A 57,671-nucleotide genomic window follows, 5' to 3' on the forward strand; every position below is an offset into this window, starting at 1 on the left:
TACCTCGCCCCACCCGAGAACGCCCTGGTCCTGGCGGTGGACGAGAAGTCACAGATACAGGCACTGGACCGCACCCAGCCGGTGCTGCCGATGGCACCGACCACGCCGGCGAAGATGACCCACGACTACGTCCGGCACGGCACGACCAGCCTGTTCGCCGCCCTGGACATCGCCTCCGGCTCGGTCATCGCCCAGCACTACCGACGCCACCGCCACCAGGAGTTCCTCCGCTTCCTGAAGGTCATCGACGCCGCCGTCCCCCAGGACCTCGAACTCCACCTCGTCCTGGACAACTACGCCACCCACAAGACCGAGCCGGTCAAGAAGTGGCTGCTGCGTCACCCCCGCTTCCACCTGCACTTCACCCCCACCTCGGCATCCTGGCTCAACCTCGTCGAACGCTGGTTCGCCGAACTGACCTGCCGCAAACTCCGCCGCTCCGCCCACCGCAGCGTCGTCGAACTCGAACGCGACATCCGCGGCTGGATCAACGAGTGGAACAAGAACCCCAAGCCGTTCGTCTGGACGAAGACCGCCGACGACATCCTCGACACCCTCGCCGCATACTGCACACGAATTAACGACTCAGGACACTAGAGGCCCCGTCAGCAGATCTGACTCAATCCGGACTCGTACCTCTGTCACGCCGTAACCGCCGGTCTTGCCGCAGACGATGCAAGCAACGGTTCGAGGATGCCTGCCGCTGCCGCAATGGCCCGGTCTTCCTTCGCATCCAGCAAGTCGGCTGCGATCACGGGAGTCGGAGCGTCCCTCCCCTCCTGCGCTTCACACACATCTGATACGAGGAACGCCCAAGCGCTGGCTGGTGGCACACGAACAACAAGGTTGCCGCCCCGAGCATCGGGAACCAGTCCGAACGCAGCTTCTAGCTCACTTATCCGATCTGGATGCACGTAGACCTCGGCGCGCCCAGGAGCCACATAGTCAGCACCCACACGAGGAGCGGCGCTAGCCCCAGCCCGTACTACATCCGAGTGGGAGAGCAAAGCTTGCAACGCACTGCGGTGGACTCGATAGCGCCGTACTTCAGCCCTCGCAGCAAGGAGCTTTTGCAGACGCGCTGCTGGCACGTCTCCATCGGCAGCCAGATCCCGAAGACGCGCAAGTAGGCGAGAGCGCTCTGGGGCCGACAGCCCAGGAGGCCGGCGCCCCGAGAGCATGGCGAGGGCTCCCCAAGCGTTCCGCGCCGACAACGGACGACCAGGATCAGGAGCTGACAGCTCGCGGTCGCGGACGCTGCCGGCATCCACGATCCATCGCCCACCAACCATCGAACCGCGTAGCTGATCATCACGTAGCAGCTGGCGCACACGCGAGTCATCCACGCCCAAGCGCTGCGCAGCTTGCCTCACAGACATGAAGTCCACGTCGCACCTCCTTGCGTCTATCCTCCCGTATTCAGGAGGGAACACGCAATCAGTGTCCACCCCTCGCCGGCTTGCGTCAAACCTCCCGAATGGGGGAGGGAACGCGCAATCGCCCGCTTCGAGACTGAAGCGCCGACCTGGAACGGGTAAAGGTTCAACTATGTCCAGCGGGGCTCCGAACTAGCTCAGATCGTCATCGCTGAACGTAGTAATCACAGGTCAGATACCTGGTTCACTGGAGACCGTAGGCGAGTCAGCTTAGTACTCCAGGTGTAGATCGCGATCTTCATGCTTGAGCGGCTTGTCGCTGGTGGTGGCCGGCCTGGGATCGGGCCTGGTGACGGCGCTGCCAGTGGGGCCGGCCGAGCCGGTGGGCCGCGCCGTGGACAGGCTGGACGACGAGCGCGATGAACAGGTGCTGGATCTCGTTGCAGGTCAGTGGTATCAGCCCGTCCGGCCTCGGGTGGCGTGCGTGTTCGTCGGCGCGGACGCCGGTGAGGAAGGCGTGGGCGAGCATCGCGAGGGTGACCCGGCGGCGCCAGGACGTCCAGCGTCTGACCTGGTGTTCGTCCAGTCCGGCTGGAGTACCAGGCACCGCCAAGACGTCAAGCGAACTAGATCCACTTCCGTAACAGGGTCTAGCAGTAGCCGTCCAGCCGGGCGTGGGCCGGAGCGAGGCGGGGCCAGGGACGTCCTGATCTGCCGGAGGCGGTGAACCGCAGAAGATCGAGGAGAGTGCATCCCGGGTAGCCCTGAAAACTGGCATAGGTGCCACGGTGGTAGCAGTTCCAATAGCTCACTGCCCGCCGTTGGGTGCGCGCGAAGAAGTCCGGGTTGTCCATGATGAACTGCCCGTAGGCGAGGTGGCCGCGGGTGCCGGGCGTGGCGAGATCACGGAGCTCGTCGCGGATGACGACCAGGATCTCCAGGACGTACTCGCCCGCAAGCTGCACGACGAAGGGCACGACCCATGGGTCCGTGGAACCGACGACGTTCTCCAGGTGGCGTTGTCTGACCACTCCGTCGCAGTGCCTTGAGTACAGGCAGTGCAGAAGCTGCTGTTGGCGCGGTGAAAGCTTTGCCACCGCGTCGGTCGGCGGCTCGTCGTTGTAGAGGCGTTCCGGGATCGAGACCTGTCGGCCCTCTACAACGACCGAGGACGAGCCATGCGGTTGGAACCGGGAACCAGGCATCACCGCCAGAACCGCCTCGGCATCGCCTGCAAGATGGGCCGGGAACGCCGTGATCAACGGATCGCTGTGGTCGGAGAGCGGCTGCACGAGCCGAGCATAGGCGGAGGCCCTGCCCAGGTGGCGGGCGTTAAAGGCTCCGCAACCACCCCGTCCGGCAGATGCGTGCGATCGGACGTCGGACAGACCCGGGGAGGCGGGACGGCCTTTCTGACCCGATGGGTAGCGCGTCGTGAAAGGTCAGGTGAGGAGGTCCGTGATCACCTGAAGCTCCAGTTCGTGTCTCGTCTCGTTCCGCAGGATCGCCTCGGTGTGGCGCAACCTGGTGACGAGGATGTCGTCATGGCCGAGGGCGCGGCCCGCCAGGCCGATGAGGGAGTCGTCCTGGTGAGGGGTGGACCAGTCGAACAGCAGGCCGCTCAGCGCGTCACTGCTCTCCTCCGGGTCGGGGGCCATCCGCAGACCGAGCCACGGCTTCTCCGTCCAGTGGCCCAGGAGCGCGGAGAACGCGGCGAGGCAGTGCCGTTCGACGGAGGAGCCGACACCGGAGTCCAGCCGCTCGACGAGCCCGGCGTACAGGTCCGGCATACCGAGTCCCAGCACCCGCGCCCCCGCGTACGCCCAATGGTCCGATCCCGTACCGCCGCCGTACGCCTCCCAGTACGGGTTCCACAGCAGCCGAGTGAACTCGACCCGGGCCGCGTTGCCGCCGTGCAGCGCGATGCCGAGTATCAGCCCGCCGTTGCAGTCGGTGGAGGCGTCGCCCTCACCCCACTCCACGAGCCGTCCCAGCCACGCCGGATCACCGGTCTTCGTCGCGAGGACCGGCAGGAACTCAGGGAACAGATGCGCCCCGGCGTGCCGCTCCAGAGCACCCGATATCTCGTCCCGCAGCCCCCGGCACGGCAGGTGCAGCAACCCGAGGCACGCGTCCTTCGACACGTAGTGGTCGTAGGACTCCCCACCGACGTGCGCCCACAGCACCCGCTCGGCGGTCTCGCACCCCAGATATCCGACGGCGTGCAGCACCCCCGTCGGCACCCCGTCCCGCAACCTGCCGTTCTCGACGCACACGTCGAGCAGTTGCTCGGCGGTGCCGGGGCCCCCGCGCCGGGCGAACACCGGAACCAGCGCTTCTCGCGCTTCCGGGTCGTCGAGGAACGCCGGGAGCAGCGCCTCCGCATCGGCCCGGGACCCGTACCGCAGCACCACGTCCACGACCGTCGACTCCCACCGCCACGGCACGGCGCCCGTGCCGCTCTGGTACCGGTCGAGCAACGCTCGGGTTGCCGGCGAGATCCCCACAGCGGCAGCCGTCCTCTTTCAGTGGTCCCAGCCGCCTCTGCGACTGGCCCTTGCAGTCAGGTGAGGGGATGCTACGGCCTCACGGCGGCACCCACACATGAGCGGAGTCGCTCGGACCTCAGCCGAAGGCGCTGCTGCCGACCGTCGGCTGCGGGCGGCTGTCGAGGGGTCGGCTCGTCTTCCACCAGCAAAGTCCGGAAGGCCGACCAGGCGGTGGCCGTGGCTTGCAGCGAGGGGCCCGTAGGGTTCTTGGAATCTCGTATCGCGACCGTGGTGGGGATGTTGGTGGCTACTTCGACGCACTCGCCCAAGTCGTCGCTGTAACTGGATTTGCGGTACCTGAAGGGAGGCACGGGTCAGAGGTCCTTTCGGAGCTTGTGGATGAACTGCTGTGAGTCCTGCTGGCCGAGAGAGCGGCCAGCGATCATTCCGAACAGTTCGTCGTACTGAGCGGCTCCCTCGCCACCCTCGATCCACAACTGAGTCAGGACGGACTCGGAGTAGACGACGTCCATCGCGCCCGGCTCGGCGAACGAGATGATGTTGAACGAGCCGTTCATGCCTTGGTGCGTGCCGGCACCGAGCGGAAACACCTGGAGTGTGAGGTTCGGGAGGTCGGCCAGTTGCATGAGGTGGTCGAGCTGTTCGCGACCTGTTTCTGTACTGCCGGGGATGTTCCGGAGCGCGGCTTCGTAGACCAAGGCGTGGTACGAGAGCGGAGGTTCGGCGAAGAGGCGCTGCTGTCGTGCGAGCCGTGCGGAGATGAACTCCTTATCGGGACCACGCCTCGGCTCGGTCGCGGCTGACGCGGGAGTCGTCCTCAGAGCGTTCACGTAACCGCGGGTCTGGAGCAGGCCGGGAACGTATCCGGGCTGCCAGGTTCTGATCGCTGTTGCCGCGTTCTCCAGGGTGACGTACTCCTGCATGGCGCCCAAGAGGGTGTAGTCGTCCCACCAGCCCTTGGCCTTGCGGCGCTCCCGGTCGAGACGTGCCAGCTCCAGGAGTCGTCCGACCACGCCGGGGTCGCGGACCTCGTACAACTCGCAGAGGGCGCGGATGTCCGGATCGCGCATGGGGACCAGGCCGCGTTCCATCTTTGTGATCTTGGTGATGGTCGAAGTGAGGACCCTCGCCGCGTCGGTCTGCGTCAGGCCCGTTGCGGTGCGGAGTTTGGTGAGCTCGCCGCCCAGGCGGCGCCCCAGCACCGAGGAAGTGCTGTTGCCCGAGGTCGGCTGAATCGCGCTCAACTTGTGCTCCTCCGAGGGGTCATGTGCGGCAAGTCTGGCGTGACGGCAATCCATCCTGCAACTCATAAGGATTAATTGTTCCGAGACTAACTTGTCCACATCTTCCCTGGTGTTCTACGGTCGGTGACGAACTGCTCGCAGAGCGCATCCGGTTGATCCCGTGTGCCCTCATGCCCGTGGAGGTCAGCGACAAGGTCGCCCCCCAGCCCGCTCTCCGATACGACAGGAGGACGAACATGGCCGAACCGCTGAAGACCTTCGTCGACGGCGTCGAGGTGGAGGTCCCCAACAGCATTCCCGCCATCCGTGCCGCCCTTCCGGAGGACCGCCGCGCGGAGTTCGACCGCGCCGTCGACGAAGCCGGCGTGCAGGACATCCACGCCGTCATGCGGCACTGGAGGCCGTGCCGGACCCGGCGGCCGAGGCCCTGCTTCAGCGGCTCGCCGCCGGCGAGGCGGAGCGGCGGGGGGCGGCTTGAGCCACCGGATCACCTGCGCGCCGCCCGCCGACGACACCCTCGCCAAGATGCCCGACGCCCGGGCGTTCCGGGAGGCCATGGCGCGGACCGTCGGGCGGGACCCGTACGGTCATGGGTCCACCGCGGTCCGCGGTGAACGCGACCGGCGTGAGGTCACCGTGCTCGGTGCCATCGTGCTGTACTACGTCTCCGGGTCCGTGCTCACCGTGACCGTCGTCCGGCTCGTCCCGGGAGTGTCCTGAGCAACTGCCTTGCCGGTCGGCCGGACCGGGGTGGCGTGCTCTGCCCGCAGGGCGGCCGTCGGGTGCGGTGCGAGACGGCTGTTCAGGTCTCGACGCCGCCCGTCGGCAGGGTCCGTACGGCCCGGGTGACGGCGTCGGCGCGGAGTTGCCCGTCATCGACGACATCATCGTCCCGGCTCTGCCGGATGCGTGAGCGTCGGTCGGATGTCATCGGCCGGGCCGCGTCGAGCTGGTGGCCGCACCTGTCGTGGACATCGGGTCAATGGGCATGTTCGTCGCCGTCGTCCTCCGGGCCGGCATCGCCCGGCCGGGCATGGGCAAGGCAGGGGCCAGGCGTGGGGTAGGCGGGGCGGTCGCTCGGTGGTGCCCAGGGCCGGATCGACCCCGCCGGCCAGACATCCGATCATTTGGTCTACAGTGGTCGCCATGGCGGTCACTGATGCAGCGATTCTCAAGATCAAAAATATGATCGTTTCGGGCGAGCTCGCTCCCGGCTCCCGGCTTCCCCCCGAGAAGGAGCTCAGCGAGTCGCTCGGCCTCTCGCGCAACTCCCTGCGCGAGGCCGTGAAGGCGCTGGAGGTCATCCGCGTCCTGGACGTACGGCGCGGCGACGGCACCTATGTCACCAGCCTCGAACCGAGGCTGCTGCTGGAGGCCATGTCGTTCGTCGTCGATCTCCACCAGGACGACTCGATCCTGGAGATCCTCGCCGTCCGGCGGATGCTCGAACCCCAGGTGACCGCCCTCGCCTGCCGCTCGATCACCGACGCCCGGCTCGACGAGATCGAGAAGCAGCTCGCGGACGTCGGTGAGGACGCCGACGTGGAGAGCCTCGTCGCCCACGACATCGCGTTCCACCAGCTCATCGCCGAGGCGGCCGGCAACGCCTACCTGACCACTCTCCTCGACTCCCTGTCGAGCCACACCGTCCGCGCCCGCGTCTGGCGCGGCATCACCGAGGGCGGCTCGGTCGCCCGCACGATCGGCGAGCACCGCAGCATCCTGGAGGCCGTACGGCACCGGGACGCGGAACTCGCCCAGGCACTGATGATCGCCCACGTCTCCGGCGTGGAGCACTGGCTCAGAAAGGCCCGCTGATGCGCGTCGCGCTGCACTCCGAGATCCGGGAGGGTGCCGTCGATTCCTACCGGGAACGGCACCTGCGGATCCCCGACGACCTGGTCGCCGCGTTCGGCAGACTCGGTATCCACGACTGGACGATCTGGCGTTCGGGACGCCGGCTGTTCCACCTGGTCGAGTGCGACGACTGGGACGCCGCCCGCGCGGCGCTGCCCCAGGAACCCGCCGACCGGGCCTGGCAGCAGGACATCGGGCGGTTCGTCGAACTGTTCCGTGACGCCGACGGCGAGGAGGGCACCGCCCCGCTCGAACAGGTCTGGGACCTCGCGGCGCAGCGGGACGGCGGACGGTGAGCGGTCGGACGGACAGGACCGGCACGGACCTGATCGACGCGCATGTGCACGTCTGGGACCCGCGCCGGCTGCGTTACGACTGGCTCGCCGGGACGGCGCTGGACCGGCCGAGGCTGCCGGACGACATCGACGACGCCGGCGGCACGGTCACGCGGTGGGTGTTCGTGGAGGCCGACGTCACCCCGGACCAGGCCCTCGACGAGGCCCGCTGGGTCGCCGGACTGGACTGGCCCGGACTGGCGGCCATGGTCGTCGCGGCCGATCTGGAGGCGCCCGACGCCGCCGCGCGGATCGACCGGGTGGCCCGGCTGCCGCTGGTGCGCGGGGTCCGTCACCTGCTCCAGGGGCTCCCTCCCGAGCGGCTCGCGGCGCCCGCGCTGCGTACGGCACTCGCCGAGGTCGCCCGCGCCGGTCTCGTCTTCGACGCCTGCGTGCGCCGGACCCAGCTCGGCGACCTCGACCGTCTCCTGGACGGCTCCTCCGACGGGATCACCGTCCTCGACCACCTGGGCAAGCCGCCGGTGGACGAGGGACTCGGCTCGGAGGCCGGACAGGCGTGGCTGACGGCGCTGCGCCGCCTCGCCCGTCATGAGCGGCTGACGGTGAAGCTCTCCGGACTCCCCGCCGAGGCGTCCGACGCCGCGACCCTGCACCGGAACGGTCCGGATCTGCTCCGCGCGGCCCTCGACCTGTTCGGCCCGGAACGCTGTCTGCTCGGCGGCGACTGGCCGGTGAGCACCGGCACCGACGCCGGGACGACGGCAGACGCGTGGTTCGGTCTCGTACGCGATGTCGTCGGCGGGCGCGACTGGCCGCAGGTCGCCGCGGGCACCGCGCGCCGGGTCTACGGGATCCGCGACTGAGACGGCGGTCTTCCGACGGAGAACGGCCCGGACTGCGCCGCGTGCGCTGTCCGGGCCGTAGCCGGTCCCGTCGGACTGCCGGTTCCGTCGGACTGACGTGTCCCGGAGACGCCGTCAGGGAATCAGCCCCTCCTCGCGCAGCGTCTCCCACAGCCGGCCCGGTATCACCGTTCTCATGTGCTGGAGGTTGGCGCGCAGCGAGCTGGTGCGTGCCGTGCCGACGACCACCTGGTCCACGGCCGGGTGGAGCAGCGGGTACTGGATGGCGGCGGTGGGCAGCGACACACCGAAGCGGGCGCAGACCTCGCGCAGCCGCTCGGTGCGCTCGACCAGCTCGGACGGTACGGCCCCGTAGTTGTAGTGCGCCGTGGCGGGGTTGTCGGAGGCGAGCAGCCCCGAGTTGAACACCGCGACCGCGAGCACCCGCACGCCCCGCTTCCGGCACAGCGGGAGGAGTTCCTCGGCGGCGGGCTGTTCGAGCAGGGTGTAGCGGCCGGCGATCATGACGACGTCGAGGTCGCCCTCGCGGACCGCGCGGACGGCCGCCTCCACGCTGTTGACGCCGACGCCGATCTCGTCGACCAGCCCGGCCTCCCTGAGGCGCGCGAGCGCGGGCAGCCCCAGCCGCAGTCCCTCGTCGAGGCCGTAGACGTCGGGATCGTGGAGGAAGAGGGTGTCGACGCGGTCGATCCCGAGCCGCTCCAGCGAGGCGTCCAGGCTGCGCCGTACCCCGGCCAGGCTGGGATCCCACTGCCGTACGTGGTCGTCGCGCACCACGAACCCGTGCGCCTCGTCGGTGCCCTGGCGGCGGCCGGTGTTCGGCACGATCAGGCGGCCGACCTTGGTCGACAGGCGGTACGCGTCGCGCGGCTTCTCCCGCAGGAACGCGCCGAGCCGGCGTTCGCTGAGGCCGAGGCCGTAGTGGGGCGCGGTGTCGTAGCTGCGGATACCGCCGTCCCAGGCCTCCTCCAGCACCGCGCGGGCGTCGTCGTCGGACACCTCGCGGTACAGGTTGCCGATGGATGCGGCTCCGAATCCCAGGCGGTCGGTCATACGGCGATTCCCGTCTCTGCGGTCCAGCGGTGGGCGGCGATCGAGGCCGCGTGCATCTCGGTCCCGGCGCCGGGGGCGGTCGGGGTGACGTACCGGCCGTTCCGGATCACCGTCGGGGTGACGAAGTGCTCGTGCAGATGGTCCACGAACTCGATCATGCGTCCCTCGGCCGTCCCGGAAACGGCGACGAAGTCGAACATGGACAGATGCTGCACGGCCTCGCACAGGCCCACGCCTCCGGCGTGGGGGCAGACACGGGTGCCGAACTTCGCGGCCAGCAGCAGATGGGCGATGTTCTCGTTGACCCCGCCGACGCGGGCCGCGTCGATCTGGAGGACCTGGAGCGCCCCGGCCTGCAGGAACTGCTTGACCATGATGCGGTTGTGGACGTGCTCGCCGGTGGCCACCGGCACGGGGGCGATGCCGCGGGCGATGGCCGCGTGCCCCAGGATGTCGTCGGGGCTGGTCGGTTCCTCCACCCAGGCCACGTCGAAGGGCGCGAGGGCGCGGACCCACTCGATGGCGGTGGCCACGTCCCAGCGCTGGTTGGCGTCGACCGCGATGGGGAAGCCGTCGCCGCAGACCTCACGGGCGATGCGCATACGTCGGATGTCGTCGTGGAGATCGGCGCCGACCTTCAGCTTGATCTGCGGGAATCCGGCGTCGACGGCCTCGCGGCACAGGCGGGCGAGCTTGTCGTCGGAGTAGCCGAGCCAGCCGGGGCTGGTCGTGTAGGCGGGGTATCCGTCGGCCAGCAGGATCCGCTCGCGCCCGGCCCGGCCGGGCTCGGCGCGGCGCAGGATGGCGACGGCCTCCTCGCGGGTCAGGGCGTCGGTGAGGTAGCGGTAGTCGACGAGGTCGGCGATCTGTTCGGGGGACATCCGGGCCAGCAGCTGCCACAACGGCAGGCCGGCCCGCTTGGCCTTGAGGTCCCACAGCGCGTTGAGGACCGCGCCGATGGCCATGTGCATGATGCCCTTCTCGGGCCCCAGCCAGCGCAGCTGGGAGTCGTGCGCGAGGATCCGCCACGCCTCGCCCATGTCGTCGAGCAGCGGCTCGATCGCACGTCCGAGCAGATGGCCCTCCAGCATCTGGATGGCGGCCACCTGCACGTCGTTGCCGCGGCCGATGGTGAAGGCGAACGCGTGCCCTTCATGGCCGTCCGGTGCGTCGGTGCGGATGACGACATAGGCCGCCGAGTAGTCGGGGTCCGCGTTCATGGCGTCCGAGCCGTCCAGCGACGCGGAGGTCTGGAAGCGGACGTCCGCCGTGGAGACGGATGTGATCGTGTGCATGGGTCCTCCCGGGAGGCATCTAAACATCGGGTCATTGAAAGGGTCAAATGGTATGGTGCCGTCGACCTGCCCCAGATATGGGCTCAGAGTTCCGATGTTCCGGAGTGAACCCTCATGAAACTCGCACGGATCGGGGAGGCCGGCCGGGAGATACCGGTCGTCGTCGCCGAAGACCACTACCTCGACCTGTCGGCCTTCACGGACGACATCGACGGGGACTTCCTGTCGCACCCCCTGGACCGCGTCGCCGAAGCGGTGCGCGCGGGCCGGCTCCCGCGCATCGAGCGCGCCGGGCAGCGGATCGGCGCCCCCCTCGCCCGGCCGTCCGCGGTCGTCTGCGTGGGGATGAACTACGCCGCCCACGCCGCGGAGTCCGGGGCCGAGCCCCCGGAGGACCTGGTGGTGTTCCTCAAGACGCCCAACACCGTGGCCGGGCCCTACGACGACGTCACCATCCCCCCGGGCAGCGTGAAGACCGACTGGGAGGTGGAGCTCGGCGTGGTGATCGGCCGCCGGGCGAGCTATCTCGCCTCACCCGACGAGGCCCTCTCCCACGTCGCCGGATACACCCTCGTCAACGATCTCTCCGAGCGGGAGTGGCAGATCGAACGCTCCGGCGGTCAGTGGAGCAAGGGCAAGTCCTTCCCCGGCTTCTCGCCCGTCGGCCCCTGGCTCGCCACCGCCGACGAGATCGACCCGGCGAAGCTGCGGCTGCGCAGCTGGGTGAACGGCGAACCCCGCCAGGACTCCAGCACCGCCGACATGATCTTCGACGTCGCCCAGATCGTCTGGCGGCTGAGCCAGTTCCTGGTGCTGGAACCCGGTGACCTGATCATGACGGGCACGCCCGAGGGCGTCGCCCTGTCGGGACGGTTCCCCTATCTGTGCCCCGGAGACGTCGTCGAGGTCGGGATCGACGGGCTCGGCCGGCAGCGGCAGGTGACCCGATGACCGGCTTCGCGGGCGTCCGGGCCCTGGTCACCGGCGGTGCGTCGGGCATCGGGGCCGCGATCGTCGCGCGGCTGCGCGAGGAGGGCGCGCGGGTCGCCGTACTCGATCTGAACCCGCCGGAGGGCGAGGCCGACGCCTACCGCGTGGACGTCGGACGCGACGACGACGTACGGGCGGCGGTGGAGCGGGTCGCCGAGACGTTCGGCGGACTCGACGTCGTCGTCAACAACGCCGGGATCGGCGCGCGGGGCACCGTGGCCGACAACTCCGACGAGGAATGGCACCGGGTCCTCGACATCAATGTGCTCGGCGCCGTACGCGTCAGCCGTGCCGCCCTGCCGTGGCTGCGCGCCTCCTCCTGCGCCGCGATCGTGAACATGTGCTCCATCGCGGCGAGCGCCGGACTCCCCGAGCGCGCCCTGTACGGCGCCAGCAAGGGGGCGTTGTACTCGCTCACGCTCCAGATGGCGGCCGACCATGTGCGCGAGGGGATCCGGGTGAACGCCGTGAGTCCCGGCACCGCCGCGACGCCGTGGGTGACCCGCCTGCTGGACGCCGCCGACGACCCGGTCGCCGAGCGGGCCGCCCTGGACGCCCGCCAGCCCCACGGGCGCCTCGTCGAGGCCGCGGAGGTCGCCGACGCCGTGGCCTATCTCGCCAGCCCCCGGGCGGGCTCCACGACCGGGACGGTCGTCGAGGTCGACGGCGGTATGTCGGGTCTCAGAGTGCGCACCTGAGCGCACTTGTCCGATGTCTTTGTGTGTTACGGGGAGATATCTATCAAATGAGATCCCGTTGACACGTTAGACATCCGATGATTGTATCGCTGCTGCCTGGCCCGGATTATCCCTGCCACCAGGCCGGATGAAATCAAAGGTGATGACATGAGAGTACGTACTGCGGCCGTCGCCGCGATGGCTGCGGGGGCCCTGCTCCTGACAGCCTGTTCCAGCGGCCAGAGCGCGGGCAGCAGCAGCGACACCCTCACCTGGTCGATGTGGATCGGCTCGTCGGACGACCAGAAGGTCTGGGAAGGCGTCGGGAACGCGGGCGCCGAGGCGTCCGGCAAGAAGATGTCCCTCCAGGGGGCGCCGTTCGCCGACTACTGGACGAAGATCTCCACGCAGCTGGGGACGTCCGGCGCGCCCTGCGTCGTCGCGATGCAGAGTCTGCGCGTGAACCAGTTCTCCGACGGTCTCCTGCCGCTCGACGACCTCATCAAGTCGACCGGATTCGACGCCGCCGCCTTCGACAAGGGGGCACTGAAGGCCCTGGCCGTGGACGGCAAGCAGTACGCCCTCCCCTACGACACCGGCCCGCTCCTCCTCTTCTACAACAAGGACGCCTTCAAGAAGGCGGGCGTCGACGCACCGAAGCCGGGCTGGACCGTCGACGACTTCGACGCCGCCGCCAAGGCCCTCAAGAAGAGCGGACAGGTCGCGCTCGCCACCACCGTCGAGGACATCTTCCTTGAAGGAACGATTCTCTCGACCGACGGCGGCAAGATGATCGACGACTCCGGCAAGGTCGCCCTCGACGACCCGAAGGTCGCCGCCGGTGTCGGGCGGCTCGCCGCCCTCGTCAAGGCCGGCACCGCGACCAAGGCCGACGGAGCCGACGCCACCGCCGACGACAACGCCTTCATCAACGGCACGGCCGCGTCCGTGGTGGGCGGTCCCTGGAACACCCTCGACTTCAAGGCCAAGGCCAAGTTCGGCGTGGGCGTCACGACCGTGCCGTCGCCCGCGGGGGCCCAGAAGACCTACTCGGCGGGCAGCGGGTTCGGCATCTCCAAGACCTGCTCCGACCCGGAGGCCGCCTTCAAGGCCATCACCGCGATGACGTCCGAGAAGACCCTGACCTCGCTCGCCAAGGACGGCCGGGCCTTCCCCGCCCGCACGGCGGCTCAGTCGGTGTGGTACGAGAACGCCGGCATCGACGGCGCCGAGGAGGCCCTGGACAGCGCGCTGGCGAGCGCCGTCCCGCTGCCCGGCAGCACCGACGGCGACAAGCTCGGCCAGCTGCTCAGCCAGTACGGCCCGCAGATGGTGAACGGGGAGAAGCCGGCCAAGGACGTGCTCGCGGAGATCTCCCGCCAACTCGGAAAGTAGCCGGAACCCAGCATGGCAAAAACCCTTGTACGTGAGGTGACTGCCACGGCTGCGCCGAAGGTCCACCCCCAGGGTGGCCGTCGGCGCGGCCGGTCCGGAGCGTGGGGCGTCGGATTCGCCGCGCCCCACGCCCTCGGGCTCGCGCTCTTCACCCTGGTCCCCGTCGTCATCGCCCTGTTCATGAGCCTGCACGACTGGCCCATGATCGGCTCCCCGTCATGGATCGGCCTCGGCAACTACAGCGCGCTCCTCGGTGATCCGACGTTTCGCACGGCGCTGAGCAACACGTTCCTGTTCGTCGTCCTCTATGTGCCGCTCAACCTCGTGGTGTCCCTCGGCATGGCGGCCTGGCTGTCCCCGAAGATCAGGCACCGGCAGATCTTCCGGGTCGTCTTCTTCCTGCCCACCGTCACCCCGATCGTCGCCAACGCGGTCGTGTGGCGCATGCTCTACCAGCCGGACGGCGCCATCGACGCGACGGCGCGGTCCTTCCTCGGCATCACGATGCCGGACTTCCTCGCCGACCCGCACTGGGCGATGATCGCGATCGTCGTCATGAGCGTCTGGCAGGGCTTCGGATACAACATGATCGTCTTCTCGTCCGCGCTGGACTCCGTGCCGGAGAGTCAGCTGGAGGCCGCCGCGCTGGACGGCGCGAACGCCTGGACGGTGTTCTGGCGGATCAAGCTCCCGCTGATCTCGCCGTCCCTGTTCTTCGCGACAACGATGACCCTCATCACCTCCTTCCAGGTCTTCATCCAGCCGTACATCATGACGCGCGGCGGCCCCGGCGACTCCACGGTCACCCTCGTGCAGTTCATCTACAACCAGGGCTTCACGTTCCAGAAGCTGGGACTTGCCTCCGCCGCGGCCTGGGTGCTGTTCGTCATCATCCTCGGCGTCACCGCCGTGCAGTTCCTCGGGCAGAAGAAGTGGGTGCACTATGAGTGACGTCGTTTCCCGCAGTCGCGGCGTCCGCAACCTGCGCTCGGTGGTCGGCCACACCCTGCTCGTCCTCGTCGCGCTGATCTTCATGTCCCCGCTGATCTTCATGATCGGCACCTCGCTGAAGGCACCGTCGGAGATCTTCTCGACCCCGCCGTCCCTGGTCGGCTCGGCCCTCCGCTGGAGCAACTACTCCGAGGTCTTCTCCTACGCGCCGTTCACCCGCTACCTCCTCAACGGCGTCCTCGTCGCGGCCGGCGGCACCCTCATCACCCTCGCGGTGTCGGCACTCTCCGGCTACGCCTTCGCCCGGCTGCGCTGGCGCGGACGCACCACGACCTTCCTGGTCTTCCTCGCGACGATGATGCTGCCGCAGGAGGTCGTCATCGTGCCGGCCTTCGTCCTCATGAGAGAACTGGGCTGGGTCAACACCTACCAGGCGCTCATCGTGCCCTGGGCGTTCACCGCGCTCGGCGCGTTCCTGCTGCGCCAGTTCTTCCTGACCGTCCCGCAGGAGCTGGAGGACGCCTCCCGCATCGACGGCCTGGGCCACCTCGGCACCTTCTTCCGCATCATGCTCCCGCTGGCCCGGCCCTCCCTCGCGGTGCTCGCCGTGTTCACCTTCATCACCTACTGGAACTCGTTCCTGTGGCCGCTGGTGATCGTCAACGACGTCACCGACCTCGGCACCATCCCGCTCGGCCTCCAGCAGTTCTTCGGCCAGCAGGGGACCCAGTGGCACCTCGTCATGGCCGCCTCGGTGATCTCCATGCTGCCGTCCACCGTCCTGCTGATCGTCCTCCAGCGCTACCTCGTGCGCGGCATCGTCACCTCGGGCCTCGGCGGCCGCTGACACCGGAGCCGTATCCGAGCCCGGACGACAGACAATCCGACCCCGGACCACAGACATCCGACCCCGGACCGTAGAGATCCGACCCCGGAAAGGACCATCCCGGCATGGCCATGTTCAAGAACGCTCCTGTGCGCCCGCAGCAGTACCAGCGGTTCGAGCGCGCGACGCCGGCCTGGTTCCAGGACGCCAAGCTCGGCATCTTCGTCCACTGGGGCCCCTACTCCGTCCCGGCCTGGGGCGAGCCGATCGGTGCCCTCGGCACCATCGACGAGGAGGAGTGGTTCAGGCACAACCCGTACGCCGAGTGGTACTACAACACCATCCGCATCGAGGGCAGCCCGGCCGGCCGGCACCACCAGGAGGTCTACGGCGGGGCCGACTACGACACGTTCCTCGACCTGTGGAAGGCCGAGTCCTTCGACGCCGACGCCGTCATGGACCTCGTCGCCGCCACCGGCGCCCGCTACTTCGTCCCCACCACCAAGCACCACGACGGCGTCACCCTCTGGGACGCTCCCGGCACCGGCGACCGCAACACCGTCCGCCGCGGCCCCGGACGCGACCTGATCGGCGAGTTCCGCGCCGCCGCCGAACGCAGGGGCATCCGCTTCGGCGTGTACTACTCCGGCGGCCTCGACTGGCACTTCACCCAGACCCCGCCCATCACGCGCCACATCGACGACGCCCTGCGCCCGCGGGACAAGGCCTACGCCGACTACGCCTTCGACCACGTCGCCGACCTCATCGAGAAGTACCGGCCGGAAGTCCTGTGGGGAGACATCGAGTACCCCGACGCCGGCAAGCCCGAGGGGGACAAGAGCCTCGTCGAGCTCTTCCGCCGCTTCTACGCCGCCCGCCCCGAAGGCGTGGCCAACGACCGCTGGGGCGAGACCCACTGGGACTTCCGCACCAGCGAGTACGAGCAGGGCCGGGACGGCGAGGGCGACGGCGCCTGGGAGAACTGCCGGGGCGTCGGCTTCTCCTTCGGCCACAACCGACTGGAGGACGAGTCCAACTCCCTCAGCGGGGCAGGCGCCGTGCGCCACTTCCTGGACGTCGTCTCGCGCGGCGGCAACCTGCTGCTGAACATCGGCCTCACCGCCTCCGGCGAGGTCACCCCGCTCCAGCGCCGCACCCTGGAGGACCTCGGAGCCTGGAACCGCGCCAACGAAGAGGCGGTCTTCGGCTCGCGTCCCCTCGCCGCGGACCTCGCGCGGCCGTCCGACGAACCCTGGGTCCGCTGGACCCGCACCGGGCAGACGGCCCACGCGTTCGTCGACGCGCCGGCGGGCACCCGCGTCACCCTCGACGCCGACGGCGACGCCCTGGACCTCGCCGCCGCCACCGCCGCCGCCGGAGCCACCGCCGAGACCGCCGACGGTGCCCTCGTCGTGACGCCCGGCGAGCGGGACCTCGCCGGCCCCGTCCGGGTGGACGTCCCGCTGCGCTGATCCACGGCCTCCCCGGCAGGACCCGCGCCGGATGACCTCGACGGCCCTGCCGCCACCCGGGAAGGTGGCGGCAGGGCCGTACGCCGTGTGTCCGCCCGCCCCGAAAACCACGTGCCGCGTCCGCCGCCCCTCCCTACCCTTCCCGTCATGGACAGCACCGGGGCCGGGGGCCTCGTCAACGTCGTGGACGTGGAAGCGACCTGCTGGGCCGGTTCCCCGCCGCCCGGCGAGGTCAGCGAGATCATCGAGATCGGGCTGACCGTCGTCGACCTGGACGCGGGGGAGCGCCTGGCCCGGCACCGGATCCTGGTGCGGCCCGCCCGGTCGGAGGTCAGCGGGTTCTGCACGGAGCTGACCGGCCTCACCCAGGACGAGGTCGACGAGGGGGTCACCTTCGCCGAGGCGTGCCGGCTCCTGGCGGCCCGGCACGGCGCGGGCGTGCGCCCGTGGGCCAGTTGGGGCGACTACGACCGCCACCAGTTCACCCGGCAGTGCCGGGCCACCCGGACGCCCTACCCCTTCGACCGCCGTCACACCAACGCCAAGGCCGTCTTCACCGAGGCCTACGGCCTGCGTAAACGTCCCGGCATGGCGCAGGCCCTGAAGATCGCCGGGAAGCGGCTCGAAGGCCGTCACCACCGGGGCGAGGACGACGCCTGGAACATCGCGGCCCTCGTGCTCGGCCTCTCCGGTCGGGGTGCCTGGCCGGCCGCGTCGGAATGCACGACGAACGGATCGCCTCGCCTCGTCTCGCCGTCATCTCCCCGGAGGGGATATGGGTGATATCTGCCGTGAATTCTCCTTTGGTCCCTCCGTGCCACCCGACGCACCGAAATGCAACCGCCGGTTGATCCCCGAGACCATGACGGGGGACACTGCCTCGCGGATGCGTGTTCCCGGCCGAGCGGCACTCGCTCCGGTGTCCTCCGGCGCAGGCCGTCGAAGGCCATTTACCCAAGGATTACTGGGCAGTTGACCTCGGCGTTTCGTGGTAGCGTCCTCGTCCGCAGGGACTGTGCAATCTGAAGGGGAAATCGTGAACACGGAGAAGATCGCCGCTCGCCGCCTCTCGCTGGAAGAGGTAGCGAAGCTCGGCGTGAAGGACAGGCTCTTCGTTTCCGCCGACACGGCAGAACTCAAGCTTCCCGACTGCTATGTCCCTGCTTTTCTGACCAAGTCCGGTGAGGATTTCGAGGGCGGCTCGGTCACGGCGAGGACCGTATTCCAGGAAGAGGTCTCCTGCCTTCCTGACGACGAGAACGAAGCCGGAATCTACCTGGCCGACGAGAACGGGCCGGTGACCATCGAGGTCCTCCAGTCCGCCGGTGTCGTGCTGGACCTGGCGCTTTTCGTCCCCGGCGGGGACAGGGGGGCCCTCACGGCCCTTTACGCCGCGGCCCGGCAGGCGTTCGGCGCCGACATCGTGCAGATCTGGCGTCAGGGCCTCAAGGAGGTTCCCGACGTCAAGGTCGACATCTTCGAGGAGCAGGTTCCCCGGGGACGCAAGGGGGGCGACACCCCCAAGCGTGACCGTCGCGCGATCGACACCTACCCCACCCGTGCGGACTTCATCGAGTTCTCCGCGGGATGGAAGCCGGTGGTCGAGGTCCACAGGCCGGTCGTCGACGACACCCCGACCATCTGAGACGGCGTCACCTCGCCTTTCGGTGACCTCGCGGGACAATCCGCCTGACCGGGATCAAAGCCCGAAGTCCGGGGCACCGGCACTGCCCGCCTGAGGAATTCCGCCGGGCCGCTGTCATGGCCGGACCGTTGAAGACCTCCGCCGACGGCGAGGCCGAGCGTCGAGGCCGAGCGGCGGCGGGGGCGCGGCTCGAGCCGCCGCACCGCCCGGCTCCCTGCCGCCCGGCGCCCTCTACCGTTCCACCGCCTCCAGCCGTACCGCGCACGCCTTGAACTCCGGCATCTTCGACGTCGGGTCCAGGGCCGGGTTCGTCAGGGTGTTGGCGCGGCCCTCGCCCGGCCAGTGGAACGGCATGAACACCGTGTCCGGGCGGATGGCGGTGGTGATGCGGGCGGGGGCGACCGCCCGGCCGCGGCGTGAGACGACCGCCACCGGGTCCGCCTCCGCCACGCCCAGGCTCGCCGCCAGCCTCGGGTGCAGTTCCACGAACGGGCCCGGTGCGGCGGCGTTCAGTTCGGCGACCCGGCGGGTCTGGGCGCCGGACTGGTACTGGGCCACCACCCGCCCCGTCGTCAGCAGCAGCGGGTACTCCGCGTCCGGTTCCTCGGCCAGCGGACGGTGCGTGACGGCGGCGAAGCGGGCCCTGCCGTCCGGGGTCGCGAAGCGGTCCAGGAACAGACGGGGGGTGCCCGGCGCGCGTTCGGCCGTCTCCGTCGCCGGGCACGGCCAGAAGACGCCGTCGCCCTCCGCCAGCCGCCGGTACGTGATCCCCGAGTAGTCCGCCGCCCCGCCCGCGCTCGCCCTGCGCAGTTCCTCGAAGACCTCCTCCGGGTCCGTCGGGAACTTCTTCTCCAGGGCCTCGTCCCCGCCCTCGCCCAGCCGTTCCGCCAGGCCGTGCAGCACCTCCAGGTCGCTGCGCACCCCCTGGGGCGGGGTCAGCGCCCTGCGGCGCAGCAGCACCCTGCCCTCCAGACTGGTCGTCGTACCCGTCTCCTCCGCCCACTGCGTGACCGGGAGGACGACGTCCGCCAGCTCCGCCGTCTCCGACAGCACCACGTCCGCCACCGCCAGGAAGTCCAAGGAGCGGATACGGGACTCCACATGGGCCGCGCGCGGGGCCGAGACCACCGGGTTCGAGCCCATCAGCAGCAGTGCCTTCACGTCCGTGCCCAGGGCGTCGAGGAGTTCGTAGGCGCTGCGGCCGGGACCGGGGAGGGAGTCCGGGTCCACGCCCCACACCTCCGCCACATGGCGACGCGCCTCCGGGTCGGTCAGCTTGCGGTAGCCCGGCAACTGGTCGGCCTTCTGGCCGTGTTCGCGGCCGCCCTGCCCGTTGCCCTGCCCGGTCAGACAGCCGTATCCGGACAGCGGGCGGCCCGGCCGGCCCGTCGCCAGACACAGATTGATCCACGCGCCCACCGTGTCCGTGCCCTTGGACTGCTGCTCCGGGCCGCGTGCCGTGAGCACCATGGCCGACTCCGGCTCGCAGAACAGACGCACCGTCTCCCGGAGTCGGGGGACCGGGACGCCGGTGATGCGTTCCACGTACTCCGGCCAGTGCGCCATCGCCGCCGCCCGCGCCTCCTCCCAGCCCGTGGTGCGCTCGGCGATGTACGCCTCGTCCGTGCGGCCTTCGGCCACCACCAGGTGCAACAGACCGAGCGCCAGGGCGAGATCCGTCCCGGGACGCGGGGCCAGGTGCAGGTCCGCCTGTTCGGCGGTCTTCGTGCGGCGCGGATCGATGACGATCAACGTGCCGCCGTTCGCCTTCAGTTCCGACAGGTACCGCAGCGCCGGCGGCATCGTCTCCGCCAGGTTCGAGCCGACCAGGATCACACAGCCCGTCCGCGGGATGTCCGAGAGGGGGAACGGCAGGCCCCGGTCCAGGCCGAACGCCTTCGTCCCGGCCGCCGCCGCCGACGACATGCAGAACCGGCCGTTGTAGTCGATCTGCGAGGTGCCGAGCGCCACCCGCGCGAACTTGCCCAGCGTGTACGCCTTCTCGTTCGTCAGGCCGCCCCCGCCGAACACCCCGACCGCGTCCGCGCCGTACGCCGACCGCACCGAGGACAGCGCCCCCGCGATCCGGTCCAGGGCCTCCTCCCAGCTCGCCGGGACCAGCTCACCGTCCCCGCCGCGCACCAGCGGCGCCGTCAGCCGCACCCGCGACGACAGCACCGCCGGTGCCGTACGGCCCTTGCCGCACAGCGCGCCCCGGTTCACCGGGAAGTCCGCCCGCTCGGTCACCTCGACCGACCCCTCGGGGGTGGGCGTCAGATTCATGCCGCACTGCAGGGCGCAGTACGGGCAGTGCGTGGGCGTCGCGGAGTTCTGCATACCGCCCAGCGTGCTTCGGACGTGTTACGTGCCCTGACGGCACCCTGTTACACGGCCGGGAAGCCGACCTCTCCGCCGCGGGGCGGGCGCCGTGAGGAGCGGCCTCCCACCGGGGCTGCTCACCCGTCGGCCAGCGCCCGCGTCACCCCCGGCTCCTTCGGGCCCAGGAACTGCGGGTCCGGGTGGAACAGCGCGTCCAGCGCCGCCTTGCCCGCCGCCAGCACCTCACGTGTGCCGCCGTAGTACCAGGTCACGTTGTGCGCCTCGTCCACCCCGATGCCGTACGATGTCACGCCCGCCGCCTCGCACAGCGCCACCGCCCGCCGGATGTGGAAGCCCTGGCTGATCAGGACCGCCCGGTCCACGCCGAAGATCCTCTTCGCGCGCACGCAGGAGTCCCAGGTGTCGAAGCCCGCGTAGTCGCGCACGATGCGGCCGGCCGGGACGCCGCGCCCGCGGAGGTACGCGCGCATCGCGTCCGGCTCGTCGTAGTCCTTGCGGCTGTTGTCGCCCGTGACCAGGAGGACCTTCACCCGCCCCGCGCGGTACAGCTCCGCCGCCGCGTCCAGCCGGTGGGCGAGGTACGGCGACGGCTCGCCGTTCCACAGACCGGCGCCGAAGACCACCGCCACGTCGGTGCGCGGCACGTCGGCCGGGCTGCGGAGCCGGTCACCCGTGGAGACGTACAGCCAGGTCGCCGGGAGCAGCGCCAGTACGCACACCGCCATCGCCGCCTGCACGGCCCTGCGCCGTCCGGCACGGGTGCGCGGCAGACGTACCCACCCCGGCAGCCATGCCGGGCGGCGGATGTCGATCTTCATATCGTGTCCCTCGGTCGGCGCCTCGCCCTCGGTCCATGAGGACGCACCGCCCGGCCTTCCGGTTGGCGGGTCGTAGTATCGAATACGTGGCAGCGGCACGTACGCGCCTCACAGCACCCGCTCCACCACCGTGAACCGCCTGCAAACACCGGTCACTGTCAGGCAACGGCGGTGCAATCTCCGGCCGCGAGGATCCCCACATGACGGTGTCGAACTCCCCCCGCGCCCTGGCCGCCCTCGGCAACCGGCGGCCCCCGAAGCCGTCCGGGCCGCCCCCGCTGGTCCTGGTGGCGCACGGCAGCCGGGACCCCCGCGCCCTGGTCACCGTCCGCGCCCTCCAGGACCGCGTCCGCGAGCAGCGCCCCGGCCTGGACGTGCGCCTCGGTCACATCGAGCTGAACGCCCCCCTGCTGCCCGACACGCTCGCCTCCCTCGCCGCGCCCGCGCCCGGCACGCCGGACACGCCGTCCGTCACCGGGGCCGTCCTCGTCCCCCTCCTCTTCAGCCCCGGCTACCACGTCAAGCACGACATCCCCGAGATGGCCGCGCACGCACCCGTACACGCGCGCGTGGCCGCGCCGCTCGGCCCGCACCCCCTGCTCGCCGAGACCCTGCACGCCCGCCTCACCGAGGCCGGCTGGCCCGCCCGCATGACCGACGCCGAGCGCCGCGTCAGCGCCGTCGTCCTCGCCGCCGCCGGGTCGCGCGACCCGGAGTCCGCCACCGGCACCCGCCGCACCGCACGGCTGCTCGCGGAACGCCTCGGCGTGCCCGTCGTCCCCGCCTACGCCGCCGCGGCCTCGCCCACCGTCCCCGAGGCCCTGCGGGAGCTGGCCGCCCGCGGCCGGGACCGGGTCGCGGTCGCGTCCTGCTTCACCGCGCCCGGCCGGTTCGCCGGCCAGTGCGCCGACGCCGCCCCCTGGGTCGCCGCCGCGCCGCTCGGCGACCACCCCGCCCTGGCCCGCCTGGTCCTGCACCGCTACGACCAGGCGCTCGCGGCCCCCGCCACGAGCGCCGCCTGAACCACACGGCAACTCCATCCCCCGCCGTACCTCCGATTGTCACCGCGGGCGCCTACTGTCATACGCATGGAAGGCACCACACCCGCACCCGGCGACCCCCTGGCACCCGATCCGTCCGCCTACGACGAGCAGGCCGCCGAGCGCTGGGCCCCCGAGCCCGACAAACGCCCCGGCCGCACCGCCTTCCAGCGGGACCGCGCGCGTGTGCTGCACTCCGCGGCCCTGCGCCGCCTGGCGGGCAAGACGCAGGTGGTGGCCCCCGGCACGCACAGCCTCGCCTGGGACGCGAGCCCCCGCACCCGGCTCACCCACTCCCTGGAGTGCGCCCAGGTCGGCCGTGAACTGGGCGCCGCCCTCGGCTGCGACCCCGACCTGGTCGAAGCCGCCTGCCTCTCGCACGACCTCGGCCACCCGCCCTTCGGGCACAACGGCGAGCAGGCGCTCAACGAGTTCGCCCAGGACTGCGGCGGCTTCGAGGGCAACGCCCAGTCGCTCCGGCTGCTCACCCGCATCGAGCCCAAGCGGTTCACCCCGGAGGGCTCCGTCGGGCTCAACCTCACGCGCGCCGTGCTCGACGCGGCGACCAAGTACCCCTGGCCGCGCGGCGCCCACCCCACCGACCCGCACTCCGCGAAGTTCGGGGCGTACGAGGACGACCGGCCGGTGTTCGACTGGGTCCGCAAGGAGGCCCCCGGCACGCGCACCTGCTTCGAGGCGCAGGTCATGGACTGGTCGGACGACGTGGCGTACTCGGTGCACGACGTCGAGGACGGACTGCACGCGGGCCACATCGACCCGGCCGCCCTGCGCGCGGAACCCGAGCGGCAGGCGGTGTTCGCGGTGGCCGTCGGACGGTACGTGCCCGCGGACACCGACCCCGCCGAACTGTCCGCCGCCCTCGACCGGCTCCAGGCCCAGGAGTGGTGGCCGCACGGCTACGACGGCTCGGCGCCCGCCCAGGCCCGCCTCAAGGACGCCACCAGCCAGCTCATCGGCCGCTTCTGCCTGGCCGCCGAGACCGCGACCCGCGCGGCGTACGGCGGCGGGCGCCTCACGCGGTACGCGGCCGAACTCGTCGTCCCGCGCGAGGCACGCACGGAGTGCGCGGTCCTCAAGGCGGTCGCCGTCCGCTACGTCATGCAGCGCGCCGAACAGGAACGGCTCCGCGCCGACCAGCGCATAGTCGTCGCGGAACTCGCCGAGGCGCTCACCGCCCGCGCGCCCGAGGGCCTCGACCCGCAGTTCCGCGCGCTGTTCGACCAGGCTCCCGGCGACAGCGCGCGCAAACGGGTGATCGTGGATCAGATAGCGTCCCTGACGGACGCCTCCGCCCTCTCCCTGCACGCGCGCCTCACCCGGCGGAAGCCGGAATCCGCGTGACGGAACACAAGCGGAGACAGACGCAAGAGGTCTGACGGGGTGTACTCCGGGGCCGGACGGGGACTCCGCGAACGAAGAAGAGCCCGAATGTAACCCTCCGTGGCCTGATCGGGTCACACCCTCTTCCCGCATCACGCACCGTGCGGGACGCTCAACAGTGGCGGAACCCTGACGAGGAGGCAACAAGTGGTCGACGCTGATCAGACATTCGTCATCGTCGGTGGAGGTCTGGCGGGAGCCAAGGCGGCCGAGACGCTCCGCGCGGAAGGGTTCAGCGGCCGGGTGATACTGATCTGCGACGAACGCGACCACCCGTACGAGCGGCCGCCGCTGTCCAAGGGCTACCTCCTCGGCAAGGAGGCCCGCGACAGCGTCTACGTCCATGAACTCGCCTGGTACGCGCGCCACGACATCGAGCTGCACCTCGGCCAGACCGTCGCCGCCGTCGACCGCGCCGCCCGCACCGTCCGGTTCGGCGACGGCACCATCGTCCGCTACGACAAGCTGCTCATCGCCACCGGCGCCGAGCCGCGCCGCCTCGACATCCCCGGCACCGACCTCGTCGGCGTCCACCATCTGCGCCGCCTCGCGCACGCCGAGCGCCTCAAGAGCGTCCTCGCCTCCCTCGGCCGGGACAACGGGCACCTGGTGATCGCCGGAGCCGGCTGGATCGGCCTGGAGGTCGCCGCCGCCGCCCGCGAGTACGGCGCCGAGGTCACCGTCGTCGAGGCCGATCCGACGCCGCTGCACGGCGTCCTCGGCCCCGAGCTGGGCACCCTCTTCGCCGACCTGCACCGCGAGCACGGCGTGCGGTTCCACTTCGGTGCCCGGCTCACCGAGATCACCGGCCAGGACGGCCTGGTCCTCGCCGCCCGCACCGACGACGGCGAGGAGCACCCCGCGCACGACGTGCTCGCCGCGATCGGCGCCGCCCCGCGCACCGCGCTCGCCGAGGCGGCGGGCCTGGAGATCGCCGACCGCGCGCACGGCGGCGGCATCGCCGTCGACGAACAGCTGCGCACCTCCGACCCCGACATCCACGCAGCCGGGGACGTCGCCGCCTTCCCGCACGCCCTCTACGGCACCCGGCTGCGTGTCGAGCACTGGGCCAACGCCCTCAACGGCGGCCCCGTCGCCGCCCGCGCGATGCTCGGCCAGGACGTCACCTACGACCGCGTGCCCTACTTCTTCTCCGACCAGTACGACCTGGGCATGGAGTACAGCGGCTGGGCGCCCCCCGGCTCGTACGACCAGGTGGTGATCCGCGGCGACGCCGGGAAGCGGGAGTTCATCGCGTTCTGGGTGAAGGAGGGACGCGTGCTGGCCGGGATGAACGTCAACGTGTGGGACGTCACAGAGAACATCCAGAAGCTGATCCGCGCCGCCGCCCCCGTGGACACCGACGCCCTCGGCGACCCGCACACCCCGCTGGAGAGCCTGCTGCCGCGCTGATCCGCCCGGCGACACCCGGCCCGCCCGCCCGATCCGTCCGGCCCCGCAGGTCCCCCGAGCTGTCGGCGGGCCACCGTAGAATTCACGCGTGGCAGGACGGATCAACGACGAGGATGTGAAGGCGGTCCGGGACGCGGTCCCGATCGACTCCGTCGTGTCCGAGTACCTCCAGCTGCGCAACGCGGGCGGCGGCAACCTCAAGGGCCTGTGCCCCTTCCACGACGAGAAGTCCCCGTCCTTCCAGGTCAGCCCCAGCAAGGGCTTCTTCCACTGCTTCGGCTGCCAGGAGGGCGGCGACCTCATCACGTTCGTGATGAAGGTCGACCACCTCACCTTCTCCGAGTCGGTGGAGCGCCTCGCCGCCCGCGCCGGCATCACCCTGCGCTACGAGGAGGGCGGCTACAACCCCGCCCACCAGCGCGGCGAACGCATCCGGCTGATCGAGGCCCACAAGATCGCCGCCGACTGGTACGCGGAACAGCTCGCCCTCGGCCCCGAGGCCGAGACCGGCCGGGTCTTCCTCGCCGAACGCGGCTTCGACCAGTCCGCCGCCGTCCACTTCGGCGTCGGCTACAGCCCCCAGGGCTGGGACCACCTCACCCGCTATCTGCGCGGCAAGGGCTTCACCGACAAGGAACTCCTGCTGTCCGGCCTCGCCCAGGAGGGCCGCCGGGGCCCCATCGACCGCTTCCGCGGCCGGCTGATGTGGCCGATCCGCGACATCGGCGGCGACGTCGTCGGCTTCGGCGCCCGCAAGCTCTACGAGTCCGACAACGGCCCCAAATACCTCAACACGCCCGAGACACCGGTCTACAAGAAGTCCCAGGTCCTCTACGGCATCGACCTCGCCAAGGCCAGCATCGCCAAGGCCAGCCGCGCCGTCGTCGTCGAGGGCTACACCGACGTCATGGCCTGCCACCTGGCCGGCGTCACCACCGCCATCGCCACCTGCGGCACCGCGTTCGGCGGCGAGCACATCAAGATCCTGCGCCGGCTGCTCATGGACAACGGCAGCGCGCGCGTCATCTTCACCTTCGACGGCGACGCGGCCGGGCAGAAGGCGGCCCTGCGCGCCTTCGAGGACGACCAGAAGTTCGCCGCCGAGACGTACATCGCGATCGCGCCCGACGGCATGGACCCCTGCGAGCTGCGGCTCGCCAAGGGCGACGAGGCCATCACCGACCTCACCGAACCCCGTACGCCGCTCTTCGAGTTCGCGCTGCGGCAGATCACCGCGCGGTACGACCTCGACACACCGGCGGGACGCGCCGCCGCGCTCGACGAGGCCGGGCCCGTCGTCGCGCGGATCAAGAACAGCGGCGCCCAGCACGAGGTCGCCGTGCAGCTCGCCGGGATGCTCGGCATCCTCGACACGCAGTTCGTCGTCAAGCGGGTCGCCCAGCTGGCCCGGTGGGCGCGTGAGGGGGGCGGCGGGCGGCAGCAGCAGGGCCGGGGGCGCGGCGCGGGGCCGCAGCAGCCGTACGAGGCCGCCTCCCGGCCCGCCGTGCGGGGACCGGCGCTCCAGCTGCGCAACCCCGTCTACGCCACCGAGCGCGAGCTGCTGAAGCTCGCCCTCCAGCGGCCCGAGCTGGTCTCCCCGGCGTTCGACGCGTACGGCGTGGACGAGTTCACCGCGGTGCCCTACGCGGCCGTACGGCAGGCGATCATGGACGCGGGCGGCGCGGAGTACGGCACGCAGGATCCGCGGGAGTACCTGATGCGGGTGCGGGACGCCGCGCCGGACGACACCGTGCGGGCCATGGTGACGGAGCTCACCGTCGAGGCGATCATGCGGCGCACGGTCGACGAGGCCTACGCCGGTGATCAGCTGGTCGCCGTGCGGCGGCGGGCGGTGGAGCGGCGGATCCGGGAGATCCAGTCCGCCCTCGCCCGGCTCGGACCGCAGGCCGATCCGGCCCAGTTCGCCGCCGTGCAGAACGAACTGTGGGTGCTCCAGCAGTACGACCAGGCACTGCGGGAACAGGGGCCCGCGGCGCTCTGACCGCCGGTGGGGCGGCGCGCGGTTCCTCGCCCCCGCCGCCCCTTCCCGTTCCCGTCCCTGGGGGCTGCGCCCCCAGACCCCCCTGTCGGCCCTTCGGGCCTCGTCCTCAAACGCCGGACGGGCTGAAAGTCAGCGCCCCCGGCACGGGGGTCGTCACCTACCGCCCGGGTGCGGATGCAAAAAGTCACCGCACGCCCCTCGTGGCGGCTGTGTGTCGTACTCCACACTGGAAGCGGTGCCTGAGTCCTCGGAGCGCGGCCGGGTCGTATACGCCCCCGCGGTTCCGCTCATCGAGTACGGGACGGACAGCGGCCTGGCCGCCGACTCCGCCCTGGAAGCAGCGCTGCCGCACGCCTCAGCAGCGATGACCCTGGAGGTCGCCCCCGTGCAGACCCAGACCCTCGCCCAGACCGTGACACCGGCCGTGCCGGCGCAGAAGCGCGCCGCGCACCACCCCGAGACGGCACCGGAGCCGCACGACCCGCAGGAGCCGCCCGCCGAGCTGCCGGAGGACGCCCCCGAGGCCGCCGAACCGCCGCCGCCCACCCGCGCCACCGAGACCGCCGGGCCCTCCTCCGACCTGTTCCGGCAGTATCTGCGCGAGATCGGCCGGGTCCCGCTGCTCACCGCCGCCGAGGAGGTCGAGCTCGCCCGGCGCGTCGAGGCCGGACTGTTCGCCGAGGAGAAGCTCGGCAGCACGCCCGACCTGGACAGCGAGCTGGCCCTCGACCTGGACCGGCTCGTCGTCATGGGGCGGATGGCCAAGCGGCGGCTCATCGAGGCCAACCTGCGGCTCGTCGTCTCCGTCGCCAAACGGTACGTGGGCCGCGGGCTGACCATGCTCGACCTCGTCCAGGAGGGCAACCTGGGGCTCATCCGGGCCGTGGAGAAGTTCGACTACGCCCGCGGCTACAAGTTCTCCACCTACGCCACCTGGTGGATCCGCCAGGCCATGTCCCGCGCCCTCGCCGACCAGGCCCGCACCATCCGCGTCCCGGTGCACGTGGTCGAGCTCATCAACCGCGTCGTCCGGGTCCAGCGCCGGCTGCTCCAGGAACGCGGCTACGAGCCCACCGCCGACGAGGTCGCCGCCCAGCTCGACCTGGCCCCGGAGCGGGTCGGTGAGGTGCTGCGCCTCGCCCAGGAACCGGTGTCGCTGCACGCGCCGGTCGGCGAGGAGGACGATGTCGCGCTCGGCGACCTCATCGAGGACGGCGACGCCGCGAGCCCCGCCGAGTCCGCCGCCTTCCTCCTCCTCAAGGAGCACCTGGAGGCGGTGCTGTCCACGCTGGGGGAGCGGGAGCGGAAGGTGGTGCAGCTGCGCTACGGGCTCGCCGACGGGCGCCCCCGCACCCTGGAGGAGATCGGCCGCATCTTCGGCGTGACGCGGGAGCGGATACGGCAGATCGAGTCCAAGACCCTCAACAAACTGCGCGACCACGCCTTCGCCGACCAGCTGCGCGGCTATCTGGACTGACACACGGTGGAGGGGGCCACCGTACGGCGGCCCCCTCCACCCCCGCCGCGCGGAGTCGTTCAGTCGACCTCGGCGACCGCCTGCGCGAACTGCGCCTGGTAGAGGCGGGCGTAGGCGCCGTCGGCGGCCAGCAGCTCGTCGTGCGCGCCCTGTTCGACGATCGCGCCGTTCTCCATCACCAGGATGGTGTCCGCGTCCCGGATCGTGGAGAGCCGGTGCGCGATCACGAACGACGTGCGCCCGTGGGCCAGTTTGGCCATCGCCTTCTGGATCAGCACCTCGGTACGGGTGTCGACGGAGCTGGTGGCCTCGTCGAGGACCAGGATCACCGGGTCGGACAGGAACGCCCGCGCGATGGTGATCAGCTGCTTCTCACCGGCGCTCACCCCGGAGCCCTCGTCGTCGATGACCGTGTCGTAGCCGTCCGGCAGGGTGCGGATGAAACGGTCGGCCAGGGCCGCCCGCGCCGCCTCCTCGATCTCCCCGCGGGTCACCTCGCGTGAGGCGCCGTAGGCGATGTTCTCCGCGATGGTGCCGCCGAACAGCCAGGTGTCCTGGAGCACCATGCCTATCCCGGCGCGCAGTTCGTCGCGGGACATCGTCGCGATGTCGACGCCGTCGAGCGTGATGCGGCCGCCCGAGACGTCGTAGAACCGCATCAGCAGATTGACCAGCGTGGTCTTGCCCGCGCCGGTCGGGCCGACGATCGCGACCGTGTGCCCCGGCTCCGCCTTCAGCGACAGGCCGTCGATCAGCGGGGTGTCGGGGTCGTAGCGGAAGGAGATGTTCTCCAGCTCCACCAGACCGCGCAGTTCGGCCGGCCGCTCGCCGGGCACCGGGTCCGCCTGCTGTTCCTCCGCGTCCAGCAGCTCGAAGATCCGTTCCGCCGAGGCCACGCCCGACTGCACCAGGTTCGCCATCGACGCGACCTGCGTCAGCGGCATCGAGAACTGCCGCGAGTACTGGATGAACGCCTGGACGTCACCGATCGACAGCGCGCCCGACGCCACCCGCAGACCGCCCACGACCGCGATGAGGACGTAGTTCAGGTTCGACACGAACATCATCAGCGGCTGCATGATGCCGCTGTTGAACTGCGCCTTGAACCCGGCCTCGTACAGCGCGTCGTTCTGCTCGGCGAACTGCCGCGCCGACTCCTCCTGGCGGCCGAACACCTTCACCAGCGTGTGGCCGGTGTACATCTCCTCGATGTGCGCGTTCAGCTTGCCCGTCGTGCGCCACTGCTGCACGAAGTGCGGCTGCGAGCGCTTGCCGACCCGCATCGCGACGAGGAACGACAGCGGCACCGTGACCAGGGCGACGAGCGCCAGCAGCCACGACACCCAGAACATCATCACCAGCACACCGATGATGGTCAGCAGCGAGTTGATGAGCTGGCCCAGCGACTGCTGGAGCGTCTGCCCGATGTTGTCGATGTCGTTGGTGGCGCGGCTGAGCACCTCGCCGCGCTGGCGCTTGTCGAAGTACGACAGCGGCAGCCGCGACAGCTTCGTCTGCACGTCCTCGCGCATCCGGTACATCGTGCGGTTGACGGACCGGTTCACCAGCCGCGTCGCCACCGCCATCAGCACACCGGCCGTGAGGAACGCCGCCGTCGCCAGCAGCAGCACATTGCCGACCGCGCCGAAGTCGATGCCCTTGCCCGGGGTGAAGTCGGTGCCCTTCAGCATGTCGGCGACCGCGCCCTGGCCACGCGCGCGCATCGACTCGAGCACCTGCTCCTTGGTCATCCCGGACGGCATCTGCCGGCCGACGATCCCGCCGAACACCAGGTCGGTGGCGTTGCCGAGGATCTTCGGGCCGATCACGCTCAGGGTGACGCTCACCATGACGCACAGCAGCAGCAGGCCGATCGTGACGCGTTCCGGCCTGAAGTGGCCGATCAGCCGCTTGCTGGAGTTCTTGAAGTCGATCGAGCGGCTCTCCGGGCCGCTCCCGGCCATCATCCGCCCCATGGGCCCGGCCATCAGGCGGCCTCCGCTTCCGTCAGCTGGGAGAGGACGATCTCCCGGTACGTCTCGTTGTCCGCCATCAGCTCGTGATGGCGGCCGGTGCCGACGACCCGGCCCTCGTCCAGGACGATGATCCGGTCGGCGTCCCGGATGGTCGCCACGCGCTGCGCGACGATCACCACGGTCGCCTCGGCGGTCTCCCGGCCCAGCGCGGCGCGCAGGGCCGCGTCGGTGGCGTAGTCGAGGGCGGAGAAGGAGTCGTCGAAGAGGTAGATCTCCGGGCGCTGCACCAGGGTGCGGGCGATGGCCAGGCGCTGGCGCTGACCGCCGGAGACGTTCGTGCCGCCCTGCGCGATGGGCGCGTTCAGCCCGCCCTCCAGCTCACTCACGAAGCCCTTGGCCTGCGCCACCTCCAGCGCGTGCCACAGCTCCTCGTCGGTGGCGTCCGGGTTGCCGTAGCGCAGGTTCGTCGCGACGGTCCCGGCGAACAGGTACGGCTTCTGCGGCACCATGCCGACCGTCTTCGCCAGCAGCTTCGGGTCCACGCCCGCCACGTCCACGCCGTCGACCAGCACCTCGCCCTCCGTGCTGTCGAACAGCCGCGGCACCAGGCCCAGCAGCGTGGACTTGCCGCTGCCGGTCGAACCGATCACGGCGGTCGTCTCACCGGGCCGCGCCACCAGGTCCACCGACCTCAGCACCGGCTCCTCGGCACCCGGGTAGCGGAACCCGGCACCGCGCAGCTCCAGATGACCGTGCCGGCGCAGCTCGGTGACCGGCGCCGACGGCGGCACGACACTGCTCTCGGTGTCGAGGACCTCCTCGATGCGCTCGGCGCACACCTCGGCACGCGGCACCATCATGAACATGAAGGTGGCCATCATCACGGACATCACGATCTGCATGAGGTAGGCGAGGAACGCGGTGAGGTCGCCGATCTGCATCCCGCCGCTGTCGATGCGGTGCGCGCCGAACCACACCACGGCGATCGACGACAGGTTCACCACCGTCATCACGATGGGGAACATCAGCGCGAGCAGCCGTCCGGTCGCCAGCTGCATCTCCGTCAGGTCGGCGTTCGCCTTACCGAAACGGTCCTTCTCGTACTCGTCGCGGACGAAGGCGCGGATCACGCGGTTGCCGGTGATCTGCTCGCGCAGCACCCGGTTCACCGTGTCCAGCCGCACCTGCATGGCCCGGAACAGGGGCCGCAGCCTGCGCACGATCAGCGTCACGCAGAGCGCCAGCACCGGCACGACGGCCACCAGGACCGCCGACAGCGGCACGTCGAGGCCGAGGGCCAGCACGATGCCGCCGACGCACATGATCGGCGCCGACACCATCAGCGTGAACGACATCAGGACCAGCATCTGGACCTGCTGCACGTCGTTGGTGGTCCGGGTGATCAGGGACGGCGCGCCGAAGTGGCCGACCTCGCGCGCGGAGAACGACTGCACCCGGTCGAACACGGCCGCCCGTACGTCCCGGCCCAGTGCCGACGCGGTGCGGGCGCCGTAGTACACGGCCCCCATGTTGCAGACCACCTGCGTCAGCGAGATGCCGATCATCAGGGAGCCGTAGGTGAGGATGTATCCGGTGTCGCCCTTGACGACGCCGTTGTCGATGATGTGGGCGTTGAGCGTGGGCAGATAGAGGGTGGCGCAGGTCTGCAGGAACTGCAGCGCCACCAGCAGAACGATGGGTTTCTTATAGGGCCTGAGATAGGTCCGCAGAAGTCGTATGAGCACGCTACTTCTCTCGGAGTCGGCGGCAGGGGCGGTCGGCGTGGAGGGGGCGATCTGGTTGCCCTTGGCCCCTATCGTCGAACACTCCACCGGTGTTACTTCAACTCATTAAGCCAGGAGTGGAGCCGATCACGTGCCCCCGGCCCGGCCCGGCAGGAGCGCCGGGGGCGGTCGGCCGCGGCACGGCGGGGCGTGCGGCCCGCCGAAAACGGGCCGGTCGCCCCTTGCGCCACCGCCGGAACGGCGGCCTCGCGCGACTACGGGCGGAACGCGCCCGGGTGGGTCTGTTCCCGTACGGACACATACTGCTGACGCACCGCCTGCCCTACGGCCAGTTCGTCCCCCGGCTCCAGCACCTGCGCCGCCGCGCCCTGCCAGACGGGCGGGGTACGCGGGTCCAGGGCGCCCTGGGACACGCCGAGCGCCCAGGCGGCCTGCCGGGCGGCGCCGATCGCGGCGTAGTCGGCGGGCTGCGGTACGACGACCTGCGTGCCGAACAGCGCGGGCGCCGCGGCCTGCACGGCTGGCAGTTCCGCGGCCTGCCCCAGCAGGAAGATCCGCCGTACGTCGACGCCCCGGCCGCGCAGCACGTCCAGCGCGTCGGCGAGCCCGCACAGCATCCCCTCGAACGCGGCCCGCGCCAGATGCTCGGCCTTCATCGACTCACGGCGCAGCCCGGCGAGGGTGCCCGCGGTGTGCGGCAGGTTCGGTGTCCGCTCGCCCTCCAGATAGGGCAGCAGGACCAGCCCGTGCGAGCCGGGGGTCGACTTCATCGCCAGGTCGGACAGGGACTCCAGGTCCGGCAGACCTAGCAGCTCGGCGGTGCCGCGCAGGGCGCGCACGGCGTTGAGGGTGGTGACGACGGGCAGGTGCATGCCCGTGGCGTCGGCGAGGGAGGTGATGATCCCGCTGCCGTCGGTGAGGGCCTCGCGGTGCACCGCCATCACGGAGCCGGAGGCGCCGAGCGAGACGACCGCGTCACCGAGACCGATGCCGAGCCCGAAGGCGGCGGCCATGGTCTCGCCGGTGCCGGCCGAGATCAGCAGCCCCTCCGGTGTCGTACCGGCCGCGTCGGAGGGCCCGATGACGTCGGGTAGTACGACCTGGTGACCGAGCGCGAGCTCCACGAGGTCGGGGCGGTAGGAGCCGGTCGCCGCCGACCAGTAGCCGGTGCCGGAGGCGCCGCCGCGGTCGGTGGTACGGCGCGCGGGCCGCCCCAGCAGCTGCCACACCAGCCAGTCGTGGGCCTGGAGCAGCGCTCCGGTCCGGCGGGCGTTGTCGGGCTCGCTCTTCGCCAGCCAGCGCAGCTTGGTGACGGGCTGCGCGGCCTGCGGGACACAGCCCACCGCCTGTGCCCAGGCGGCACGCCCGCCGAGCGCGTCGACGAGATCGGCCGCCGCGACCTGGGCCCGCTTGTCGCCGCCGACGAGGGCGGGCCGCACCGTGTTGCCCTGCGCGTCGAGGGGGACGAGCGCGTTCTGCTGCGCGGACACCCCGATGGCCTGTACGCCCTCCAGCAGACCGCCGCCCGCGGCCTCGCCCAGGGACAGCAGCCAGGCCTGCGGATCGACGTCACTGGGGCGCCGGCCGTCCTCGGCACCCTCCAGCGGATGCGCGGCATACCCCTGCCTGAGCACGGACCCCGTATCCGTGTCGCAGACGACGATCCGAGTGAAAGCGGGCGAACTGTCCAGCCCGGCGACTATCCCCATGGCGAAAATTCTGCCGCACGCCGGGCGGTGTCCGTGCAGGGCCGGTCGGCCTCTGCGCGCCGGGCGTGCCCGGTGTTACGCGGGGTGCCCCGGACGGCCCGCGGCACCCCGCCCGCGTGCCGCTCCCGGACGGTTCACACGTTGCCGCTGCTGCCCCAGTCGTCGTTGCCGGCGCCGCCCGCGTTGTGCGCCCGCAGCGAGCGCACGCGCTGGGCGACGGAGTCGGGGAGCCGGTCACCGACCCGGTCGCTCACCACGTGGTAGGCCCGGCCGGCGATCTCACGGCCCTGCTGCGCCGCGCTCTCCGCGGTGTTGCGCACCGCGGGGTTCTGGGCGACCTGCCGGGCGGACTTCTTGAGCTGCTCGTAGCGCTCGCGTCCCGCCCGTGTGCCGAGCACGTAACCGATGACGAGTCCGGCGACGAACGTGAGCCGGTAACGCATGACGGCCACCCTTCCCTTGCCTTGCCCTGTGACGATGCCCTCTGGTGCTCCATGAGCGCCGGGGGAACCGATTGGCGGAGCACCCCCCAGCTTGCGCTAATGTATGTGTCGCAGCGAGCGCGCGCTCCCCGGGCGGATACCCAGGCAGACACGTTCGATGCGACGAGGCATTCCTCCGTAGCTCAATTGGCAGAGCAGCCGGCTGTTAACCGGCAGGTTACTGGTTCGAGTCCAGTCGGGGGAGCTCGGTCCTCCGTAGCTCAATTGGCAGAGCAGCCGGCTGTTAACCGGCAGGTTACTGGTTCGAGTCCAGTCGGGGGAGCATGCTGAACGAGGACCCCGCAGGGGTCCTTTTTCATGCCCGCTCCGTGCCCTCCGGGAGCCGCGCACAGCGCGGTGCGGCCCTCGTGATCACGAGGCCCGTGCTCGGCCGCCCAGCCGAAGCAGGAGATCGTATGAGCGGCTATGCTGCGGCAGACGGCGCGCACACATGTACGCGACACGCCGCTATGGGGCGGTAGCTCAGCCGGTTAGAGCAGCGGACTCATAATCCGTCGGCCGTGGGTTCGAGTCCCACCCGCCCCACCAGTGCACGCATGTGACCTGCCGAGTCGTCCTGGTGCGGGCCGTCGCCATCGACTCCCCTCTGCCCCGAGGCCGGGCGAACATGCCGGCGCGGATCGGGAGCCGTACCGTCATCGATCTCGGCGACGAGGCGTGGGAAGAAGCCGCCAGGGAACACGCGCCGCGGTGCTGCGGACCTAGCCCGCACGGCCGCGCGGACCGACGTCTAGCCTCCACGATGCGACCGCGTCGTCATATAGGGGACGCGGTGGATGAAGATACAAGATCTTTTGCATGGTTCCGGAAGGAGTCGCCGAGGCCGAGTGATCGGGAGCACCTCAAGTCAGGACGGCACTCCGAAGGTGAGGGCCTGCGGCCCGCGGTCGAGACCTACGGCAAGCAGTCCCTTGAACCAGGTCACCTCCAGGGCCACGTGGCGGACGGGAGCCTCCATGACCCGCGTCGCGGTGGCCGGGTCCCACAGACACACTCCCCGGTGACGGCGTCCCGGAGCCATGTCTCACCGTCAATTGTCGCGGCGGCGATGCCCGATTGCTTGCCGATACGCGAGGAGCACATGGCGAGAACCGCCGATGGTCAGGTGGGGGGGTGGCCGTCGATCGTGCAATTCCCCAGCGCCCTGATGCCTCCGAATCGCGGAGAAGGGTCGGACCTTTGACGGAGCGAGGTCATTGTCCCCGGCCTGCGGATTCCGGCGCCTTGACCCCGTGTATTACCTGGCGTGACGCCATCCGAGAAGCGTGCAGCGCAATCGATGAGTGGAGCTGAGTCGTCGCTCTGCCGGGGGGCATTGACGGTCGGACGAAATGGCAGGTGACCGCCGAAGTGGCCGCGCCTGCCGCCGGTCGGCGGCAGGCGTCACGCGTCGCCCGCGATGCGCCACCACGTCGGCTCCGCCCGCCGGGCCCTGCTGCTGCGCTCGGCCGGGGACGCCGCCGGCTGAGACCGTACCGGGTCGCCGGTCGGGCCGGCCGGGGATACGGTGCTTCTGACAGCACACGCCCCTGATCGGCCCGGTGAGGGCCGGGGTGCGGCCGACGGGGGCGGGCGGCGGCACGGCCGGTTCCGCACCGGACGCGCGGCGGTTCCGCACCGGACGCCCTCCGGTCCGCTCCCGGCCCGCAGGTGTCACCGGGGTCCCCGGGGCGTCGGCCACCCCTTCGTGGAGCGCCTGCGATGACCGAGAACCAGCCCTCCGGCGACGAGACACGGCACCTCACCCCGAAGGAGCGGGCCGCCCGCGGCAGGGCCGCCCGCTCGGACGTGCCCCGGTCCTCCCACGCCGACTTCCGGCCCCCGCCCAAGCGCCCGGACCCCCTGGAGATCATCGGGAGGCAGTCCGCGACGCGGGTGCCGGAACTCGTGCCGATCCGCTACGGCAGGATGAGCGAGACCCCGTTCCGCTTCTACCGCGGGGCCGCGGCCATCATGGCCTCGGACCTGGCGGGGACGCCGCGCAGCGGGATCACCGTGCAGTGCTGCGGCGATGCCCACATGCTGAACTTCCGGCTGCTCGCGTCGCCGGAACGCCGTCTGATGTTCGACATCAACGACTTCGACGAGACCCTGCCCGGTCCGTGGGAGTGGGACGTCAAGCGGCTGTCGGCGAGCCTGGCCATCGCGGGCCGGGCGAACGGGTTCAGCGCCGCGGAGCGGGCGTCGGTCGTGCTGGCGGCGGTGCGCTCGTACCGCGAGCGGATGCGGGAGTTCGCGGGCATGGGCAACCTCGCGGTCTGGTACACCCACTTCGACGCGGACGAACTGGCGCAGCGGTTCGCCTCGGTGATGGGCGCCGGACAGCGCGACCGGTGGGAACGCACCCGGGCCCGGGCCAGGGCGCACGACACGCTGCAGGTCTTCGAGAAGCTCACACGCGTCGTGGACGGCAGGCGGCGGATCGCCCCCGATCCACCGCTGCTGGTCCGGCTCCAGGACCTGCTGCCGGACCTCGAACGCGGCGAGCTGGAGAAGGAGATCGGCCGCCTGGTGGAGCGCTACGGCCGTACCCTGCCGACCGACCGCCGGTTCCTGCTGGAGACGTACCGGCTCGCGGACATCGCCCGCAAGGTCGTCGGCGTGGGCAGTGTCGGAACCCGCTGCTGGATCATCCTGCTGCTCGGCAAGGACGACGAGGACCCCCTGTTCCTCCAGGCCAAGGAGGCCGACGAGTCGGTGCTGGCGCCCTACGTCGGCGGCAGCACCTTCCGTACCCAGGGCGAGCGCGTCGTCGCCGGCCAGCGGCTCATGCAGGCCACCAGCGACATCTTCCTCGGCTGGGAACGCATCCAGGGCATCGACGGCAGACGCCGGGACTTCTACCTGCGCCAGCTGCGGGACTGGAAGGGAATCGTCGTGGCCGAGACCATGGCGCCGAAGCAGATGGCGCTGTTCGGCACGCTGTGCGGTGCCACCCTGGCCCGCGCCCACGCCAGGTCCGGGGACCGGATCGCGATCGCCGCGTATCTGGGCGGCGGCGACGTCTTCGACCGTGCGCTGGTGACGTTCGCCGAGCTGTACGCGGACCTGAACGAGAAGGACCACCAGGCGCTCGTCGACGCCATCGGGGCCGGACGGCTGCCGGCCGAAGCGGCCTGACGGAGGCGTGGCGCCGGGCCGGCGCCAGGCCGGGTCCACGGAAGCCTGTCCGTGCGGACGCCGCCCGGCGGGAATCTCCCGTATTCGCTGATTCCACCCGCACTTACGCATTCCCGCGGTGATCCGGCGGCGGACCGGGTGACTGCGCCTGCCGGCCTTCCGCTCGCTGTCTTTCGGCCGGGAGTTCGGTTTCTCAGAATATGCGCGCCGTGGGGCACCGAACAGAAGTGCGGGTGTGATCAGCCGGGTAGATGTGCACGGAAACTTCGCCTCGTGCGCCTGCCCGGTGCGCTGAATGCGCCCTGATGGCGCGGCCGGTCCTGAATTATCTTTTTGTCGTGCGACAAGACGGTGATATGGCCGCCATCAGCGTTTGATGAATCGGTCCGCCATTGCCGCCATATCCGTTCGGCGGAGTCTTGCGACCGAGATGGGGGGAGTGTTATGGACATGCGCTACGAGGCGTTCTCGTACGCCGACCCTGTGTTCTATGACTCGCCTGTCCGATGGGCGACGGCAGAGGAGTTCGACGCCGTGGGGGAGCCGGTGCCCGCCGGCTGGGTGGGCAACGCGAGAGACGTGTGGGTGGGACGCCAGCTCGCGGACACCGCACTCCCCGACCAGGGCTGGAAGATCCACGTGTCCGCCTGCATGGGCAACGCGCGGCACATCCTCTCCCTGGTCAGCGAGTACTGCTACGAGAACCGGGTGGCGTTCAAGTTCCTGCGCAGCCCCGCACTGGTGCAGACCCAGAACGCGAAGTACGCCTCGCGGGGTTCGAGCGGCAAGTTCATGACGCTGTACCCGGTCGGCGAACCGCAGCTGGAACGCTGTCTCGAGGACCTGGACGAGGCCCTCGCCGGGCAGCCGGGACCGTACATCCTCAGCGACCTCCGCTGGCGGGAGGGCCCGCTGTACCTGCGCTACGGGGGCTTCACCGAGCAGTTCTGCCGGTCCGAGACCGGTGAGCTGGTCCTGGCGCTGCGTGAACCGTCGGGCCGGCTGCGCCCCGACGTACGGCGCGCGGTGTTCGAGGTGCCGGAATGGGCCCCCGTCCCGGCCGTCCTCACGCAGGCGCTGGCCGCCCGGGAGAGAACGAGCACCGCCGACTTCCCCTACACGGTGGAGAGGGCCCTGCACTTCTCCAACGGCGGCGGTATCTACGTCGCCCGGCCCGCCGGCGGCGGCGACGAGGTGGTCCTCAAGGAGGCCCGCCCGCACGCCGGACTCGACCAGCGCGGGGACGACGCCGTACTGCGGCTCGACAGCGAACACGACATCCTGCGGCGGCTGGCGGGCGTCTCCGCCGTGCCGGCCGTGCTCGGCCGCTTCACCGCCTGGGAACACCGCTTCCTGGTCCAGGAGTACGTGGCGGGCGAACCGCTGAACAGATGGTTCGCCCGGCGTTACCCGCTGGTGCACCCGGCCCCGGACCGGGCGGACATCGACCGCTACCGGCAGGAGGCGCTCGATGTCCTGGCCGGCATCGAGGAGGGCCTGCGCGCCATCCACGACCGCGGAATCGTCTTCGGCGACCTCCACCCGCGCAACCTGATCGTCCGCCCGGACGGACGGATCTGCTTCGTCGACTTCGAACTCGCCTCACCCGTCGACGACTTCACCAGACCGGGGCTCGGCGCCGCGGGCTTCGCGGCCCCCGCCGACCTGCACGGCTTCGCGATCGACCACCACGCTCTCGACGCGCTGCGCCTGTGGATCTTCATGCCCCTCATGCAGCTGACATCGCTGGACCCGCACAAACGCGACCAGTTGGCCGGCGCCGCGGCCAGACGCTTCGGACTGCCTCCCGGACCCGTCCCCACCCCGCGGACCACGGCACGCGGACCCGCGTCACCGCCCGGCGCCTCCGGACTCGACCCGCTCGCCGAGCTGTTCAGCGGCGACCGCGCGGACTGGCCGGCGCTGCGCGACTCGATGGCGGCGGCGATCACGGTCAGCGCCACCCCGGAACGCACCGACCGCCTGTTCCCCGGGGATCCCAACCAGTTCACGCACGACGGCCTCGGACTCGCCTACGGCGCCGCCGGAGTGCTGTGGGCCCTGCACTCCACGGGCGCACCCGTCGACCCCGGCCACGTGCAGTGGCTGCTGGACGCCGTCGGACGCGAGCCCTGCCGCCCCGGTCTCTACACCGGCTCCCACGGCGTCGCCCTCGCCCTCGACCGTCTCGGCCACACCCGGCACGCACACAACCTCCTGGACCGGCTCCTCAAGGCACCGCCGGACGACCAGGGCAGCGATCTCGCCGGGGGCCTGCCCGGCATCGGGCTGACGCTGCTGCACTTCGCCGGCACCACCGCCGACGCCTCCCTGCTGGCAGCCGCCACCGACACCGCCGACCGCCTCGCCGCCCGTCTGACCGCGGCCTCCGGCAACGGCGCACCACCGGCCGGCCCGCGCACCGGGCTCCTGCACGGCAGCACCGGCGCCGCGCTGTTCTTCCTGAGGCTCCACGACAGCACCGGCGACCCGGCCCTGCTCGACCTCGCGGAACAGGCACTCGCCCGGGACCTGGCCCGCTGCGTCCTGGGCGAGGACGGCACCCTCCAGGTCGACGACGGCAGCAGGGTCCTCCCCTACCTGGAGTCGGGCAGCGCCGGCATCGCCGCCGTGCTCCACTCCTGGCTGCGTCACCGGCCGGACCCGGAGCTGCGGCAGAGCCTCGACCGGATGCGCGGCGCCGCCGAACCCGAGTTCATCGTCCAGCCGGGGCTGTTCAACGGCCGGGCGGGACTGGTCGCCCTGCTCGACCTGTTGCAGGACGGTACCGCGGTCCACGACCGGGTGATCCGGCGGCACATCCGCCGGCTGGTCTGGCACGTCGTCCCCTACCGAGGCCATGTGGCCTTCCCCGGGGAGCAGTTGCTGCGGCTGTCGATGGACCTCGCCACCGGTTCCGCCGGCATCCTGCTCGCCCTGGGATCGGCCCTCGCCGGCACCCCCGGCCTGCCCTTCTGGACCACCGCGCCCGCCACATCCGCCGCGCCCGCCGTGCCCGAGGCGTCCGCCGCTCCCGTCGCGTCCGGGGCCTCCCGCTCCCGGCTGCGGGCCTCCTGACCCACCGCCGAGCCCGCTCGGCGCACCCGCCGCGGACCACGCGCCGCGGCCCAGAGTTTCCGGCGATCGCCGGGAAAACCGAGCACCACCCGAATGAAGAGGAGTCCACCATGTCCATCCTCAGCCTGCAGGCGCTGGAGACCCCCGAGGAGACCACCGAGTACATGTCGGTGCTCAGCTCCCTCAGCGCGGTCAACTGCACCAACAGCACCGTCAGCACGCTCCTGTGCCTCTAGTCGGTACCTCCGGGGAACCGTGCACCCCGGTCCGGACGGACCGGGTGACCGGCTGACCGGGTGAACAGAGTCGGCCCCAGGCTGAGGGACAGCCTGGGGCCGACGCTCTTCCGCAGCCCGCCCGGACCCCGCCCGTCCGGACCGTCGCCCGTCCGGACCGCCGTCCGCCTGCCGCAGGAGCCCGCATGGGACCGGATCACCGGGAACAGCCGCACCCGTACGACATCCACGACCGAGACCGAGCGACCCCTCCCACCACCGTACGGGACACCCGGACGGCGGCCGGGCGGCACGGCCTCACCGCGACCCTGCTCCGGCTGCGGTGGCCCGCCGTTCTGACGCTGTCGGTGGCGGCGAGTTCGCTCGCCGCGCTGCTCCTGCCCGCCGTGCTCTCCGGAGCCGTCGACCGCGCCCTGGCCGGCCGGGCCGCCGCGGGCATCGGCCCGCTCGCGGCAGTCGTCGGCCTGCTCACGGCGGGCGAGGCCGTCGCGCAGTACGCGGGGCCACGGGCCACCGCCGAGGAGGCGGGCCGGCTGCGCGCCGCCCTGGTGCGGCACATCATGGCCACCGGCCCCTATCCCGTGCGACGCACGGCGACGGGGGACCTGGTGGCCCGGCTCACCGCCGGCACCGCGGAGGCCGGCCTCGGCGCCCAGGCGGCGGTCTACGCCGCCGCCCAGCTGATCATGGCGACCGGTTCCGTCGTCGCCCTGGGGCTGCTCGCCCCCGAACTGGCCGCGGCCTTCCTGGTCACGGCGCCGGCCGGGTACCTGCTGGTACGGCGGAGCCTGCGACGCACCGTGCGGCGCGGCGCCGGCTACCAGAGCGCGCAGGCCGCCGTCGCCGCGCGGCTGCTCGACGCCCTGGCGGGCAGCCGGACCATCGCCGCCGCCGGAACCGTCGAGCAGGAGATCGAACGCGTACTGCGGCCCGTGCCCGAACTCGCCCGGCACGGACGCGCGTTGTGGGACAGCCAGCGCCGCGTCGCCTGGCTCACGGGGCTGCTCGCCCCCGCGACCCAGCTCACCGTCCTCGCCGTCGCCGGGTACCGGCTCTCCACCGGGGCGCTCAGCACCGGCGACCTGGTGGCCGCCCTCGGCTACACCGCCCTCGGCCTGGGCGGCTTCGGCACCGTGCAGAGCCTCCTCGACCTCGCCCGGGCCAGGGCGGGACAGCACAGGGTCTTCGAGGTCCTCGACGACGCCCCCCGGAGGCCGCCGGGGACGCGGGACCTGCCGCCGGGCCCCGGACGGCTGGAGATCCGCGGCGTCACCGTCCGGCGGTCCGGACGCACCGTCCTCGACGGGCTGGACCTCACCGTCGACGCGGGCAGCCGCGTGGCCCTGGTGGGAAGTTCGGGGTCCGGTACGTCCACGCTCGCGGCCGTCGCCGGTGGACTCCTCGCCCCGGACGACGGCGTCGTCCTGCTGGACGGGACGCCCCTGGACGAGGTCCGGCCGGCCGACCTGCGCACCGCCGTCTCCTACGCCTTCTGCGACCCCGCGCTGACCGGAGCCACGATCCTCGACGCCATCACCGCCGCCGCGCAGCCGGTGCCCGCCGCCCGGGCCCGCCCCGCCGCCCGCGCCGCGCAGGCGGACACCTTCATCCGGCGGCTGCCCGCCGGTTACGACACCCCCCTGGCCGACGCGCCGCTCTCCGGCGGGCAGCGGCAGCGGGTGGGACTCGCGCGCGCCCTGGCCCGCGACGCCCGCCTGCTCGTCCTCGACGACGCGACATCGGGCCTCGACACCGCCACGGAGGCCGCGGTACTGCGCGCGCTGGACGCCGGCCACCGGGACCGTACGCGACTGGTCGTGACCCACCGGACGTCCACGGCGGCCTGGGCGGACACCGTGGCGTGGCTCCACGAGGGCCGCATCCGGGCCCTCGCCCCGCACCGGGAGCTGTGGGCCGTCCCCGCCTACCGCGGCATCTTCACCGGCACGGACGACGACCCGGCGGCGGACGCAGGCGGCGGAGCGGGGCACGCGGTCGCGGACGCGGTCGCGGACGCGGACGCCGGGTGCTGAGGCCCGTACGGCCGGACGCGGACCACGGACGAGAGAGCAGGTACACATGACCGACCGCACCGACCGCACCGACCGCACCGACCGCACCGACCGCACCGACCGCACCGACCGCACCGACCGCACCGACCGCACCGACCCCCCTCACCCCGCCACCGGACCTTCCCACGCAGACCCGCGCCCCGACCCGGAACCGGCCTGCGGTCCGGAACCGGACCACGGTGCGAACCCGCCTCCGGCCCGGACCCGGAACCCGGTCTCCGGCCCGACCACGACGCCGACCCGCGCCGTGGACGGGCGGCCCAGCCCCGGCCCGGGTCCGGCACCGGGGCGTGTGCCGGGGGCGGGTCGTGCCGGGGACGGGCGGCTGAGCCCTGGCCCGGGTTCGGAGCCGAGCCGTGGGCCGGAACCGAGCGGTATGCCGGAGCCGAGGCCTGAGCCGAGCTGTGGGCCGGGTTCGGAGCCGAGCCGTGAGTCGGGGTCAGGGGCGGAGCCGGTTCGCGGGGGCGGGGCGGGGGCCGGGGCGTCCTCTCCGTCGTCGCTGGCGAGCAACCGGGCGGCGTTGCGGCTGGTCCGTGGCGGCCTTGCCCGGAGCAGGGCCGCGGCTCTGCGGCTGACCTGGTGGACGCTCCTGTCGGCCGTGCCCGCCTTTGTCTCGGGCAAGGCCCTGGCGCTCGCCGTCGACCAGGGTTTCCTGGCCCACCACCCGCCGGCCGCCGCCCTGGGCCTCGGCCTGTTCGCGCTCTCCACGCTGGGCGGGGCCTGGGCGAGCCGCCAGACCTATCCCTGGCTCGCCGAGATCGTCGAGCCGCTGCGGGACCGTCTGCTGCGCGACGTCGTCACCGGCACACTGCGCCGCGCGGTGGCCCACGGCGGGGTACGGCGGGACGACTTCGCCGCCGTGGCCGTCGCCCAGCTGACCCGGCAGGTGGAGGCCGTCCGCGACTCCGTCGCCGGGCAGCTCATGCTCGTATGGCAGTTCGTCCTCACGGTGGCCGCCGTCGTCACGGGCACCGCGGTCATCGCCCCGGCCGCCGTGCCGTACATCGCCGGTCCGCTCCTGCTGGCGCTCGGCGCCTTCACCGCCCTGGCCCCGGCCACCGTCCGCCGCCAGCGGAAGGCCTTCGAGACCGAGGAACGGCTGGCGCGGGACACCGTCGTCACCGTCGGGGCGCTGCGCGACCTCGTCGCCACCGGGACCCAGGACCGGGCGCAGCACGACCTGCTCGACGCGGTGGACGCCCAGCTGCGCGCCGCACGCGGACTCGCGGCCGTGTCGATGGTGCGGCGGCTGGTCGTGGCGGTGGGCGCGCACAGCCCGCTGCTCCTCGTCGTCCTCGCCGCGCACCGCCTCGTCGGCCACGGCATGACACCCGGCGAGGTCGTCGGCGTGCTCACCTATGTGATGTCCACCCTGGAACCGGCCGTCCGCCTGCTGGTCCAGGGGGTCGGCGCGTCGTGGCTGCGCCTGGCCGTGGCGGCGGAGCGTCTCGCCGACGCCGCGCGCCACCCCGAGCCCGCCGAGCCCGCCGAGCAGGCCCCCGGCGCGGGGCCGGTGCCCGCCGACGGATCGGCCGTGCTGACGGACGTCACCTTCGCCTACGGCCCGGACGCCGCGCCCGTCCTCGACGGCCTGGACCTGTCCCTCGACCACGGCGACCACCTGGCCGTGGTCGGACCCTCCGGCGTGGGGAAGTCCACGCTGGCCGACATCCTGGCCGGGATCCTCCCGCCGGACGGCGGCCGGGTCATCCTGGGGGGCGCGCCCCTGGACCGGGTGACCCCGCACGACCTCGGCCGGGCCAGGGTGCTGCTCCCGCAGAACCCCTACGTCTTCACCGGCAGCCTGCGGGAGAACCTCTGCCAGCTCGCCCCCGGCACCCCGGACGACGTCGTCGCCCGCACTCTGGAGGAACTCGGCGCGGACGCTCTGGCGCGTCGGCTCGGCGGCCTCGACGGCCGGGTGGACCCGGCCGAACTGTCCTCGGGTGAGCGTCAGTTGATCGCGCTGGCCCGGGTCCATCTCTCGGCTGCCGGGCTCGTCATCCTCGACGAGGCGACCCGGCACCTCGACGCCGTCGGCGAACAGCGGGTCGAGGACGCCTTCCGGCGGCGGCCCGGCACCGTCGTCACCATCGCGCACCGCATCGCCCTGGCCCGGCGCGCGGACAAGGTCCTGCTCCTCGACGGGGTGCGGCCCTGGGTCGGCACCCACGACACCCTCCTGGCGGAGAGTCCCCTCTACGCCGATCTGGTGGGCCACTGGGACACCGGTACGGCCGGGCCCGGCGAGCGCGGACCCGGCGCGGACGGTGACGGCGCAGAGGGTGACGGCGGCCCGCTCAGCAGCCCGGACGCAGCATCAGCTCACTCATCGTGGCGTCCCTCGGCAGACCGAGCGCCGTGACGACGGCGGCGGCCACGGTGGCCGGGCTCATATGGGCCTCCGGCGCGTACGGCAGGCCGAACTGCTCGTGCAGCCTGACCTGCATCGGCGTGTCGGTCTCGCCGGGATAGACGGTGGTGACCCGGACGCCGTGCCCGTACTCCTCCGCCCGCAGGGATTCCGCGAGCGCCTTCAGCCCGAACTTGGACGCCGCGTAGGCGCCGAGCCGCGGCGGCGCGTGCACCCCCGCTCCCGAGTTCATGAAGACGACGTGCCCGCGGGCGGCGCGCAGCGCGGGCAGCAGGATCCGGGTCAGCTCCGCGGGAGCGGCCAGGTTGACCGCGAGCATCTCCTGCCAGGCCCCCGCGCCCAGTTCACCGACCGGGCCCGACTCGATCGTCCCGGCGATGTGTAGCAGCGTGTCCAGCCGTGCGGGCAGCGCCTGCGGCTCCAGCCGGGCGCGCAGCGCACCCGGCGCGGCGAGGTCGGCCACCAGGGTCCGGCTCCCCGGGAACCGTTCCCGCAGCGTTCCGGCCCGCGCCCCGTTCCTGGCCAGCAGCCACAGCTCCTCCCCCCGCGCGTGCAGACGAGCGGCGACCGCCGCGCCGATCCCCGAACCGGCCCCTGTGATCAAGTGAACGCCCATAGCCCGATACTTACCCGGAAAGGCTGCCTTTTCCCCTTACCTGCAAGGCGGTTGGGAGCGCAATCGCTCACCGCGCGCCGGTGGGCCACCTGGACCCGGCCGGTCCTGTCCTGTGGCGCCGGCCTGTCCAGGAGCTGATCCCGCGGATCGCGGACATCCGCCTCACCGGTGACATCCCCCGGGTCCGCTCCCACTTCGTCAACGGCGTCAAGCACCTGCCGGTGGAGGTCACCTTGAGGTGACCCCGGGGCGGCTCCGGGGCGACCCCGGGCGGTCCTGCCGCGGTCCTAGAGCGGGGCCGTCCCGGAACCGTCCCCGGCCAGGGACTGCTCGAACCAGACGACCTTCCCCGTGCTCAGCCGGGTCGCGCCCCAGCGGTGCGCGAGCTGGTCGACCAGGAACAGGCCGCGGCCCCCCTCGTCGCTGAGCAGGGCGTGGCGCATCCGGGGGACCAGCGGGGAGTCGTCGCCGATCTCGCAGCGCAGTACGTCGGTGCGCAGCAGCCGCAGCGTGATGGGCCGGTTGGCGTACCGCACGGCGTTGGCGACGACCTCGCTGATCAGCAGCTCGCTGGTCTCCACGAGATGCTCCAGCCCCCAGCGGTACAGGGTGCGGCGGGTGAGACGGCGGGCCTGGCCCGCGGTCTGCGGATGCGGGGCCAGGTACCAGTAGGCGACCGTCTCCGGGAGCACGCCCACGAAGCGGGCGGCGAGCAGCGCGACGTCGTCGTCCCGGACCGCCTTGCCCAGCGGGCCGAGCGCCTCGTCGCACACGGCCTCCAGCGGCGGCAGCGTGGTACCCGCGGCGCCGCCGGTGGTACCCGTGGGGGTGCCGGTGGTGGCGCGCAGCCGGCCGAGGAGTTCCTCCACCCCGGTCAGCAGATCGGCGCCGCGGGACTCGACCAGCCCGTCGGTGTAGAGGACCAGGGTCGACCCGCTGGGTGCGGGCAGGTCCGTGGTCTCGAAGGAGCCGCTGCCCACGCCGATCGGCGCTCCCGGCGGCACCCGCAGGATCTCGCCCCGGCCGTCCGGGTGCAGCAGCAGCGGCGGCGGATGACCGGCGTTGGCGACGACGAGGCGGCGCAGGGCCGGGTCGTAGACGCCGTAGAGGCAGGTCGCGATGTGCTGGCCGCCGAGCCGTTCCGCCTGCTCGTCGAGGTGGTGCAGCACCTCGTCCGGGGGCAGGTCGAGCCCGGCGAGGGTCTGCACGATGGTCCGCAGCTGTCCCATGATCGCGGCCGAGGTCACCGAGTGGCCCATCACGTCGCCGATGACGAGGGCGACCCGGTTGCCGGGCAGCGGGATGGCGTCGTACCAGTCGCCGCCCACCCGGGCGGTCTTCGACGCGGGCAGATAGCGGCTGGCCAGCCGGATCCCGGGCGGCTCCGGCAGTGACGGCGGCAGCATCGTGCGCTGCAACGCGTCCGCCACGGAGGCGTCACGGCCGTAGAGGACCGCCTTGTAGACGCCGAGCGCGGTGTGGGTGGCCAGCAGGGACGCGACCACCAGGTCGTCGCCGGTGAACGGCGGCCGGCCGGCGTCGCGGGTGAGGACGAGGGCGCCGATGACATGGGTACGGGCGTGCAGCGGGGCGATGATCAGACGGCGGCCGGGCGGCGGCGGGAGGGGAGCGCCGCCGACCCGCGGGCCGAGGAGTTCCGCCGCCGCGGGGGCGTCCCCGGGAGCGTTCGCGAACACGGGCCGGCCGGCCAGCAGCAGGCCGGCCAGCGGACCCGTGACGGACGGGTGCACCGCCCGCGGCGGCGCCCCGGCCCCGTCGCCGTCACCCTGCCGCAGCAGGATGACCGGCAGCTCCGGAGTCTCGTCGCCGATGGCCAGCGGCTCGCGCAGCAGCACGTGCACCCGGTCGGCGAACGCCGGGACCGCCACCCGGCGCAGTTCGAGCAGCGTCTCGTCCACGTCCATGCCGCGGGCGATCCGCCCGGTCGCCTCGTCGAGGAACCGCAGCCGGTCGGCGGGGGCCACGGCGCCGTTCCGGGGGCGCGGACGGCCCGGGGAAGGGGCGCGCCGGGCGGCCCTGGCCGCGGTGCGTCCGCTGCCGGGGCCGTCGGCTCCGGGGTGCTTGGTCACTGAAGTCGCTTCCGTCGCTGTCCCGCCGAGGGGGCCGGCCGCCCGCTCAGCCGACCCGCCGGCAGCGGAGGAAGATCTGCTCCTCGGGCTGGACGTCCGCGGTCGCCGGCGCGTACGTGTACGAGGTCTCCTCGACGATCTCGAATCCCGCGTCGCGGACCACGGCGCGCAGCTCGTCACGGAGGTAGCCGGAGACCCGGACGGTGCTGCCGATGAACGGGATCGCGAAGTTGTCGACGTCCGCCTCCACCATCGACAGCACGAACAGGCCGCCGGGGTTGAGGAGGTGGTGGATGGTCCCGAGGGCCAGCGGGATCTCGGCGCGGGGCAGCATCAGCAGGGAGAAGAACGCGGCCACGGCGTCGAACCGGCCGAGGTCGGCGGGACCGCCCGGACGCAGGTCCGCGATGTCCATCTGCTGGAAGTCCGCCTCCGGCACATGCTTGCGGGCCAGGTCCACCATGTTGCCCGACAGATCGACACCCACGACGTCGAGCCCGGCGTCGGCCAGCTGGCGCGCGGTCGGCAGACCGGTACCGCACCCCAGGTCCAGCACCCGGGCCCCGCCGGGCAGCGCCCCCGTCAGCCACTCGACGGCCGCGACCTGGCCTTCCTTGTGCGGAAAGGCCTCGTCGTACCGGTTGCCGATGGCGTCGAAGGCCTCGGCCTGGCCCGAGCGGTCGAGCGGAAGGCCCGCGTAGCCGGCCTTGTCGGTGGAGCTGCTGCTCACGAGAGTCTCCCTTGGGGCTGCCTGGTGCAATTTTTCCATAAGTCGTACGGCTTCACATGGTCCGGGGGCGCGGGGGCGGGCCCGGCGCAGGGGTCCGGGGCGCGGTGCCTGCCGGGGCCGTGGCAGCGGTGGGGGACAGAGCCGTGGCAGATGCGTGGGGCACAGCCGCCGCCGGAGGGCGGGGCAGGACCGTGGCCGGGGTGACGCTGACATGCTCACGGCCGCCCGGAATCATGCCGGGGATCGTACTCCTCCGTTCCGCCGCGGAACCGTCCAGGGGCGGTCCCGGGCCGGCGGATCCGGATCCGGGGCGTGTGCCGGGGATGCCGTCGCGGGGAGCGGGCACCCGGATCCGTAGGACGCAGCCAGGGACAAAACGTGAGAAACGACCACGGACGAAAGCCCGCCGGCCGCAGACAGGAGGAGGTACCCGTGCAGATCCCGGACCCGCCCCAGCCGCCGGCGGCAGGGGCCCCCGGCCCGAGCCGCACCCTTACCGCCGCCGCGCCCGCGGCAACCACGAACCGAACCGTCCCCGCTTCCACAAACGCAGGCACGACCCGAACCGCAAACCGAACCGCAACCGCTTCCACCGCGGTGCACGCCCCGGACCGCGGGGACACGTTCGACCACCCGGCGCTGTTCTACCGCACCGCCGAGGAGTACCTGGCCGGCACCGTGCCGTTCGTCCGCGCGGGCCTGGCGGCCGGCGAACCGGTGGCCGTGGCGGTACCGGCCGAGAACCTGCGCCTGCTGCGCGCCGCGCTCGGCGACGACGCCCGTGCCGTGCGCTGTCTGGACATGCGGGAAGCCGGACGCAACCCCGGCCGGATCATCCCCGGTGTGCTGCGCGCCTTCGCCGACGCCCAGCCGGCCGGCCGCCGGGTGCGGATCGTCGGCGAACCGGTGTGGCCGGACCGCACGGCGGCCGAGTACCCGGCGTGCGTCCAGCACGAGGCGCTGATCAACGAGGCGTTCCGGGACCGGGCGGTGACGATCCTGTGCCCCTACGACGCCGGACGCCTGAGCCACCGCGCACTGTCGGACGCCTGTACGACGCACCCCGCGGTCGTCCTGCCGGGCACGCCGGCCCGGCACGTCAGTCTCGCCTACGCCCCCCGGACGGCCGCCGCCCGCTGCAACCTGCCGCTGCCTCCGGTGCCGCACGCCGCGTGCCACCGTTTCGACGCCGACCGCCTCACCGACGTACGGCACCTGGCCACCGACGAGGGCGCCCGGCTCGGCCTGACCGGCACCCGGTTGCAGGACCTCGGGCTGATCATCGCCGAGCTGACCGCCAACAGCGTCGTCCACGGCGGTGGTTCGGGCACGCTGCGGGTGTGGGCCGAGGGCGCGGCGGTGCTGTGCGAGGTACGCGACGGGGGCCGCCTGACCGACCCGCTGGCGGGCCGCCGGCCCGCCGTCCCCGACCGCCCGGGCGGCCGGGGGCTCCTGCTGGTCAACATGGTCGCCGACCTGGTCCGCGTCCACACCGGCCCGCACGGCACGACGGTCCGCTGCCGGCTGGCCGTGGGCTAGGCCCGGGTACCTGGGGCCGGCCCGGGCCGGGTACCCGGCACCCGGCCGCGTTCCGTCCGGGCGTCAGGAGGCCGCCAGGTCGAGGGTCAGGGGCTGGACCTTGCCCTCCAGCATCGCGCCCAGGCCGCGGGCGGCGCAGATGTCGGGGCGTTCGGCGATGGACACGGGCATCCCGGTCGCCTGGCGGAGCATCTGGTCGAAGCCGGGGAGCAGCGCCGACCCGCCGACCATCATGATCCCCCGGTCGGCCAGGTCGGCGACCAGGTCGGGCGGGCAGTCCCGCAGCACCTTGCCGATACCGTCCAGGACGGCCGTCAGCGGCGTCTGGATGGCGTCCCGTACGGCGGCGGTGTCGACCTGCACCGAGCGGGCCAGACCGGTGGCGACGTCCCTGCCGTGGATCTCCGCCGTCGCCGGGCCGTGCGGGCTGAGGCCGTTGGCCGACAGGGCCAGCTGGAGCGGCCGTACCGACTGGCTCGGCAGCATCAGTTCGTGCCGGTGGCGCAGCAGCTGCACGATCGCGTGGTCCACCGCCTCCCCGCCCACCGGGACCCGCGCGGCCGTCACGATCGAGCCGAGCGACAGCACGGCCACCTGGGTCGTCGCCGCCCCGCACACCAGGATCATGGACGCCTCGGGCTGCTCGACGGGCAGCCCGCATCCCACCGCCGCCGCGATCAGCGTGTCGACCAGCTCCACCCGGCGCGCCCCCAGCCCCACCAGCGTCTCGATCGCCGCCCGCTGGGCCAGCGGATCGGCGTCGTGCGGGGTGCAGGCCGCCGCCCGCAGGAACGGCTTGCGGCGCAGCGCGCGGCGCACCTTGTCGCCGATGAGGTGACGCAGCATCCGCTGCGCCATCTCGATGTCGACCACGGTGCCGCCGGAGACCGGGCGCACCACACGGATGTAGTCCGGCGTGCGGCCCGTCATCCGCTCGGCGAACTCACCGACCGCGATGAGCGCGCCGCTGCGGGTGTTGACGGCCGCGGCCGACGGCTGGTCCACCACGAGCCCGGCCCCCTTCACCCACACCCGGGTTCGGGCCGCCCCCAGATCCACGGCGAAGTGGCAGCGGCGCAGCTGCTCGAGACTGGCGGTCATGGGTGGGTCCTCCCGAGAGCGAGCGGATGAGCGGACGTGCGGACCTGCGGATGAAGGGATCTGCGGGTCGGTGGGTCGGTGGGTCGGCGGGCGTACGGCGGTGCGGGCATGCGTGAGGGCGCGCTGGGCGCGTCGCGGATACGGCGATATGCCGGTATTCCGGTCGTCTTATCGTGCCGGAGGGAAAGGGTGGATGCCCGTTGCACGGGGCCGGGCGGACACGGCCGGACGGGGGATTCTCCGCGCGACCCAGGGCCGTTCGGGGGAGGCAGGGCAGGCAGCCGGACGCCCCCTGTCGGCCACCGGTTGCCGGACGCGCCCGCCGGGCAGCGACCGAACAGGTGCCGGACACGACGGTGCGCACGCGGTGGTGCGCACGCGGTGGTGCGGACACGGTGGTGCGCACACGGTGGTACCGCGCGGACCCGCCGGGTCGGCGGGTCACCGGATCCGTCGGGTCAGCGGGGCGGCGGAGACGCGATGCCGCGGATGACGCCCAGGGCCAGCAGGTCCTGCGGGCGGATCCGGAGCTGGTCCGCCGTGCGCTCGGTCTCCCCCGCCGTCGCCGGACGCTTGAGGATGGCCGCCGCGAGCTCCGGGGCGATCACGGAGAAGTAGCTGTCCGGGGTGGCCCAGGTGTTGCCGGGGGCCGCCAGGGCCAGGGCGCCGCCCGAGCCGCCCTCGCCGACCAGGAGCGTCGTGACCGGCGTACGGACGGAGGCCACCGCGCCGAACAGATCCGCGATGGCGGCCCCCGCCCCCTGCCGTTCCGCCTCCGCGTCGTTCGCCGCGCCCGGGGTGTCCACCAGCGTCAGCACCGGGACGCCGAGCCGGTCGGCCAGCCGGATCAGCCGGGCCGCGGTGCGGTAACCGGCAGGACGGGTCGCCGTACCGCACTGCGCCGCGTAGGCGACCGTACGGCCCTCGTGCGTGCCGAAGCCGCACAGCATGCCGTCGTCCGTGCCGCCGCAGCGGTCGCCGCCGATGGCACGGCGGTCCGTGAAGTACGCGTCCAGGTAGGCGCGGGCGCGCGGATGCCCGGCGGAGCGGGCGCGGCGGACCGCCTCCCAGCCGGTGGCGGGGAGGGCGGGCGCGCCGAGGGCGAAGGGGACCGGGGCGGGTGTGGCGGTGCGCGGTCGGGGGGTCAGCAGGCGCAGCCACACGCCCAGTTCGCGGCGCAGTCCGTCCGGCGGGACCACCGCGTCCGCCGCGCCCGCCGCGAGCTGTGCCTGAGCCGTGTACGCCGCCGGGTCCGCGTCGGCCGGGCGGACCCGGGAGCCGGCGAAGCCGACCTGGGCGTCCGGGAGGGCCAGGACGACATCGGCGCCCGCGCCCAGGGTGGCCCAGCCGCCGCCGGTCGTGGGGTCGCGCAGGACTGCTATCTGCGGCAGGCCCGCCTCCCGGGTCAGCGCCGACTGCCGGGCCACGCGCTGGAGCTGGGTCAGCGCGATCATGCCCTCCTGCATCCGGCTGCCGCCCGTCGCGATCAGCGGGACGACCGGGAGCCGGTGCTCCCGGGCATGGGTGTACGCGGCCTCGAGACGGTCGCCGGTGCCCCGGCCCAGCGAGCCGCCGAGGAAACCGAACTCGAAGGCGATCAGGACCGCCTGAGTGCCCGTCACCTCGGCCGTGCCGGTCACGACCGACTCGGACTCGCCGGTCCGGTCGGCCGCGCGGGCGCGGGCGGCGTCGTAGCCGGGCCAGCCCAGGGGACCGTCCGGGGCCGGCTCCGGCGCGGGGCAGGGCAGTTCGGTGAAGGTGCCGGGGTCGGCGACCAGCGCCAGGACGGCGCGGGCGCTTTGGCCGTCAGCCACCGGTCAGGGCCCGCTTGAGGATCTTGCCCATGTCGTTGCGGGGCAGCGCGGCGAGGTGGTGGACGACCCGGGGCCGTTTGTGCGGGGCCAGGCGGGAGGCCACGTGCGCCGCCAACTCCTCGACGGACGGCGGCGCTTCGGGATCCGAGGGGACGATCCAGGCCACGATCCGCTCGCCCAGGTCGGGATCCGGTTCGCCGGTCACGGCCGCCTCCTTCACCCCGGGATGTTCGAGGAGGGCGTTCTCGATCTCCCCGGCCCCGATCTTGTAACCCCCGCTCTTGATCAGGTCGGTGGCCTTGCGGCCGACGATACGGACGTAGCCGTCGGGATCCCGTACCGCCATGTCACCGGTGCGGAACCAGCCGTCGGCCGTGAACGCCGCCGCCGTGGCGTCCGGACGGTTCAGATACTCCGTGAACAGGTTCGGGCCGCGCACCTGGATCTCGCCGACCGTCTCCCCGTCGTACAACGCCACCGGCGAGCCGTCCTCCTCGACCAGCCGCAGCTCCACACCCGGCAGCGGCACCCCGACCGTCCCGGCGCGGGCCTCGCCGTCCGCCCGCACACTGGTGTTCATCAGCGTCTCCGTCATGCCGTACCGCTCGATCACCCGCCGCCCGGTCGCCGCCGCGATCCGCTCGTGGTCGTGCACCGGCAGCGCCGCGGAACCCGACACCAGCAGCCTCGCCCCGGCCAGCGCCCCGGCCAGCGCGGGGTCGGAGGGCAGCGCCTCGGCGATGCGGTGGTACATCGTCGGCACCCCGAACAGCATGGTCGCGCCGTCCGTCAGCTCCCGTGTCACCCCCTCCGTGCCGAACCGGCCCAGATGGCGCAGCGAACCGCCGCGCCGCAGCGGGCCCAGCACACCGAGGACCAGGCCGTGCACATGGAACAGGGGGAGCCCGTGCACGAGGACGTCGTCCGCCGTCCACTGCCAGGCGCCGGCCAGCGCGTCCAGCGTCGAGGCGATCGCCCGGCGCGGGATGACGGCACCCTTGGGCGGGCCGGTGGTGCCGGAGGTGTAGACGACCAGGGCCGGGGAGCCGTCCTCGGTGTCCACCGCGCCCGGCGGGCCCCCGCCGGTGGCCCGTACGTCGATGTCGATACGCTTCAGACCGCTCACCGGAGGCGGCAGTTCGTCCCCCGGGGCCGCCAGGACCAGGGCCGGGCCGCTGTCGGACACGATGTGCGCCAGCTCCGTGCCGCCCGATTTCGGGTTGAGCGGCACCGCGGCCGCACCGGCGAGCAGCACGCCGACCACGCCCACGGCGGTCTCCAGCGACGGGGTCGCCCACACCGCCACCCGCCCCGCACCGGCGACCCGCTCGGCCACCGCGCCCGCGGCGCCCGCCAGCTCGGCGTACGTCATCGACCGCGCGCCGAACCGCAGGGCGGCCTGACCGCCGGCGACCGTCCGGCCGGCCGGGTCCGGGCGGCCCTCCAGGGCCGGGAAGAGGGAGGACACGCGGCGCACTCCTTCACATGGGGCGGGACGACTGCCCCCTTCATACCCCACCCGCCCCCTCCGCACGACCACGCCCTGGCAGGACCCAAGCAGCGGTTCGGCCGCACACAGGCCCGGCGGGAGAGGCGACACTGTCCGGCGTACCACCCACTTCGCACCACCACCGTCGTCATCGTCACCGCCGCTGTCCGGCCGTACGGAGAGGGAGCCCGCCGTGCCCCGTGTCGCACTCGCCACCTTCGACCCCGCCCCCGCCCCGCACCCCGACCGTGATCTGCCGGTGCTGCTCGCCGCGCTGCGCGCCGCCGGGGCCGACGCCGTCGCCGTGCCGTGGGACGACCCGGACACCGACTGGGGCCGCTTCGACCTCGTCCTCATACGCTCGACCTGGGACTACACCTGGCGGGCCGCCGATTTCATGACGTGGGCACGGCGCACCGGCGCGGTGACCCGGCTGGCGAACCCGGCGGCCGTGGTGCGCTGGAACTCCGACAAGCGCTACCTCGGTGATCTCGCGGCGGCCGGGGTGCCGGTCGTCCCCACCCGCTACGTCGCCCCCGGTGAGGAGGCCGGGCTGCCGGACCCGTCGGACGGCGGCGAGTACGTCGTGAAGCCCACTTCCGGCGCGGGCGCCCGCTACGCCGCCCGGTACGCGCCCGGCGAGCACGAGCGGGCCCTGACCCACCTGGCCCGGCTGCACGGCGAGGGGTTCACCGCGATGATCCAGCCGTACGTCACCGGCATCGACACCGACGGTGAGCGCGCCCTGCAGTTCTTCGGCGGCGGCCTGCTGCACGCGAGCCGCAAGCGGGCGGTCCTCACCCCCGGCACCGGCTACGACGACGCCCGCGTCTCCCACCCCGGCCTGGAGCCCTGGACCCCGGCCCCGGCGGAGCTCGCCGTCGCCGAGGCCGCCCTGGCGGTCGTGGCGCACGCCGTACCCGGCGCGCCGGAGCCGCTGTACGCGCGGGTGGACCTGGTCACCGGTGACGACGGGCGGCCGCTGGTGATGGAACTGGAACTCGTCGAGCCCAACCTCTTCCTGTTCCTGCATCCCGGGTCGCTGGACAAGGTCGTCACGGCGGTACTGGCGGCGGCGGACGGACACCCGGACCCCACGCACTGAGCCGTCAGCCGTCAGCCGTCAGCCGTCAGCCGTCAGCCGTCAGCCGTCAGCCGGTCAGCCGGTCAGCCGTGCGCTGGAGCAGGCCCCAGGTGAACTCCGCGACGACCTGACGGCGGGCGCCCGTCGCGTCGGGGGCCGTGAAGGCGAGGCCCCACCGGGTCGGGGCGCTGCCCTCCAGGGGGCGGGCGGGGGCGAAGGCGCGGGCCGCCTCGTCGACCGTGCAGGACCAGGGGGTGAGGTCGTCGACCGTGCGGAGCTCGGGCCCCGGGGCGCCCGGGGCGCGGACCAGCCACTCGTTCCACACCGCGCCGTTCGCCCCCACCAGCACCTCGAACCGCAGGTCGGGCCAGAGCGGCACCGGCCACCGGCGCGCCTCGCAGTCCAGGTCGCCGAGGCGGCGGGCGGTCACGGACTCCGGGGCGCCGAGGACGGAGCGGTAGCGCGTCGCGGCCGAGCGCCCGTGCGGGGCACGCAGCATCGCCTGCCAGCGCCGGTTGGCCTCCCGCATCTCCGCGACCGACACGCCCAGCTCGTGCCGGGCGTCCTCGACCAGCCCCGGGTTGTGGTCGGCCATCCGGCGCAGCAGGACCAGCTGGAGGTCGAGCGGGGTGAAGGGGCCGGCGGGGCGCTTTCCGGAGGCGGGCATGACCCCATGGTCCCGTACGTCGCCCCGCGGTCCCGTACGGCACCGGCTTCCCACCCATTGCCCGCGTCACCGGGTATGACTAGCCTGTGTTCGTCATGCCGATCAGGTGTTGAAATTTCGAACAGAACCGAACCCCAGACGACAGCCACACCAGACAGCAAGGGAGGGGACCGGTCGTGGGACGCCTCGTACCAGCCGTGACCCGGGCACTCGACATACTCGAGCTCTTCCTCGAAGGGGACGGCACGCTGTCCGCCCCCGACATAGTGCGCCGACTCCAGCTCCCGCGCACCACCGTCCACGAACTGGTCACCACGCTCGCCGCCCGGAAGTACATCGTGCAGGTGACCGGCCAGCCCGGCCGCTACCGGCTGGGCGTACGGCCGTACCAGCTCGGCAGCCGCTACGCCGAGCAGCTCGACCTCGCGGCCGAGGGCCAGCAGGTCGCCCGTTCCGTCGCCGAGACCTGCGACGAGACGGTGCACGTGGCGATCCTGGAGGACACCGACGTCATCTACATCGCCAAGGTCGACTCGACGCACGCCGTGCGCATGGTGTCGGCCGCGGGACGCAGACTGCCCGCCCACTGCACCTCGGTGGGAAAGATGCTCCTCGCCTCCCTCCCCGAGTCCGAGCTCGGCGCGCGCATCCCGGACGGCGCGCGGCTGGCCGCGATGACCCCCAACAGCATCACCGACCCGGCCGCGCTGCGCGACGCCCTGGCGGAGATCCGGCAGCGGGGCCTCGCCCTGGAGAACCGGGAGTCCAACCCGGACGTCAGCTGTGT

General features: G+C 72.2%; 48 protein-coding genes, 3 tRNA genes and 3 pseudogenes (1 of these 54 running past the window's edge). 31 read left to right on the top strand and 23 right to left on the bottom strand.

What is annotated here, in order from left to right:
* A partial coding sequence (locus ABZ862_RS12135; RefSeq protein WP_360956122.1) for an IS630 family transposase occupies window positions 1-597 on the top strand: 597 nt, incomplete at its 5' end.
* Window positions 598-641: 44 nt separating this feature from the next.
* Here the strand turns inward: ABZ862_RS12135 and ABZ862_RS12140 are convergent.
* The 7 genes and pseudogenes from ABZ862_RS12140 to ABZ862_RS12170 form a co-directional block, all read right to left on the bottom strand.
* Window positions 642-1,016: a type IV toxin-antitoxin system AbiEi family antitoxin gene (locus ABZ862_RS12140; protein ID WP_360956124.1), complete on the bottom strand. Its 375-nt coding sequence runs from the start codon at window positions 1,014-1,016 to the stop codon at window positions 642-644.
* Window positions 1,017-1,674: 658 nt separating this feature from the next.
* Window positions 1,675-1,965: pseudogene (locus tag ABZ862_RS12145) on the bottom strand (IS701 family transposase); the annotation flags it as partial.
* Window positions 1,966-2,026: 61 nt separating this feature from the next.
* A complete protein-coding gene (locus ABZ862_RS12150) occupies window positions 2,027-2,668 on the bottom strand; it encodes a hypothetical protein (protein ID WP_360956126.1) in 642 nt (213 codons plus the stop codon).
* Window positions 2,669-2,818: 150 nt separating this feature from the next.
* Window positions 2,819-3,883, bottom strand: a complete 1,065-nt coding sequence (locus ABZ862_RS12155; protein WP_360956128.1) for a hypothetical protein — start codon at window positions 3,881-3,883, stop codon at window positions 2,819-2,821.
* Window positions 3,884-3,954: 71 nt separating this feature from the next.
* Window positions 3,955-4,236 carry a DUF397 domain-containing protein gene (locus ABZ862_RS12160; RefSeq protein ID WP_360956130.1) on the bottom strand — a complete coding sequence of 94 codons (282 nt, stop codon included), beginning with the start codon at window positions 4,234-4,236 and terminating at the stop codon, window positions 3,955-3,957.
* Window positions 4,237-4,239: 3 nt separating this feature from the next.
* Window positions 4,240-5,130: a helix-turn-helix transcriptional regulator gene (locus tag ABZ862_RS12165; protein ID WP_360956132.1), complete on the bottom strand. Its 891-nt coding sequence runs from the start codon at window positions 5,128-5,130 to the stop codon at window positions 4,240-4,242.
* An 86-nt stretch (window positions 5,131-5,216) separates the two neighbouring features.
* The gene (locus tag ABZ862_RS12170) at window positions 5,217-5,510 is read right to left on the bottom strand and encodes a hypothetical protein (RefSeq protein WP_360956692.1); all 294 of its coding nucleotides are present in this window, start codon (window positions 5,508-5,510) and stop codon (window positions 5,217-5,219) included.
* Here ABZ862_RS12170 and ABZ862_RS12175 point away from each other — a divergent pair.
* Together ABZ862_RS12175 and ABZ862_RS12180 are read left to right on the top strand one after the other, a co-directional pair.
* Window positions 5,424-5,608, top strand: a pseudogene (locus tag ABZ862_RS12175) (hypothetical protein). The gene ABZ862_RS12170 and the pseudogene ABZ862_RS12175 overlap by 87 nt on opposite strands.
* On the top strand, window positions 5,605-5,850 hold the full coding sequence (locus tag ABZ862_RS12180) for a hypothetical protein (protein ID WP_360956134.1): 246 nt from the start codon (window positions 5,605-5,607) through the stop codon (window positions 5,848-5,850). Before ABZ862_RS12175 ends, ABZ862_RS12180 begins: the two are co-directional and overlap by 4 nt.
* 82 nt (window positions 5,851-5,932) lie before the next feature.
* Here ABZ862_RS12180 and ABZ862_RS12185 read toward each other — a convergent pair whose 3' ends face one another.
* Window positions 5,933-6,061, bottom strand: coding sequence for a hypothetical protein (locus tag ABZ862_RS12185; protein WP_360956136.1), 129 nt, complete (start codon window positions 6,059-6,061; stop codon window positions 5,933-5,935).
* Window positions 6,062-6,276: 215 nt separating this feature from the next.
* On the opposite strand from ABZ862_RS12185, the gene ABZ862_RS12190 reads away from it, so the two are divergent.
* From ABZ862_RS12190 to ABZ862_RS12200, 3 genes are read left to right on the top strand one after another with little or no spacing between them, the layout of a single operon-like run.
* The gene (locus ABZ862_RS12190) at window positions 6,277-6,948 is read left to right on the top strand and encodes a FadR/GntR family transcriptional regulator (protein WP_360956138.1); all 672 of its coding nucleotides are present in this window, start codon (window positions 6,277-6,279) and stop codon (window positions 6,946-6,948) included.
* Complete coding sequence (locus tag ABZ862_RS12195; protein WP_360956140.1) at window positions 6,948-7,283, top strand: L-rhamnose mutarotase; 336 nt, start codon at window positions 6,948-6,950, stop codon at window positions 7,281-7,283. Before ABZ862_RS12190 ends, ABZ862_RS12195 begins: the two co-directional genes overlap by 1 nt.
* Entirely contained in the window at window positions 7,280-8,146 is an 867-nt protein-coding gene (locus ABZ862_RS12200) for an amidohydrolase family protein (protein ID WP_360956142.1), read from the top strand. The genes ABZ862_RS12195 and ABZ862_RS12200 overlap by 4 nt, the downstream gene beginning before the upstream one ends.
* 114 nt (window positions 8,147-8,260) lie before the next feature.
* Here the strand turns inward: ABZ862_RS12200 and ABZ862_RS12205 are convergent, their stop codons facing one another.
* Window positions 8,261-9,199: an aldo/keto reductase gene (locus ABZ862_RS12205; protein ID WP_360956144.1), complete on the bottom strand. Its 939-nt coding sequence runs from the start codon at window positions 9,197-9,199 to the stop codon at window positions 8,261-8,263.
* A complete protein-coding gene (locus ABZ862_RS12210; RefSeq protein WP_360956146.1) occupies window positions 9,196-10,494 on the bottom strand; it encodes an enolase C-terminal domain-like protein in 1,299 nt (432 codons plus the stop codon). Before ABZ862_RS12210 ends, ABZ862_RS12205 begins: the two co-directional genes overlap by 4 nt.
* Window positions 10,495-10,608: 114 nt before the next feature.
* Here ABZ862_RS12210 and ABZ862_RS12215 point away from each other — a divergent pair, with 114 nt between their 5' ends.
* The 8 genes from ABZ862_RS12215 (at window position 10,609) to ABZ862_RS12250 (ending at window position 18,450) form a co-directional block, all read left to right on the top strand.
* Complete coding sequence (locus tag ABZ862_RS12215; protein ID WP_360956148.1) at window positions 10,609-11,445, top strand: fumarylacetoacetate hydrolase family protein; 837 nt, start codon at window positions 10,609-10,611, stop codon at window positions 11,443-11,445.
* Window positions 11,442-12,182, top strand: a complete 741-nt coding sequence (locus ABZ862_RS12220; RefSeq protein ID WP_360956150.1) for an SDR family oxidoreductase — start codon at window positions 11,442-11,444, stop codon at window positions 12,180-12,182. The genes ABZ862_RS12215 and ABZ862_RS12220 overlap by 4 nt, the downstream gene beginning before the upstream one ends.
* Before the next feature lie 147 nt (window positions 12,183-12,329).
* Window positions 12,330-13,556, top strand: coding sequence for a sugar ABC transporter substrate-binding protein (locus ABZ862_RS12225; RefSeq protein WP_360956152.1), 1,227 nt, complete (start codon window positions 12,330-12,332; stop codon window positions 13,554-13,556).
* Between the two features lie 36 nt (window positions 13,557-13,592).
* On the top strand, window positions 13,593-14,507 hold the full coding sequence (locus ABZ862_RS12230) for a sugar ABC transporter permease (RefSeq protein ID WP_360956154.1): 915 nt from the start codon (window positions 13,593-13,595) through the stop codon (window positions 14,505-14,507).
* Window positions 14,500-15,354, top strand: a complete 855-nt coding sequence (locus tag ABZ862_RS12235) for a carbohydrate ABC transporter permease (RefSeq protein ID WP_360956156.1) — start codon at window positions 14,500-14,502, stop codon at window positions 15,352-15,354. The genes ABZ862_RS12230 and ABZ862_RS12235 overlap by 8 nt, the downstream gene beginning before the upstream one ends.
* A gap of 104 nt (window positions 15,355-15,458) precedes the next feature.
* Window positions 15,459-16,805: an alpha-L-fucosidase gene (locus ABZ862_RS12240; RefSeq protein ID WP_360956158.1), complete on the top strand. Its 1,347-nt coding sequence runs from the start codon at window positions 15,459-15,461 to the stop codon at window positions 16,803-16,805.
* Between the two features lie 147 nt (window positions 16,806-16,952).
* Complete coding sequence (locus tag ABZ862_RS12245; RefSeq protein ID WP_360956160.1) at window positions 16,953-17,588, top strand: 3'-5' exonuclease; 636 nt, start codon at window positions 16,953-16,955, stop codon at window positions 17,586-17,588.
* Window positions 17,589-17,841: 253 nt separating this feature from the next.
* Window positions 17,842-18,450, top strand: coding sequence for a hypothetical protein (locus ABZ862_RS12250; RefSeq protein WP_360956162.1), 609 nt, complete (start codon window positions 17,842-17,844; stop codon window positions 18,448-18,450).
* Between the two features lie 231 nt (window positions 18,451-18,681).
* On the opposite strand, the gene ABZ862_RS12255 is transcribed toward ABZ862_RS12250, so the two are convergent.
* The gene (locus ABZ862_RS12255) at window positions 18,682-20,787 is read right to left on the bottom strand and encodes a molybdopterin oxidoreductase family protein (RefSeq protein WP_360956164.1); all 2,106 of its coding nucleotides are present in this window, start codon (window positions 20,785-20,787) and stop codon (window positions 18,682-18,684) included.
* A gap of 119 nt (window positions 20,788-20,906) precedes the next feature.
* Window positions 20,907-21,608, bottom strand: coding sequence for an ElyC/SanA/YdcF family protein (locus ABZ862_RS12260; RefSeq protein WP_360956166.1), 702 nt, complete (start codon window positions 21,606-21,608; stop codon window positions 20,907-20,909).
* A 200-nt stretch (window positions 21,609-21,808) separates the two neighbouring features.
* Here ABZ862_RS12260 and ABZ862_RS12265 point away from each other — a divergent pair, with 200 nt between their 5' ends.
* The 5 genes from ABZ862_RS12265 (at window position 21,809) to ABZ862_RS12285 (ending at window position 28,941) form a co-directional block, all read left to right on the top strand.
* Window positions 21,809-22,630, top strand: coding sequence for a sirohydrochlorin chelatase (locus ABZ862_RS12265; protein WP_360956168.1), 822 nt, complete (start codon window positions 21,809-21,811; stop codon window positions 22,628-22,630).
* Between the two features lie 66 nt (window positions 22,631-22,696).
* On the top strand, window positions 22,697-24,010 hold the full coding sequence (locus ABZ862_RS12270; RefSeq protein ID WP_360956170.1) for a deoxyguanosinetriphosphate triphosphohydrolase: 1,314 nt from the start codon (window positions 22,697-22,699) through the stop codon (window positions 24,008-24,010).
* A 186-nt stretch (window positions 24,011-24,196) separates the two neighbouring features.
* A complete protein-coding gene (locus ABZ862_RS12275) occupies window positions 24,197-25,462 on the top strand; it encodes an FAD-dependent oxidoreductase (protein ID WP_360956172.1) in 1,266 nt (421 codons plus the stop codon).
* Between the two features lie 88 nt (window positions 25,463-25,550).
* Entirely contained in the window at window positions 25,551-27,464 is a 1,914-nt protein-coding gene (dnaG, locus tag ABZ862_RS12280; RefSeq protein ID WP_360956174.1) for a DNA primase, read from the top strand.
* A 235-nt stretch (window positions 27,465-27,699) separates the two neighbouring features.
* A complete protein-coding gene (locus ABZ862_RS12285; protein ID WP_360956176.1) occupies window positions 27,700-28,941 on the top strand; it encodes an RNA polymerase sigma factor in 1,242 nt (413 codons plus the stop codon).
* Between the two features lie 59 nt (window positions 28,942-29,000).
* On the opposite strand, the gene ABZ862_RS12290 is transcribed toward ABZ862_RS12285, so the two are convergent.
* The 4 genes from ABZ862_RS12290 to ABZ862_RS12305 form a co-directional block, all read right to left on the bottom strand.
* Window positions 29,001-30,929, bottom strand: coding sequence for an ABC transporter ATP-binding protein (locus ABZ862_RS12290; protein WP_360956178.1), 1,929 nt, complete (start codon window positions 30,927-30,929; stop codon window positions 29,001-29,003).
* Entirely contained in the window at window positions 30,929-32,662 is a 1,734-nt protein-coding gene (locus ABZ862_RS12295; protein ID WP_360956654.1) for an ABC transporter ATP-binding protein, read from the bottom strand. The genes ABZ862_RS12290 and ABZ862_RS12295 overlap by 1 nt, the downstream gene beginning before the upstream one ends.
* A gap of 254 nt (window positions 32,663-32,916) precedes the next feature.
* Window positions 32,917-34,371: an FGGY family carbohydrate kinase gene (locus tag ABZ862_RS12300; RefSeq protein WP_360956180.1), complete on the bottom strand. Its 1,455-nt coding sequence runs from the start codon at window positions 34,369-34,371 to the stop codon at window positions 32,917-32,919.
* A 134-nt stretch (window positions 34,372-34,505) separates the two neighbouring features.
* Entirely contained in the window at window positions 34,506-34,814 is a 309-nt protein-coding gene (locus ABZ862_RS12305) for a YtxH domain-containing protein (protein ID WP_360956182.1), read from the bottom strand.
* A gap of 171 nt (window positions 34,815-34,985) precedes the next feature.
* Here ABZ862_RS12305 and ABZ862_RS12310 point away from each other — a divergent pair.
* The 8 genes from ABZ862_RS12310 (at window position 34,986) to ABZ862_RS12345 (ending at window position 45,745) form a co-directional block, all read left to right on the top strand.
* Window positions 34,986-35,058 (top strand) — tRNA-Asn (locus ABZ862_RS12310).
* Window positions 35,059-35,063: 5 nt separating this feature from the next.
* A tRNA-Asn gene (locus tag ABZ862_RS12315) sits at window positions 35,064-35,136 on the top strand.
* Window positions 35,137-35,325: 189 nt separating this feature from the next.
* A tRNA-Ile gene (locus ABZ862_RS12320) sits at window positions 35,326-35,402 on the top strand.
* A 1,173-nt stretch (window positions 35,403-36,575) separates the two neighbouring features.
* The gene (locus ABZ862_RS12325; RefSeq protein ID WP_360956184.1) at window positions 36,576-37,994 is read left to right on the top strand and encodes a DUF2252 domain-containing protein; all 1,419 of its coding nucleotides are present in this window, start codon (window positions 36,576-36,578) and stop codon (window positions 37,992-37,994) included.
* A gap of 444 nt (window positions 37,995-38,438) precedes the next feature.
* Window positions 38,439-41,072 carry a class III lanthionine synthetase LanKC gene (gene lanKC, locus ABZ862_RS12330; protein WP_360956186.1) on the top strand — a complete coding sequence of 878 codons (2,634 nt, stop codon included), beginning with the start codon at window positions 38,439-38,441 and terminating at the stop codon, window positions 41,070-41,072.
* Window positions 41,073-41,182: 110 nt separating this feature from the next.
* Window positions 41,183-41,308 (top strand): SapB/AmfS family lanthipeptide, encoded by a 126-nt coding sequence (locus tag ABZ862_RS12335; RefSeq protein ID WP_099054098.1) that lies wholly within the window; start codon window positions 41,183-41,185, stop codon window positions 41,306-41,308.
* 185 nt (window positions 41,309-41,493) lie between these two features.
* Window positions 41,494-43,341 (top strand): ABC transporter ATP-binding protein, encoded by a 1,848-nt coding sequence (locus ABZ862_RS12340; protein WP_360956188.1) that lies wholly within the window; start codon window positions 41,494-41,496, stop codon window positions 43,339-43,341.
* Window positions 43,342-43,978: 637 nt separating this feature from the next.
* Complete coding sequence (locus ABZ862_RS12345) at window positions 43,979-45,745, top strand: ABC transporter ATP-binding protein (RefSeq protein WP_360956190.1); 1,767 nt, start codon at window positions 43,979-43,981, stop codon at window positions 45,743-45,745.
* On the opposite strand, the gene ABZ862_RS12350 is transcribed toward ABZ862_RS12345, so the two are convergent.
* Window positions 45,681-46,370 (bottom strand): SDR family oxidoreductase, encoded by a 690-nt coding sequence (locus ABZ862_RS12350; protein ID WP_360956192.1) that lies wholly within the window; start codon window positions 46,368-46,370, stop codon window positions 45,681-45,683. The two genes, ABZ862_RS12345 and ABZ862_RS12350, sit on opposite strands and share 65 nt — an antisense overlap.
* Before the next feature lie 128 nt (window positions 46,371-46,498).
* On the opposite strand from ABZ862_RS12350, the pseudogene ABZ862_RS12355 reads away from it, so the two are divergent.
* Window positions 46,499-46,612, top strand: a pseudogene (locus ABZ862_RS12355) (cytochrome); the annotation flags it as partial.
* A 45-nt stretch (window positions 46,613-46,657) separates the two neighbouring features.
* Here ABZ862_RS12355 and ABZ862_RS12360 read toward each other — a convergent pair.
* Window positions 46,658-48,355, bottom strand: coding sequence for a SpoIIE family protein phosphatase (locus ABZ862_RS12360; protein WP_360956656.1), 1,698 nt, complete (start codon window positions 48,353-48,355; stop codon window positions 46,658-46,660).
* Window positions 48,356-48,506: 151 nt separating this feature from the next.
* Window positions 48,507-49,190 carry a class I SAM-dependent methyltransferase gene (locus ABZ862_RS12365; RefSeq protein WP_360956194.1) on the bottom strand — a complete coding sequence of 228 codons (684 nt, stop codon included), beginning with the start codon at window positions 49,188-49,190 and terminating at the stop codon, window positions 48,507-48,509.
* A 597-nt stretch (window positions 49,191-49,787) separates the two neighbouring features.
* Here ABZ862_RS12365 and ABZ862_RS12370 point away from each other — a divergent pair.
* Window positions 49,788-50,729, top strand: a complete 942-nt coding sequence (locus ABZ862_RS12370; RefSeq protein ID WP_360956196.1) for an anti-sigma factor RsbA family regulatory protein — start codon at window positions 49,788-49,790, stop codon at window positions 50,727-50,729.
* Window positions 50,730-50,792: 63 nt separating this feature from the next.
* Here the strand turns inward: ABZ862_RS12370 and ABZ862_RS12375 are convergent, their stop codons facing one another.
* The 3 genes from ABZ862_RS12375 to ABZ862_RS12385 all read right to left on the bottom strand — a co-directional run bounded on the left by ABZ862_RS12375 (window position 50,793) and on the right by ABZ862_RS12385 (window position 55,112).
* Window positions 50,793-51,830 (bottom strand): rod shape-determining protein, encoded by a 1,038-nt coding sequence (locus ABZ862_RS12375; RefSeq protein WP_360956198.1) that lies wholly within the window; start codon window positions 51,828-51,830, stop codon window positions 50,793-50,795.
* A 458-nt stretch (window positions 51,831-52,288) separates the two neighbouring features.
* On the bottom strand, window positions 52,289-53,644 hold the full coding sequence (locus tag ABZ862_RS12380; protein ID WP_360956200.1) for a carboxyl transferase domain-containing protein: 1,356 nt from the start codon (window positions 53,642-53,644) through the stop codon (window positions 52,289-52,291).
* On the bottom strand, window positions 53,637-55,112 hold the full coding sequence (locus tag ABZ862_RS12385) for an acyl-CoA synthetase (RefSeq protein WP_360956202.1): 1,476 nt from the start codon (window positions 55,110-55,112) through the stop codon (window positions 53,637-53,639). Before ABZ862_RS12385 ends, ABZ862_RS12380 begins: the two co-directional genes overlap by 8 nt.
* 214 nt (window positions 55,113-55,326) lie before the next feature.
* On the opposite strand from ABZ862_RS12385, the gene ABZ862_RS12390 reads away from it, so the two are divergent.
* Window positions 55,327-56,238, top strand: a complete 912-nt coding sequence (locus ABZ862_RS12390; RefSeq protein ID WP_360956204.1) for a hypothetical protein — start codon at window positions 55,327-55,329, stop codon at window positions 56,236-56,238.
* Window positions 56,239-56,284: 46 nt separating this feature from the next.
* Here ABZ862_RS12390 and ABZ862_RS12395 read toward each other — a convergent pair whose 3' ends face one another.
* Entirely contained in the window at window positions 56,285-56,884 is a 600-nt protein-coding gene (locus ABZ862_RS12395) for a hypothetical protein (protein WP_360956206.1), read from the bottom strand.
* Between the two features lie 176 nt (window positions 56,885-57,060).
* Between ABZ862_RS12395 and ABZ862_RS12400 the strand changes: the two genes are divergently transcribed.
* Window positions 57,061-57,671, top strand: partial view of an IclR family transcriptional regulator gene (locus ABZ862_RS12400; protein WP_360956208.1) — the 5' portion only. The gene runs 163 nt beyond the window's last position; 611 of the gene's 774 nt are visible here — the first part of the coding sequence; the start codon lies at window positions 57,061-57,063; its stop codon lies beyond the right edge, outside the window.

This window comes from Streptomyces sp. NPDC047000 (genome assembly GCF_040644295.1).
Lineage (GTDB): Bacteria > Actinomycetota > Actinomycetes > Streptomycetales > Streptomycetaceae > Streptomyces.

Bases quoted from the DNA above. Each gene is read 5' to 3' on its own strand.
- ABZ862_RS12290 (WP_360956178.1), bottom strand. From the start codon at position 30,929: ATGGCCGGGCCCATGGGGCGGATGATGGCCGGGAGCGGCCCGGAGAGC.
- ABZ862_RS12240 (WP_360956158.1), top strand. From the start codon at position 15,459: ATGGCCATGTTCAAGAACGCTCCTGTGCGCCCGCAGCAGTACCAGCGG.
- ABZ862_RS12195 (WP_360956140.1), top strand. From the start codon at position 6,948: ATGCGCGTCGCGCTGCACTCCGAGATCCGGGAGGGTGCCGTCGATTCC.
- ABZ862_RS12245 (WP_360956160.1), top strand. From the start codon at position 16,953: ATGGACAGCACCGGGGCCGGGGGCCTCGTCAACGTCGTGGACGTGGAA.
- ABZ862_RS12255 (WP_360956164.1), bottom strand. From the start codon at position 20,787: ATGCAGAACTCCGCGACGCCCACGCACTGCCCGTACTGCGCCCTGCAG.
- ABZ862_RS12265 (WP_360956168.1), top strand. From the start codon at position 21,809: ATGACGGTGTCGAACTCCCCCCGCGCCCTGGCCGCCCTCGGCAACCGG.
- ABZ862_RS12190 (WP_360956138.1), top strand. From the start codon at position 6,277: ATGGCGGTCACTGATGCAGCGATTCTCAAGATCAAAAATATGATCGTT.
- ABZ862_RS12325 (WP_360956184.1), top strand. From the start codon at position 36,576: ATGACCGAGAACCAGCCCTCCGGCGACGAGACACGGCACCTCACCCCG.
- ABZ862_RS12205 (WP_360956144.1), bottom strand. From the start codon at position 9,199: ATGACCGACCGCCTGGGATTCGGAGCCGCATCCATCGGCAACCTGTAC.
- ABZ862_RS12300 (WP_360956180.1), bottom strand. From the start codon at position 34,371: ATGGGGATAGTCGCCGGGCTGGACAGTTCGCCCGCTTTCACTCGGATC.
- ABZ862_RS12210 (WP_360956146.1), bottom strand. From the start codon at position 10,494: ATGCACACGATCACATCCGTCTCCACGGCGGACGTCCGCTTCCAGACC.
- ABZ862_RS12235 (WP_360956156.1), top strand. From the start codon at position 14,500: ATGAGTGACGTCGTTTCCCGCAGTCGCGGCGTCCGCAACCTGCGCTCG.
- lanKC (WP_360956186.1), top strand. From the start codon at position 38,439: ATGGACATGCGCTACGAGGCGTTCTCGTACGCCGACCCTGTGTTCTAT.
- ABZ862_RS12185 (WP_360956136.1), bottom strand. From the start codon at position 6,061: ATGACATCCGACCGACGCTCACGCATCCGGCAGAGCCGGGACGATGAT.
- ABZ862_RS12225 (WP_360956152.1), top strand. From the start codon at position 12,330: ATGAGAGTACGTACTGCGGCCGTCGCCGCGATGGCTGCGGGGGCCCTG.
- ABZ862_RS12220 (WP_360956150.1), top strand. From the start codon at position 11,442: ATGACCGGCTTCGCGGGCGTCCGGGCCCTGGTCACCGGCGGTGCGTCG.
- ABZ862_RS12305 (WP_360956182.1), bottom strand. From the start codon at position 34,814: ATGCGTTACCGGCTCACGTTCGTCGCCGGACTCGTCATCGGTTACGTG.
- ABZ862_RS12375 (WP_360956198.1), bottom strand. From the start codon at position 51,830: ATGACCGCCAGTCTCGAGCAGCTGCGCCGCTGCCACTTCGCCGTGGAT.
- ABZ862_RS12215 (WP_360956148.1), top strand. From the start codon at position 10,609: ATGAAACTCGCACGGATCGGGGAGGCCGGCCGGGAGATACCGGTCGTC.
- ABZ862_RS12335 (WP_099054098.1), top strand. From the start codon at position 41,183: ATGTCCATCCTCAGCCTGCAGGCGCTGGAGACCCCCGAGGAGACCACC.
- ABZ862_RS12395 (WP_360956206.1), bottom strand. From the start codon at position 56,884: ATGCCCGCCTCCGGAAAGCGCCCCGCCGGCCCCTTCACCCCGCTCGAC.
- ABZ862_RS12340 (WP_360956188.1), top strand. From the start codon at position 41,494: ATGGGACCGGATCACCGGGAACAGCCGCACCCGTACGACATCCACGAC.
- ABZ862_RS12260 (WP_360956166.1), bottom strand. From the start codon at position 21,608: ATGAAGATCGACATCCGCCGCCCGGCATGGCTGCCGGGGTGGGTACGT.
- ABZ862_RS12350 (WP_360956192.1), bottom strand. From the start codon at position 46,370: ATGGGCGTTCACTTGATCACAGGGGCCGGTTCGGGGATCGGCGCGGCG.
- ABZ862_RS12270 (WP_360956170.1), top strand. From the start codon at position 22,697: ATGGAAGGCACCACACCCGCACCCGGCGACCCCCTGGCACCCGATCCG.